The 57,671-nt window shown below is 38.1% G+C and carries 55 protein-coding genes (1 of these 55 running past the window's edge); 28 read left to right on the top strand and 27 right to left on the bottom strand.

Going from position 1 to position 57,671, the window contains the following annotated elements:
• The 4 genes from BMX11_RS24395 to BMX11_RS18195 all read left to right on the top strand — a co-directional run.
• Positions 1 to 320, top strand: a 320-nt coding sequence (locus tag BMX11_RS24395) for a transposase (RefSeq protein WP_175474612.1), incomplete at its 5' end; no start/stop codon positions are given.
• A gap of 190 nt (positions 321 to 510) precedes the next feature.
• Entirely contained in the window at positions 511 to 1,065 is a 555-nt protein-coding gene (locus BMX11_RS18185) for a hypothetical protein (protein ID WP_090886895.1), read from the top strand.
• A gap of 110 nt (positions 1,066 to 1,175) precedes the next feature.
• Positions 1,176 to 1,970, top strand: a complete 795-nt coding sequence (locus BMX11_RS18190) for an SDR family oxidoreductase (RefSeq protein ID WP_090886897.1) — start codon at positions 1,176 to 1,178, stop codon at positions 1,968 to 1,970.
• A gap of 17 nt (positions 1,971 to 1,987) precedes the next feature.
• Entirely contained in the window at positions 1,988 to 2,902 is a 915-nt protein-coding gene (locus BMX11_RS18195; RefSeq protein WP_090886899.1) for a helix-turn-helix domain-containing protein, read from the top strand.
• Positions 2,903 to 3,039: 137 nt separating this feature from the next.
• Here the strand turns inward: BMX11_RS18195 and BMX11_RS18200 are convergent, their stop codons facing one another.
• The 8 genes from BMX11_RS18200 to BMX11_RS18230 all read right to left on the bottom strand — a co-directional run bounded on the left by BMX11_RS18200 (position 3,040) and on the right by BMX11_RS18230 (position 7,799).
• Positions 3,040 to 3,447 carry a cupin domain-containing protein gene (locus tag BMX11_RS18200; RefSeq protein WP_090886901.1) on the bottom strand — a complete coding sequence of 136 codons (408 nt, stop codon included), beginning with the start codon at positions 3,445 to 3,447 and terminating at the stop codon, positions 3,040 to 3,042.
• A gap of 28 nt (positions 3,448 to 3,475) precedes the next feature.
• Positions 3,476 to 3,907: an organic hydroperoxide resistance protein gene (locus BMX11_RS18205; protein WP_090886903.1), complete on the bottom strand. Its 432-nt coding sequence runs from the start codon at positions 3,905 to 3,907 to the stop codon at positions 3,476 to 3,478.
• 431 nt (positions 3,908 to 4,338) lie between these two features.
• Complete coding sequence (locus BMX11_RS24695) at positions 4,339 to 4,503, bottom strand: hypothetical protein (protein WP_245738707.1); 165 nt, start codon at positions 4,501 to 4,503, stop codon at positions 4,339 to 4,341.
• Positions 4,504 to 4,586: 83 nt separating this feature from the next.
• Positions 4,587 to 5,426 (bottom strand): NAD(P)H-dependent flavin oxidoreductase, encoded by an 840-nt coding sequence (locus BMX11_RS18210; protein ID WP_245738708.1) that lies wholly within the window; start codon positions 5,424 to 5,426, stop codon positions 4,587 to 4,589.
• 120 nt (positions 5,427 to 5,546) lie between these two features.
• Positions 5,547 to 6,281, bottom strand: a complete 735-nt coding sequence (locus BMX11_RS18215; protein WP_090886905.1) for an SDR family NAD(P)-dependent oxidoreductase — start codon at positions 6,279 to 6,281, stop codon at positions 5,547 to 5,549.
• A 66-nt stretch (positions 6,282 to 6,347) separates the two neighbouring features.
• On the bottom strand, positions 6,348 to 6,566 hold the full coding sequence (locus BMX11_RS18220) for a tautomerase family protein (protein WP_090886907.1): 219 nt from the start codon (positions 6,564 to 6,566) through the stop codon (positions 6,348 to 6,350).
• A gap of 30 nt (positions 6,567 to 6,596) precedes the next feature.
• Positions 6,597 to 7,115 carry a YceI family protein gene (locus BMX11_RS18225; RefSeq protein WP_090886909.1) on the bottom strand — a complete coding sequence of 173 codons (519 nt, stop codon included), beginning with the start codon at positions 7,113 to 7,115 and terminating at the stop codon, positions 6,597 to 6,599.
• Positions 7,116 to 7,226: 111 nt separating this feature from the next.
• Positions 7,227 to 7,799 (bottom strand): Crp/Fnr family transcriptional regulator, encoded by a 573-nt coding sequence (locus BMX11_RS18230; RefSeq protein WP_090886911.1) that lies wholly within the window; start codon positions 7,797 to 7,799, stop codon positions 7,227 to 7,229.
• Between the two features lie 268 nt (positions 7,800 to 8,067).
• Between BMX11_RS18230 and BMX11_RS18235 the strand changes: the two genes are divergently transcribed.
• Complete coding sequence (locus BMX11_RS18235) at positions 8,068 to 8,886, top strand: polysaccharide lyase family protein (protein WP_090886913.1); 819 nt, start codon at positions 8,068 to 8,070, stop codon at positions 8,884 to 8,886.
• A 72-nt stretch (positions 8,887 to 8,958) separates the two neighbouring features.
• Here BMX11_RS18235 and BMX11_RS18240 read toward each other — a convergent pair whose 3' ends face one another.
• On the bottom strand, positions 8,959 to 10,695 hold the full coding sequence (locus tag BMX11_RS18240) for a phospho-sugar mutase (protein WP_090886915.1): 1,737 nt from the start codon (positions 10,693 to 10,695) through the stop codon (positions 8,959 to 8,961).
• A gap of 184 nt (positions 10,696 to 10,879) precedes the next feature.
• Between BMX11_RS18240 and BMX11_RS18245 the strand changes: the two genes are divergently transcribed.
• Together BMX11_RS18245 and lysA are read left to right on the top strand one after the other, a co-directional pair.
• Positions 10,880 to 12,193: an aspartate kinase gene (locus BMX11_RS18245; RefSeq protein WP_090886917.1), complete on the top strand. Its 1,314-nt coding sequence runs from the start codon at positions 10,880 to 10,882 to the stop codon at positions 12,191 to 12,193.
• A gap of 318 nt (positions 12,194 to 12,511) precedes the next feature.
• Positions 12,512 to 13,666 carry a diaminopimelate decarboxylase gene (gene lysA, locus BMX11_RS18250; RefSeq protein ID WP_090886920.1) on the top strand — a complete coding sequence of 385 codons (1,155 nt, stop codon included), beginning with the start codon at positions 12,512 to 12,514 and terminating at the stop codon, positions 13,664 to 13,666.
• 83 nt (positions 13,667 to 13,749) lie between these two features.
• On the opposite strand, the gene BMX11_RS18255 is transcribed toward lysA, so the two are convergent.
• The 5 genes from BMX11_RS18255 to BMX11_RS18275 all read right to left on the bottom strand — a co-directional run bounded on the left by BMX11_RS18255 (position 13,750) and on the right by BMX11_RS18275 (position 16,932).
• Positions 13,750 to 13,962 carry a hypothetical protein gene (locus tag BMX11_RS18255; RefSeq protein ID WP_090886922.1) on the bottom strand — a complete coding sequence of 71 codons (213 nt, stop codon included), beginning with the start codon at positions 13,960 to 13,962 and terminating at the stop codon, positions 13,750 to 13,752.
• 42 nt (positions 13,963 to 14,004) lie between these two features.
• Positions 14,005 to 14,811 carry a hypothetical protein gene (locus tag BMX11_RS18260; protein WP_139180223.1) on the bottom strand — a complete coding sequence of 269 codons (807 nt, stop codon included), beginning with the start codon at positions 14,809 to 14,811 and terminating at the stop codon, positions 14,005 to 14,007.
• Positions 14,812 to 14,919: 108 nt separating this feature from the next.
• Positions 14,920 to 15,300, bottom strand: coding sequence for an SRPBCC domain-containing protein (locus BMX11_RS18265; protein WP_090886926.1), 381 nt, complete (start codon positions 15,298 to 15,300; stop codon positions 14,920 to 14,922).
• Positions 15,301 to 15,376: 76 nt separating this feature from the next.
• Positions 15,377 to 15,616, bottom strand: coding sequence for a GxxExxY protein (locus BMX11_RS18270; RefSeq protein WP_262502425.1), 240 nt, complete (start codon positions 15,614 to 15,616; stop codon positions 15,377 to 15,379).
• Between the two features lie 125 nt (positions 15,617 to 15,741).
• Positions 15,742 to 16,932 carry an acyl-CoA dehydrogenase family protein gene (locus BMX11_RS18275; RefSeq protein ID WP_090886928.1) on the bottom strand — a complete coding sequence of 397 codons (1,191 nt, stop codon included), beginning with the start codon at positions 16,930 to 16,932 and terminating at the stop codon, positions 15,742 to 15,744.
• Between the two features lie 110 nt (positions 16,933 to 17,042).
• On the opposite strand from BMX11_RS18275, the gene folB reads away from it, so the two are divergent.
• Complete coding sequence (gene folB, locus BMX11_RS18280; RefSeq protein WP_090886931.1) at positions 17,043 to 17,411, top strand: dihydroneopterin aldolase; 369 nt, start codon at positions 17,043 to 17,045, stop codon at positions 17,409 to 17,411.
• A 3-nt stretch (positions 17,412 to 17,414) separates the two neighbouring features.
• Complete coding sequence (locus BMX11_RS18285) at positions 17,415 to 18,818, top strand: FAD-binding oxidoreductase (protein ID WP_090886934.1); 1,404 nt, start codon at positions 17,415 to 17,417, stop codon at positions 18,816 to 18,818.
• Positions 18,819 to 18,899: 81 nt separating this feature from the next.
• Here BMX11_RS18285 and BMX11_RS18290 read toward each other — a convergent pair whose 3' ends face one another.
• Complete coding sequence (locus BMX11_RS18290) at positions 18,900 to 19,388, bottom strand: acyl-CoA thioesterase (RefSeq protein WP_090886937.1); 489 nt, start codon at positions 19,386 to 19,388, stop codon at positions 18,900 to 18,902.
• A gap of 78 nt (positions 19,389 to 19,466) precedes the next feature.
• Here BMX11_RS18290 and BMX11_RS18295 point away from each other — a divergent pair, with 78 nt between their 5' ends.
• Entirely contained in the window at positions 19,467 to 19,898 is a 432-nt protein-coding gene (locus tag BMX11_RS18295) for an Hsp20/alpha crystallin family protein (RefSeq protein ID WP_090886940.1), read from the top strand.
• A 679-nt stretch (positions 19,899 to 20,577) separates the two neighbouring features.
• On the top strand, positions 20,578 to 21,894 hold the full coding sequence (locus BMX11_RS18300) for a nicotinamide mononucleotide adenylyltransferase (protein ID WP_090886943.1): 1,317 nt from the start codon (positions 20,578 to 20,580) through the stop codon (positions 21,892 to 21,894).
• Between the two features lie 87 nt (positions 21,895 to 21,981).
• Here the strand turns inward: BMX11_RS18300 and BMX11_RS18305 are convergent, their stop codons facing one another.
• On the bottom strand, positions 21,982 to 23,007 hold the full coding sequence (locus BMX11_RS18305; protein WP_090886946.1) for a S66 peptidase family protein: 1,026 nt from the start codon (positions 23,005 to 23,007) through the stop codon (positions 21,982 to 21,984).
• 767 nt (positions 23,008 to 23,774) lie between these two features.
• Between BMX11_RS18305 and BMX11_RS18310 the strand changes: the two genes are divergently transcribed.
• Positions 23,775 to 25,076 carry a DEAD/DEAH box helicase gene (locus tag BMX11_RS18310; RefSeq protein ID WP_090886949.1) on the top strand — a complete coding sequence of 434 codons (1,302 nt, stop codon included), beginning with the start codon at positions 23,775 to 23,777 and terminating at the stop codon, positions 25,074 to 25,076.
• Positions 25,077 to 25,257: 181 nt separating this feature from the next.
• On the opposite strand, the gene BMX11_RS18315 is transcribed toward BMX11_RS18310, so the two are convergent.
• Entirely contained in the window at positions 25,258 to 25,623 is a 366-nt protein-coding gene (locus BMX11_RS18315; RefSeq protein ID WP_139180224.1) for a helix-turn-helix domain-containing protein, read from the bottom strand.
• 57 nt (positions 25,624 to 25,680) lie between these two features.
• Positions 25,681 to 27,609, bottom strand: a complete 1,929-nt coding sequence (locus tag BMX11_RS18320) for an LTA synthase family protein (protein ID WP_090886955.1) — start codon at positions 27,607 to 27,609, stop codon at positions 25,681 to 25,683.
• 457 nt (positions 27,610 to 28,066) lie between these two features.
• Between BMX11_RS18320 and BMX11_RS18325 the strand changes: the two genes are divergently transcribed.
• The 6 genes from BMX11_RS18325 (at position 28,067) to BMX11_RS18350 (ending at position 35,056) form a co-directional block, all read left to right on the top strand.
• A complete protein-coding gene (locus BMX11_RS18325; RefSeq protein ID WP_090886958.1) occupies positions 28,067 to 28,744 on the top strand; it encodes a response regulator transcription factor in 678 nt (225 codons plus the stop codon).
• Positions 28,741 to 30,003: a sensor histidine kinase gene (locus BMX11_RS18330; RefSeq protein ID WP_090886961.1), complete on the top strand. Its 1,263-nt coding sequence runs from the start codon at positions 28,741 to 28,743 to the stop codon at positions 30,001 to 30,003. The genes BMX11_RS18325 and BMX11_RS18330 overlap by 4 nt, the downstream gene beginning before the upstream one ends.
• 50 nt (positions 30,004 to 30,053) lie before the next feature.
• Positions 30,054 to 30,875, top strand: a complete 822-nt coding sequence (locus BMX11_RS18335) for a phosphatase PAP2 family protein (RefSeq protein ID WP_245738709.1) — start codon at positions 30,054 to 30,056, stop codon at positions 30,873 to 30,875.
• 391 nt (positions 30,876 to 31,266) lie between these two features.
• Positions 31,267 to 32,868 (top strand): sensor histidine kinase, encoded by a 1,602-nt coding sequence (locus BMX11_RS18340; RefSeq protein ID WP_090887016.1) that lies wholly within the window; start codon positions 31,267 to 31,269, stop codon positions 32,866 to 32,868.
• A 4-nt stretch (positions 32,869 to 32,872) separates the two neighbouring features.
• A complete protein-coding gene (locus BMX11_RS18345; protein WP_090886964.1) occupies positions 32,873 to 33,619 on the top strand; it encodes a LytR/AlgR family response regulator transcription factor in 747 nt (248 codons plus the stop codon).
• Positions 33,620 to 33,703: 84 nt separating this feature from the next.
• Positions 33,704 to 35,056: a PhoH family protein gene (locus BMX11_RS18350; RefSeq protein ID WP_090886966.1), complete on the top strand. Its 1,353-nt coding sequence runs from the start codon at positions 33,704 to 33,706 to the stop codon at positions 35,054 to 35,056.
• Here the strand turns inward: BMX11_RS18350 and BMX11_RS18355 are convergent.
• Positions 35,053 to 36,264 carry a TCR/Tet family MFS transporter gene (locus BMX11_RS18355; protein WP_090886969.1) on the bottom strand — a complete coding sequence of 404 codons (1,212 nt, stop codon included), beginning with the start codon at positions 36,262 to 36,264 and terminating at the stop codon, positions 35,053 to 35,055. The two genes, BMX11_RS18350 and BMX11_RS18355, sit on opposite strands and share 4 nt — an antisense overlap.
• Before the next feature lie 181 nt (positions 36,265 to 36,445).
• Here BMX11_RS18355 and gyrA point away from each other — a divergent pair, with 181 nt between their 5' ends.
• From gyrA to BMX11_RS18375, 4 genes are all read left to right on the top strand, one after another.
• Positions 36,446 to 39,022 (top strand): DNA gyrase subunit A, encoded by a 2,577-nt coding sequence (gene gyrA, locus BMX11_RS18360; protein ID WP_090886972.1) that lies wholly within the window; start codon positions 36,446 to 36,448, stop codon positions 39,020 to 39,022.
• 30 nt (positions 39,023 to 39,052) lie between these two features.
• On the top strand, positions 39,053 to 40,141 hold the full coding sequence (locus BMX11_RS18365; RefSeq protein ID WP_090886975.1) for a tetratricopeptide repeat protein: 1,089 nt from the start codon (positions 39,053 to 39,055) through the stop codon (positions 40,139 to 40,141).
• A 104-nt stretch (positions 40,142 to 40,245) separates the two neighbouring features.
• Positions 40,246 to 41,391 carry a tetratricopeptide repeat protein gene (locus BMX11_RS18370; RefSeq protein WP_090886978.1) on the top strand — a complete coding sequence of 382 codons (1,146 nt, stop codon included), beginning with the start codon at positions 40,246 to 40,248 and terminating at the stop codon, positions 41,389 to 41,391.
• A 121-nt stretch (positions 41,392 to 41,512) separates the two neighbouring features.
• Positions 41,513 to 42,199, top strand: coding sequence for a GNAT family N-acetyltransferase (locus BMX11_RS18375; RefSeq protein WP_090886981.1), 687 nt, complete (start codon positions 41,513 to 41,515; stop codon positions 42,197 to 42,199).
• 173 nt (positions 42,200 to 42,372) lie between these two features.
• Here BMX11_RS18375 and hemF read toward each other — a convergent pair whose 3' ends face one another.
• Both hemF and BMX11_RS18385 read right to left on the bottom strand, forming a co-directional pair.
• The gene (gene hemF / locus BMX11_RS18380; protein ID WP_394332680.1) at positions 42,373 to 43,287 is read right to left on the bottom strand and encodes an oxygen-dependent coproporphyrinogen oxidase; all 915 of its coding nucleotides are present in this window, start codon (positions 43,285 to 43,287) and stop codon (positions 42,373 to 42,375) included.
• 197 nt (positions 43,288 to 43,484) lie between these two features.
• Entirely contained in the window at positions 43,485 to 44,717 is a 1,233-nt protein-coding gene (locus BMX11_RS18385; protein ID WP_090886984.1) for an MFS transporter, read from the bottom strand.
• Between the two features lie 88 nt (positions 44,718 to 44,805).
• Between BMX11_RS18385 and BMX11_RS24400 the strand changes: the two genes are divergently transcribed.
• Complete coding sequence (locus BMX11_RS24400) at positions 44,806 to 45,114, top strand: hypothetical protein (RefSeq protein WP_175474613.1); 309 nt, start codon at positions 44,806 to 44,808, stop codon at positions 45,112 to 45,114.
• A 17-nt stretch (positions 45,115 to 45,131) separates the two neighbouring features.
• Here the strand turns inward: BMX11_RS24400 and BMX11_RS18395 are convergent, their stop codons facing one another.
• Positions 45,132 to 45,440, bottom strand: a complete 309-nt coding sequence (locus BMX11_RS18395) for a phosphoribosylpyrophosphate synthetase (RefSeq protein ID WP_090886987.1) — start codon at positions 45,438 to 45,440, stop codon at positions 45,132 to 45,134.
• 81 nt (positions 45,441 to 45,521) lie between these two features.
• Here BMX11_RS18395 and BMX11_RS18400 point away from each other — a divergent pair, with 81 nt between their 5' ends.
• From BMX11_RS18400 to BMX11_RS18410, 3 genes are all read left to right on the top strand, one after another.
• Positions 45,522 to 46,007, top strand: a complete 486-nt coding sequence (locus tag BMX11_RS18400; RefSeq protein ID WP_090886990.1) for a PaaI family thioesterase — start codon at positions 45,522 to 45,524, stop codon at positions 46,005 to 46,007.
• A gap of 9 nt (positions 46,008 to 46,016) precedes the next feature.
• Positions 46,017 to 46,652 (top strand): AlbA family DNA-binding domain-containing protein, encoded by a 636-nt coding sequence (locus BMX11_RS18405; protein ID WP_090886993.1) that lies wholly within the window; start codon positions 46,017 to 46,019, stop codon positions 46,650 to 46,652.
• An 83-nt stretch (positions 46,653 to 46,735) separates the two neighbouring features.
• The gene (locus tag BMX11_RS18410; protein ID WP_245738710.1) at positions 46,736 to 47,326 is read left to right on the top strand and encodes an MATE family efflux transporter; all 591 of its coding nucleotides are present in this window, start codon (positions 46,736 to 46,738) and stop codon (positions 47,324 to 47,326) included.
• A gap of 35 nt (positions 47,327 to 47,361) precedes the next feature.
• Here BMX11_RS18410 and BMX11_RS18415 read toward each other — a convergent pair whose 3' ends face one another.
• Positions 47,362 to 48,834: a glycoside hydrolase family 130 protein gene (locus BMX11_RS18415; RefSeq protein ID WP_090886996.1), complete on the bottom strand. Its 1,473-nt coding sequence runs from the start codon at positions 48,832 to 48,834 to the stop codon at positions 47,362 to 47,364.
• A gap of 153 nt (positions 48,835 to 48,987) precedes the next feature.
• Between BMX11_RS18415 and BMX11_RS18420 the strand changes: the two genes are divergently transcribed.
• Positions 48,988 to 50,112 (top strand): sensor histidine kinase, encoded by a 1,125-nt coding sequence (locus tag BMX11_RS18420; RefSeq protein WP_090886999.1) that lies wholly within the window; start codon positions 48,988 to 48,990, stop codon positions 50,110 to 50,112.
• Here BMX11_RS18420 and BMX11_RS18425 read toward each other — a convergent pair.
• Complete coding sequence (locus BMX11_RS18425) at positions 50,098 to 51,201, bottom strand: metallophosphoesterase (protein WP_090887002.1); 1,104 nt, start codon at positions 51,199 to 51,201, stop codon at positions 50,098 to 50,100. The two genes, BMX11_RS18420 and BMX11_RS18425, sit on opposite strands and share 15 nt — an antisense overlap.
• A gap of 101 nt (positions 51,202 to 51,302) precedes the next feature.
• Here BMX11_RS18425 and BMX11_RS18430 point away from each other — a divergent pair, with 101 nt between their 5' ends.
• Positions 51,303 to 52,505, top strand: a complete 1,203-nt coding sequence (locus BMX11_RS18430; protein ID WP_090887024.1) for a DUF763 domain-containing protein — start codon at positions 51,303 to 51,305, stop codon at positions 52,503 to 52,505.
• 136 nt (positions 52,506 to 52,641) lie between these two features.
• Here the strand turns inward: BMX11_RS18430 and BMX11_RS18435 are convergent, their stop codons facing one another.
• The 3 genes in view from BMX11_RS18435 to BMX11_RS18445 are tightly spaced (at most 56 nt apart) and all read right to left on the bottom strand, a layout consistent with a single transcriptional unit that may run on beyond the window.
• Complete coding sequence (locus tag BMX11_RS18435) at positions 52,642 to 53,724, bottom strand: Gfo/Idh/MocA family protein (protein ID WP_090887004.1); 1,083 nt, start codon at positions 53,722 to 53,724, stop codon at positions 52,642 to 52,644.
• Positions 53,725 to 53,730: 6 nt separating this feature from the next.
• Complete coding sequence (locus tag BMX11_RS18440; protein ID WP_090887007.1) at positions 53,731 to 55,188, bottom strand: Gfo/Idh/MocA family protein; 1,458 nt, start codon at positions 55,186 to 55,188, stop codon at positions 53,731 to 53,733.
• A 56-nt stretch (positions 55,189 to 55,244) separates the two neighbouring features.
• Positions 55,245 to 57,671: the 3' portion of a DUF1080 domain-containing protein gene (locus BMX11_RS18445; RefSeq protein WP_245738711.1), read on the bottom strand. The gene runs 990 nt beyond the window's last position; only the last 2,427 of its 3,417 coding nucleotides appear in the window; its start codon lies off the right edge, out of view; its stop codon occupies positions 55,245 to 55,247.

The following is a 57,671-nucleotide window of genomic DNA, read 5'->3' on the forward strand; positions in this document are numbered from 1 at the left end:
ACTTAAGTGCAATAGATATTACCCTGTTATACAAAAGCAGATGGGATATTGAAGTCTTTTTCAAATTCCTCAAACAGGAATTAAATTTCAGCCATCTAATAAACAGAAGTGAAAATGGCATCATGGTAGTACTTTACACTACCATGATTGCCGCAACACTCCTATTAACCTATAAAGAAATTAATGGGCTGAAAGGATATAAAATAATGAAACAACACTTCTTGAATGAGCTGGAAAAATTATTGATGAAAGATATTGTGGCCTTATGTGGTGGTGATCCTAATAAAGTAGATTTATTACTTAAAATTCCCCCAAAGTGATCTTCCGAACACTTATGGTCAAACCACAAGCAAGGGTAAATTCCGTTCGGCATGTTTAAGCTATTATTTATGGTACATCTGGTTATTCTATTTAATTAAAGTTAATGAAACTTAGTGGTTAACAATATGATTTAAGGGCTTATTTATTAATTTACTTATTTTAGACCACCTAAAAAACAGAAATACAACAATGCAAAGAATCAATTTTCAGCCATGCGATTTAAGAATCCTGAACAAAGTGAAGATAATCGCAGTGGCAGCTTTAATATTAATAGCGGGCTGCAATGCAGACAGTAACAAAGCTACAGTGATTCAAAAAGTTGATTCAGTGGCGCTAAAGATCGATTCCAACCCTCCACCTGAAGTTCAGCAAACAGACACTCCCAAGAAAATCCTGCCATCTCCTCCAGCAATTAATGAGGAAGCGATACAAAAGGCTGTTATTTCTAAAACAGATAGTAGTTTCCAGGTATATAATAACATTCGTGCCGACTATCGAATTATAGGATATCAATCGCCTGATACCAATTCGCGAAAAATGGTCCTTTTCTCTGTTTTTACCTCAGATGTACAGGATAATCCCAGTGATTGCCCATACGGTTCCTATTATGGATCGCCCAACAGGGAAGAGTTAGCAATTAAATACATAGGTGATCAGGGAGCTTTTGTTAAGGCCTCGATCAATAAGGAAAGCGGCAAAAGCACTATCATTTATTTCCTGAGAAAATGGGTGGAGTTTGAGTAAATCGTAAAGACGATGAGCCAACCCGTCATTTTGGCTACAACAATCTGCAATATGGCAACGTAGCAGTTTCCAAATCACCTCAACTTTGTGTTGTACAAAAGAAGAACAACATGAAAACAATTTTTATTACAGGAGCTTCAACTGGATTAGGTAAAGCTACCGCCAAATTATTTCAACAAAACGGATGGAAAGTAATTGCTACCATGCGTCAACCTGAGCAGGCTACTGAATTGGCTGACCTGGAAAATATAACTGTATTGCCATTAGACGTTACCAACCTGGAACAAATTAACCATACCGTTCAACTCGCCATTCAACTGGGGGTAGACGTTGTATTTAACAATGCAGGTTACGGTTTAGTGGGCGCCATGGAGGCCATTAGCGACGAGCAATTGCAGAAACAGATCAACACCAATTTACTGGGGGTACTAAGAGTAAGTCAGGCATTCATTCCTTATTTCAGAAAAAGAAACAGTGGCATGTTCATTACCACCACTTCAATGGGAGGGTTGTTCACTCTTCCTTTGGGATCGGTTTATCACGCTACAAAATTTGCGTTAGAAGGTTGGAGTGAAAGCCTTTCTTATGAAATGGCCTTATTTAATGTAAGCGTAAAAACAGTTGCGCCAGGTGGAATTGCTACCGATTTCGCCGGCCGTTCAATCGATAAACCTTCACATCCAGTATATGATGAGGTAGATCGCAAACTTTGGGCATTATTTGATTTTGATAGTTTTTCCACCGCAGAGCAAATCGCTAGCGTGGTTTATGAGGCGGCAACAGATGGAAAGAATCAGGTGCGCTATGTAGCTGGAAATGATGCTAATACGCTTTATGCGAGATATCGTGAAATTGGTAATGAGGAATTTAGAAAAGAGATTTCCAAAACCATTTTAGGTATTTAATTCTGTAAATTAGCGCTATGAAAAAGGCTCCTGTTGCTCCATATAAAATAGATTCAATTAGTGGCTTGCATCGCCTCCTGGAGCTGTCAAGTCCCTCACATCCATTAATTAGCCTTATTGACAATACAAAAATCGCAGTGGAGATGGGACAACTTCCAGAAACATTTCTTTTGAGCTTTTATAAAATATCTTACAAAAAACTGCTCAAAGGAAGGATGGGTTACGGACAGGGGTATTATGATTATGATGAAGGTGGACTGGTATTTACCGCACCTCATCAAATTATTTCTATAGCGGCTGATGCCGAATTTTATGGTGTAACCTTGCTTATTCATCCCGATTTTATCCGAAATTACAGCTTGGCAACAAGTATTAAAAATTATGGCTTCTTCAATTACGAAGCGAATGAGGCGTTACATCTATCAGAAAAAGAACGCAGCACCATTCAGGAAGTGCTGGGCCATATCAGCAGGGAACTTCAAAATCCGATAGATGATTTTAGCCAGGATGTACTGATTTCGTATCTGGAAGTGCTGCTCAATTACAGCAATCGTTTTTATAAAAGACAATTTATAACCAGGAAAGCCGTCAATCACGACTTGCTTGCTAAAATGGAACATCTTTTAAACGAATATTTCGAGCCGGAGAATGCGCTGAATAAAGGTTTACCAACCGTTGAGTTTTTAGCGGAAAAACTAAATCTTTCTCCACGCTATTTAAGCGACATGCTTCGTTCACTTACCGGGCAAAACGCCCAACAGCACATACACGAAAAATTGATTGAACGCGCAAAGGAGAGGCTCTCTACCACAAGATTGACGGTGAGTGAAATCGCCTATGAACTGGGATTTGAACATCCTCAATCTTTTAGTAAGTTGTTTAAAATCAAAACTAAACAATCTCCTGTCGACTTCAGACAGTCTTTTAATTAAAAGCAGGAAGATCAGTAAAAGAAAAAGGTTTATCGCCCTGTGTATATGGGCTAATAAACCTTTTGTTTTGATCAATTCGGATGCGTCTTTATGATTTAAATCATTGCTTTAGAAATATCTGTAAGCATTTCACATTCTTATTTTACCAGCGTGAGAATAGGCTTGCCCTTCTCCACAATATAGGTCGCCAATTCTACAGCCTTATTATTTCCTACATTTTTAGCAGAATGGGCTTTTCCTGCAGGAATAAATAGTACCTCCCCGGCTTTCAGGATCACCGGTTTCTGTCCCTCTACTTCGTACTGTAACGTACCCGCCAGTACGTAGATAACTTCTTCACCCGGATGGTTATGTTTACCAAAAGCACTACCTTTTTCAAAACTGATGGTAGCTTGCACCGCTTCATGACCAGGAACACTAATATCATGTCGTTGAAGATCTGTCCGTTTTACACCGGTCTGTGCAAAGGCACTATCTGGAGTCAAGAACAAGCTAACTCCTGTTATGGTGATTGCTGCAATTAGCAGTTTTTTTATATTTTTCATCTTGTTTATAGTTATATAAAATTTGCCATTAAAGGATAATGGTTTCTACATTGATATTGCCTTTAGTAGCTTTTGAATATGGACAAGTGGTGTGGGCAATTTCTGCAATCTGTTTAGCTGTTTCCTTGTCAATTCCTGGCAAACTAATGCTTAATCGAGCTTGTAATGAATATTGACCGTCAAGAAGACATAAATCAATTTCCGCATTTACACTTGCGTCAACGGGTAATTTTAATTTTAGTCCGGCGGCAGCAAATCCCATTGCACCGATAAAGCAAGCAGACCATCCTGCGGCGAATAATTGTTCAGGATTTGTGCCAGGACCGTTTGCGCCCGGAGAGGTTAATTTGATGTCTAACCGTCCATCAGTACTTTTTGAAGTGCCCTCACGACCACCTGTAGTTACTGTTTTTCCAGTGTATAATACTTTTGCTGTTTGAGAATTGTTTGTAGTTTCCATTGTTTTGATTTTATGTTTATTGTTCTTATTTCTAGATCAAAATTACCTTCAATAAGCTTTCAAAACCATTGGAAATTGGCCGAACTGGACAATGTGGCTGGGGAAGTAGACAATTGAGCCCATGGTCCGTGACCCACGGACCAGCATAAAGGTTAGTAACCCACGGACCAGCTAAAAGGTTAGTGACCCACGGACCAATACAAGGTCTTAGCAAGGCGCTGGCAATGCTGTTAACTTAAGCTAAATGCTGTGTGAGCTTCCAATATGAAATCGGCCCAAGTACTTGAAGGCCTTCTTAATAAGTCGAAAACTAAAATAGATTACCCTTCGACAACTTGTCCCGATTTTACATCGGGAGGCAAGGATGACAATCCATTTTAGTTTTCTCCATAAGTTAATAGCATTGGAGACGCTAATACCAGATTGAGGCGCTACACATTCCTCAACATTTCAAAATGTGCATTCGTGTCAGTAATCAACGCCTTCATCAGCGTTGCGGCTTTTTTGTGTTTAAGGATAGGGGCGATTTGTCCACCCCAGAATAAAATCATATCCCATTTTTCCTGTTCAATTGCAGCCAGCCTTAAATTCGACATAAAATGAGATTGCAAGGGGAATGGCAAAAAGTCCCGGTCATCTCTCAGCAGATCTTGCGCCACTCGACTGGTAATTCCCCTTCCTAATCTCCCTGTAAATGCTCGAGATAGAGTGGTATATTTTGAAGCGTCTGAAAAAACATTTCTTTATGTATTTTAGTCGCATTCGATTCATCAGTAGCGAGAAAAGCTGTTCCCAGCTGTACGGCATCAGCCCCTAGAGTCAATGCAGCAGCTACACCTCTTCCGTTAGCAATTCCACCGGCTGCAATAACAGGGGTTTTTACCTTTTCTTTAATCAATTGAAGCAGAACAAAAGTTCCAGTAGTGGAAGCTTCAGCACTGGTTAAGAAGGAGGGGCGATGGCCACCAGCCTCAAAGCCAGAAGCTATTATCAAATCAACACCGACTGATTCCAGTACTAAAGCCTCATCTAATGTGGTAGCAGCACCAATGGTTTTAATGCCCAATCGACGACACTGCTCTAATATATCGTCAGATGGTGCACCAAACATAAAACTAAATACGGGTGGTTTGCGGTCAAGTATAACTTCTACCTGATTTTCAAACCTCGTTTGAAAAGGAGCAGGCTTTGCTGGTAGCGTTATTCCCAACTCATCAAAATAAGGCTTGAATAAATCTTGAGCTTTCTTAAATTGTTCATCGGAAACAGTACCATTAATGGCATCAGTATCTGAAACCCAAAGATTAATATTGTATGGCTTATCCGTAGCAGCTCTGATTTGTTTATCTACTTCCACAATTTCCTGCGGACTTAAAGTATAAGCCCCATAACCACCTAAGCCACCTGCATTTGAAACCGTTGCAACCAGGTCAACAGAAGATAAGTTTCCGCCAAACGGCCCTTGTAGAATCGGATAATCAATATCCAATAATTCTGATGCTTTAGTTTGATACCACATCTTGATACACTTAAATTATTTCTATAGGTCATCATTTAACTCATGATGAACCGATAATTACTTATTTTATGGAAAGATAAGAATTCATTGCGATGAAGATCATACCTTCTACTGCGATAATTAATTCAAATGGTGACCAGCATCCATACCGCCATCCACATTGATAATAGCACCACTGATAAAATTGCTTTTAGCTACAGTGTAGGCCATCTCCGCTACATCTTCCACTTCCCCTACGCGATTTAACAAGTGGATTCCAGCACTCTGATCTGCTTCTTCACCATGCATAGGTGTGCGGATTACCCCAGGAGCAATGGTATTTACCCGGATGTTATCTTTACCAAACTCAGCTGCTAATTGCAAAGTAAGGGCGTGTATTGCACCCTTAGAAGAAATAGGAGCAGTTGAAGGAGCGCCACCCAGTGCATGATAAACCAAAGGCGTTCCGATATTGATTACTACACCACCTTTTTGTTTTAGCATTTGCGGCAAAATAGCTTGCGTAGTGAAATAAGTTCCTTTCAAATTGGTATTTAAAAAACGATCTAAATAAGCTTCGTCTACTTCCAAAAATGGCTTGGTTTCATAAATACCTGCATTATTGATGAGCACATCTACAGCACCAAATCTATCTAAAGCAGTTTTTAATAAAGCTTCGCCAGTACTTTTAGCTTGCACGTTACCTGCTACCATCGCTAAATTTTCTCCCGCACCAAGTTCCTGATATACTTCTTCCAGTTTACTGGCAGTTGAAGAATTAATAATTACGTTATCTCCGTGATTTAAAAAATGACGGGCTATTCCTTTACCAATACCTGATGAGGCACCGGTTACTATTATGGTTTGTGTTTTCATGTTGTTTTCTGTTTATAAAACCACCACATGCTATTTGTATGTTTTTGAGCAAATGGTGGATCTAGATTATTTTTTATCTGCTGTAATTCCCTTTGCTCTTAGTTCGGATACTTGTTCTCCGGCAAAACCCCAGTCATCAAGATCATATTCTTTAATCAGCACATGTGTTAGCTGAGGGTTTTTATTCAATACATCAGAAATTAAATCTGTTACCCCCTTAATAAGGGCTTGTTTTTGCTCTTTAGTAACGCCTTCACGGGTTACTTCAATTTTTACTACTGGCATAACTATAATTTTTTAAGCTAATGCATGTGTTTAAGCAGCTTTAGCAGTAATACTTACATTTAACTCAAACTCATTGTAAATTAAGGTGTCACCCAAATTCTGAAAGAAGTTTCCGGAGCGGAATTTCATACCATATTTAGTACGGTCTACCACCAATTTGCCGGAAGCAGTTAAGGTATCGCCCGAAACGTTAACATTAACGTCGAAGCTGATAGGATGGGATATACCTTTGATGGTTAAGTTAGCCTCAATATGATCTCCATTAACAGCGATAATCGAAAGATTGGCTTCCTGGTAGTCTTGAGTAGAGAAGAAGTCATCTGAAACGAGGTGACCTAAGAATTGTGCATTGGTATCAGGATCTGTGATATCTAATATTTTAATTGAAGTGGTATCTACAATAATCTCACCATCAGTTACCTGGCCATTAGTTAATGTTACTTCACCGCCTTTGATGCCGATAGTGCCATTATGTGCTCCAGTTACTTTTTTTCCGATCCAGTCAATATGACTTTGCGTATTGACAATCTCAAATTTTTGATTTTCCATTTTGATTTGTGTTTTAATTACACCTCAAAAGTCGGCAGGAAAAGCGGGTTGATCGCGTGACCTACATCACATTCAAAAAATCGGCTATCATTAAGTGATCTACATCACCAATCAGGTATGGTAAAGTCGGCTAAGTGTTTCGCGGGAAACACCTAAATAAGCCGCAATGAGGTTTTTAGGCACAATATTATAAAGCTCTGGATACAATGTCAATAATTCTTCGTAACGGAACTTCACATTATTATTCATGAAGGAGAGGAGCCTCTTTTGCGCAGCAACATAACCTTTATTGGTTCTCCAACGGAAGAAATATTCAACAGCATGAATCTCCTTGCACAATTTCTCTCTATCAGCATTGCTGATACAAAGTATTTCTGAATCGGTAATACAATCTAATGTAGTAGTAGCTTTGGTACGATTGTACAAGGCATTAAAATCAGAAGCCCACCAGGTAGGCATCGCAAACTGAAGTATAAACATCTTAAGTTCGTCATTGATATAAAAGGATTTTAAGCAACCGGAAATGACAAAATATTCGCAATCCACCATGCTGCCTTCAGAAATGATTACCTGACCTTTCTTGAAAGTTTGAATTTTAAAATGCGAATAAATATATTCAAACTGTTCGTCAGTGAGCTCAACAATTTTGGCGATATAGGCTTTTAAAGTTTCCTTTGCTTTCATGCAGACAATTATATCATATAAAATTAGTATTTAAATCAGGAAAATATTGCGCCAGGATAAAAATGTATTGGCACTGACTAAATAAACCCGCATCAAAACAGATATTTCAATACTTTTATTCAATTCCTTGTTCATCGGCTTTTCATTTCTTCCCCCTTACAAATTTTGGTGTACAGCTATGATTTACACCCTATAATCTTGGGAATATTACCCTATAGAAAAACGCTATGCGATTAATTTTGAGCTAATAACCAACCAATTATCAATTATGAAAGTATTAGTAACAAAAACTTTGATCATCTGTATATCAGGCATTGCAAGCTTATTGGGCATTAGCTGTATAGCTGGTGAAGATCGGGTAGATTTAAAATCAAATGGGAAGCCTCAGCCTCAATTTCGAAACCTATTGTGGGATGGGGCAGCATCTAAAGGAACAGATGCATTTAAGCAGGTACAGTTTCAAGACAATGGTGGAAAGTATAATTCTACTAATGGTTCGTTTATAAAGGCCGTTGACGATGCCACGGAAGGAACGGTATGGCAATTCCATAAGAATGCGCTCGATAAAAGATGCGAAGCCTTAGGAGCTAAGGGAATTACCCCAGCATTGGGACAGACCTATTTTATAGGGTTTCGCTTTAAACTCCCAGAAACTCCAAAATCGGGACAGCCCGGAGGCTCTTTTACGCTAATGCAGTGGAAGACTTCCGGTACACCTAACACACAGAACTATCCCTTTTTATTGGTATACAATAGTGGAAGAATTAAATTAGAATTTTATCCCGACTTAACCTCACCAAATATTTTATTGTTCGCAGAAAAGGTAAGTCCGAATCAATGGTACAGTATTGTAATTAAAGTTACAGCAGGAAATACAACAAACACAGGAAATATGCAGGTTTGGTGGGGAGATGATGCCAGTCCAGAAACTTTACAAACTGGGGGTGATAATTACGCCGGAAAAACATTTGACGGAACTTCTATTGATCCCAAATGGGGTTATTATCGCGATTCTGGGAAAGATGGAGATGTTTTCATTTCCAGATTAAAGATTGGTAATACCTGGAATGATGTTAAACCTTATTAAGGTACGGAAAGAGAATACAAAAAAAGCACAGTTGATGATTCAACTGTGCTTTTTCCACTCTTAAATTAAAGCTTAAGCCTGTAAATCAGTCATTACTGTCTTTATTTTATCGGCCAATTGCTCATTCACGGTTGCAAAGTCTTTACGATCTGCCAGTGGAGCATTTACACTGCAATAAAATTTAATTTTAGGCTCTGTACCACTCGGACGGGCAGAAACAATACTTCCATCTTCGGTGATAAACTGTAAAACATCCGATTTAGGATAATCTAATTTCGAAACTTTTCCAGTAGCCAGATCAGTCTCCTGACCTAACTCATAATCTTTAAGCACAGAAACTTTAGAACCACCTAAGCTGGCAGGAGGGTTATTTCTAAACTTTTCCATCATGGCTTTAATCTCTTCAGCTCCTGCCTTACCTTTTTTGGTTAATGAAACTAAATCTTCTTTGTACAAGCCATACTCCACATACATATCCAATAGCGCATTGTACAAGCTGTTGCCCTTATCTTTATAGTATGCTGTCATTTCAGCAATAAAAGCCGCCGAAACAACGGCATCCTTATCGCGAACTAAATCCCCAATCAGGTATCCATAGCTTTCTTCGCCGCCACCAATAAAGTATTTCTTACCTTCTAATTCTGTCATTAACTGCCCGATGTACTTAAATCCGGTTAGGGTATTGTAGTAAGTAACATCTTTCTTTTTGGCAATTTCTTCAATTAAATTAGAGGTTACAATAGTTTTTACAATAAACTGATTTCCATCTAGTTTACCCTTTTCCTGCCAGGCACTTAACAAATAGTTGATGAGTAAACAACCTGTTTGGTTACCATTTAAAAGTACCCATTCATCGTTATTGTCTTTTACCGCAATCCCCACACGGTCGGCATCCGGGTCCGTAGCCAAAACTAAATCAGCATCAATTTCCTTTGCTTTATTCATCGCCAGGGTTAATGCTTCTTTCTCTTCCGGATTTGGATAAACAACTGTTGGGAAATTTCCATCAGGCTTACTTTGTTCTTCTACTAAAGTAACATTGGTAAAACCAAACTGAGCCAAAGCTTTAGGCACTAAAGTAATCCCTGTACCGTGAATAGGAGAAAAAACAATCTTTAAATCATGCTGGCGCTTAATCGCATCCGGAGAGATAGAAAGTGCAGTAATGCCATCTAAATAAAGTTGATCTACTTCTTCACCAATCAATTCAATGTTAGCGTCTACACGGTCAAACTTAACCTCATCTATGCTTTTAATCTTATTTACTTCATCAATTACCAATTTATCATCTGGCGAAGTAAACTGCCCACCATCTGCACCATAAGCCTTATATCCATTATATTCTTTAGGATTATGTGAGGCGGTTAGCATTACACCACTTTTACAACCGAAATGACGTACGGCAAATGAAAGTTCAGGAGTAGGTCTTAAAGCTGAAAAGAAGTAAACATGAATACCATTTGCAGAAAAAACATCGGCAGTAATTTTGGCAAAATAATCCGAATTGTTTCGGCTATCATGCGCTATGACTACCTTAATTTTTTCGTTTGGATATTTATTGTTCAGGTAATTGGCCAAACCCTGTGTAGCCGTGCCAATGGTATATTTGTTTATACGGTTTGAGCCAGCGCCCATAATACCACGTAAACCGCCGGTACCAAACTCTAAACTTTTATAAAACGAGTCTGTAAGTTCTGTTGTTGCCTCTTTATCTACAAGCGCCTGTATTTCGGCCTTGGTATTTTCATCATAATTTCCGCTTAGCCATTGGTTAATTGTGGCTTGTGTAGATTCATCAATTCCTTGCATTGAGCTATATTTTAAATTTAATATCTGGTGTTGAACAATTTTTTTTGGAAGATGTTTGGCTAGAATTTTTAATTTTATAACCAATCCAAATTTTATTTTGTTGAGGGTGTTGCTTTTAAGTTGCTTTTGCTTAATTTCACGCCCCGATACAATTATAAAGAAAATTACATATTCCAGTACAAAAATGAAAATATTAAAATTTGGGGGTACCTCTGTAGGTAGTCCCGAACGCATGACCAAGTTGTTGGATATTATAAATCCAAATGAAGAGCAGATTGTAGTTTTATCAGCAGTGTCTGGTACAACCAATAGTTTAGTAGAAATTGCAAACAACTTTTTGGCTGGAGATAAGAAGAAGGGAAGCGAGTGCGTCGAAAATCTGTATCAAAAATATAAAGCTTTTGTTATTGAGTTATTGCCTGAGGCAGAATTCCAGGAGCAGGGAAATGAAGTGATCGATTATCACTTTAAGTTCCTCGCAGGATTTGCAAACGATATTTTCACACCAATAGAGGAGAAGATCGTTTTAGCACAAGGCGAATTGCTATCTACAACTTTATACCACATTTATCTAAAATCTATCAATGTACCTTCGGTATTATTGCCTGCTTTAGATTTCATGAAAACGGATGAAGATAACGAGCCAGATGTTCCTTTTACCACGAAACACTTAACCCCGCTGTTAGAGCAACATAAGGACAATAAATTATTTATCACGCAAGGTTATATCTGTCGCAATAGCTTCGGCGAAGTAGATAACCTTCGTCGTGGTGGAAGTGATTATACCGCATCTTTATTGGGAGCTGCTATTTTAGCTGAAGAAGTTCAGATCTGGACAGATATTGATGGTATGCACAATAACGATCCCAGAATTGTTAAGGGCACAAAACCTATTGCACAATTATCATTTGATGAAGCTGCAGAGTTGGCTTATTTCGGTGCTAAAATCTTGCATCCTCAATCTGTATTTCCTGCGCAGAAATATAAAATTCCTGTTCGTTTGTTAAATACCATGGAGCCAAGTGCTGCAGGAACTTTAATTACTTACGACAGTGAAAAAGGGAAAATTAAATCCATTGCAGCAAAGGATGGCATTACGGCAATAAGAATTCAATCGAGCCGAATGTTATTGGCATATGGCTTTTTAAGAAGGGTTTTTGAAGTTTTTGAACGCTATAAAACGCCTATCGACATGATTACTACTTCTGAAGTAGCCGTATCGCTAACCATTGATGATACCTCACACTTAGCAGAAATAAAAACAGAACTGGAAACTTTTGGTTCGGTGGTAATCGACGAAAATCATACTATTGTTTGTGTTGTAGGTGATTTCGGAGCTGATAAGCATGGTTTTGCCAGTCGCGTTTTCGAATCCTTAAAGCACATTCCAATCCGAATGATTTCTTATGGTGGAAGCAATTACAATGTTTCCTTATTAATTCAGGGAGAGTACAAAACGGAAGCCTTAAGAAGCCTACACAGCAGATTATTTGAATAATAGCCAGTAAGTAATTAAAATAACAATAAAGCCGATAAGCAGATGCACACGCAGAAAGTTTATCGGCAACATTCCGTTTTTATGTTTTCTATAAGAGTTATAAAGCCCTAATGAAATGATAAAAAGGACAAATAGGGCAGCAGCTATAACCATTTTTTCAGCGATAGGAAAAAGATAAAAATTAAGAGTAGTACAATAGAAAACCGGATTTTGCCATTGTATTGTTTTTGCGTTATCCTTCCGTGCTTTAAATCGAGATAGTTGCCTATATAAATTAGCCCAAAGAATAAAATTAAAATTATAATAAGGAATCTGAACATGTTCGCCGATAAAGATATATCAAAGTTTAACAATATTGAAACGCCTTTTTACTATTACGACACAGATTTGCTTCAAAAAACATTGAGTAACTGTGCTGAAGCCGCTGCGAATTACCAATTTCATATCCACTATGCATTAAAGGCAAACTTTAATACTGTACTCCTAAATCAGATCAAAGCGGTTGGGTTTGGTGCTGACTGCGTAAGTGCTGGTGAAGTAAGAAGAGCAGTTGAAGTGGGATTTGATCACCAAAAAATTGTTTTTGCAGGGGTTGGTAAATCCGACAAAGAAATTAATGAGGCATTAGATTTGGATATTTTCTGCTTTAATGTAGAATCTATCCAGGAATTGGAAGTTTTAAACGAACTGGCGGCTAAAAAAGGCAAAACAGCACAGGTAGCCATTCGTATTAACCCTAACGTTGATGCACATACGCACCATAACATTACCACAGGCTTAGACGAAAACAAGTTTGGCATTAACTCATGGGATTTACCTGCATGTGCCGATACTTTGAAAGCCTCTGCGAATCTAAAATTCATTGGTATCCACTTTCACATTGGTTCTCAAATTACCAATTTAGACGTGTACAAAAATCTTTGTGTAAGGGTAAACGAATTTGCCACATGGTTTGAGGATAAAGGATTTACGCTTAAAGTTTTAAATGTTGGAGGTGGTTTAGGTATTGATTATTATAATCCTGACCATCAAATTCCTGATTTCGCTGCCTATTTCAAAATCTTTAATGATTTTTTAACCGTTAAACCAGGACAAGAAGTTCACTTTGAATTGGGTAGAGCTTTAGTTGGCCAATCTGCCGCTTTAATTACAAGAGTGCTCTATATCAAAAATGGTAAGAAGAAAAATTTCGTTGTATTAGATGCAGGTATGACTGAGTTGATGCGTCCGGCTTTATACCAGGCTTACCATAAAATAGAGAACCTAACTCGTGGAGCAGGAACTGCAGTTAAATACGATATTGTGGGGCCTATATGCGAAAGCACAGATTGTTTTGGCAAAGAAGTAGAACAACCTGAATCATTTAGAGGCGATGTTTTTGCTATCCGCAGTGCAGGCGCTTACGGAGAAGTGATGGCTTCAAAATATAACTTAAGAGATGCAATAAGATCTGTTTATAGCTCAGAAATATAGGATCGAATTCAATTTTACCAACAAGGTACTAAGACATGAAAAGATTATTTTTGATGTTTTGGTGCCTTTGTGGTTAATATACACTACTTCTTTTTTGAAGCCACAAGAACTACAATTCCAGCGAGGAGAATAACCCCACCTGCATAGGGCGGCCAATTTACCGATTTTTCTTTATCAGCTGAGATCTGTATTGGGCCAGCATCAACAACCTTTTCTCTTTTGGTGTAAGAAAATCCAGTCCAAACCAGCATGGCGATGCCAACTACGATTAATACTAGTCCTATTGTTCTGTTCATAATAGATTTTTCCTATCAGAACAACCAATTTTCCTAATGGTTTTAATTAAATGAATAACCCAAACTTATTTTTTGAGAAAAGTTTGATGTGGTACCTGTCTCTAAACCCAACGATATCCTCCTGATCAGTAAGTGATAGTTGAATATCCAGCCCACTGTATTAGCACCATCTTTGTTGCTTATCGATGATCCAAATCTAAAGCTGTTACTCAAACTGGGGCTTCCACCAATAAATAGCTTAAACGCATGCTTAATGTCGTGATTTCGGCGCGCACGCCATATAATTTCCGTAGATAAACCTGTTGTCCAGATAAAACTTCGGTCAGTTACAGCAACATAGGTTGGTATTTTTCCATTGAAAGTATTCCGCCTAAAATCGGTGTAAGGTCCATTTTCAAAACTAAAAGAATTTTGAAAGCTCAGATAGCGAAAGTCTGTATTACCATTTTCTGATGTATTATGTAAGCCTATAGAAAATTGCAACCCAGCACCTGCGTAGTTTTTCTTAAAATTATTGAGATATTGCTCACGATCTTCAGCAGTTTGTAGATCAGTACCACCTTCAGCCTTTCCTGCATAGCCAAACAAACCATACCCGATGTTGAAGTTTTTAAATGTGTGTGCAGCGGATAAATTGAGCATTCCCATTTCAAAAGCAATGCCTGGAGAACTTCCACCAGCAAAACTCCCGGTTATGCTCGTCAATGTATGAATACTATCGGCTACCATTGGCTTGGGCATATAGCCTATATTACTACCGGGAACGGCAGTGGTTAAAAAAGTACTGCAAGAACTTAGAACAGCTATCATGCAAATGCACAATACCTGTAGAAGCGTTATTTTTTTCATAATCTAGATTGGAGCGGTTGAGCGTTTATGGAGATGGGTGGGTTTTGTATCCCGCAGATTTAAAAGTTTTTCTGCGTAAATCAATAAAATCTGCGGGAAAACCTTTAGTTATTCATCAAAGAAATCAACCAGGCCACCTAAAAAATACTCTTCAATGCCTTCGGTAAAATCTTCATAATCTTCATCAGGAATATTGGTCTGTTTAAACTCCAGCGAAGTTCCCTTTCTATCTTCATGTAATTTAATGGTCACGATAGAAGGTTCGTTTTCTTCACCGAAGTACCACTGTTGCACGATCTTCTTTCCATATTCAAACTCCAGGTTCTTTCCGGTAATGTCACCATCCCAAAAGGAGAATTCAGTTTCCGGAGTTTCCTCAAACTCAACCTCTGCACCAGTCCACAGCTTGATACTGGTTTCTTTGGTTAATGCTAAATAAACTTCTTCAGGAGTAGCGGGGATGTAGGTGTATTTTTTAAAGTCTTTCATAATTTTCGCTTCGCGAACAGGATTATTGGATTACCAGGATTTTTGAAGATCAAGGCACTAATTTAACTTCATTATGTTAACAGAAAGTTAAGTTATGGCTTGTTAAGCCTGTTCTGTATTTATTTACTGTAGGGTTGTATATCTTTTTAAATTGTAAGCTTGTTGCGCCAAAATTAATTAATAATCCGATATCAAAATCAAAGGCAACAACAAAATTTTTTGCCTGAGCTAAAGGTGCATTTTCAAGATTAAAGCAAGCTTTAAGTTCAACAACAAGAATAACCTCTATCACAAAGTCGGCTCTGCGTTTTCCCAACCATTATTCCATCATAAAATATCTCTTGTTCAACTTCCCGTTTAAACTTGATGTTTGCCTATTCAATTCTATTGCTAAACAACGCTGATAAATCACCTCTGCAAGCCATTCCCTTAATCCTTAAATTATTTAAAAGCATTCAACCCGGTAACATCCATACCCGTAATTAACAAATGAATATCGTGCGTTCCTTCATAGGTAACTACCGATTCGAGGTTCATCATATGGCGCATAATGGAATACTCACCTGTAATTCCCATTCCTCCAAGCATTTGACGGGCATTCCTGGCAATATCCAGCGCAATTTCTACACTATTTCTTTTAGCCATAGAAATTTGCTCTGCAGAAGCTCTACCTTCACTTTTGAGTACCCCCAATCGCCAAACCAGTAGCTGCGCTTTCGTAATTTCGGTAACCATTTCGGCTAATTTCTTTTGTTGCAACTGAAAACCACCAATGGGTTTACCAAACTGAATGCGTTCTTTCGAGTAACGAAGTGCCGTATCATAGCAATCCATGGCAGCGCCTAATGCGCCCCAGGCTATTCCATAACGCGCTTGATTTAAACAGCCCAACGGACCTTTCAATCCGCTGATTTCAGGAAAAATATTTTCCTTAGGAATTTCAACATGATCAAATACCAGTTCGCCTGTTGCTGAAGCACGTAAACTCCATTTATTGTGGGTTTCAGGAGTAGAAAATCCTTTCATTCCTCTTTCCACCACCATTCCCCTGATTTTACCGGATTCATCTTTGGCCCATACCACCGCAATATCTGCAAATGGTGCGTTGCTGATCCACATTTTAGCACCATTCAATATATAATGGCTTCCGGCATCCTTAATATTGCTTACCATTCCTCCGGGATTAGAGCCGTGGTCGGGTTCTGTTAAACCGAAACAACCCATCCATTCGCCACTAGCCAGCTTCGGTAAATACTTTTTACGTTGTTCTTCAGTACCATAAGCATAGATAGGATACATTACTAACGATCCTTGTACAGAAGCTGTAGAGCGAATTCCTGAATCCCCGCGTTCAATTTCCTGCATCAAAATGCCATAAGCAGTGTAATCTAAGCCTGCGCCACCATATTCAACGGGGATTGTCGGGCCAAAAGCGCCGATCTCAGCCAAACCTTTGATCAGGTGTTTAGGAAACTCAGCTTTTTGAGCATAATCTTCAATTATAGGGGTAACTTCCTTTTTAACCCAATCTCTGGCAGTTGCCCTGATCAATTTATGTTCATCAGTTAACAACTCATCTAACAGGTAATAATCTGGTGCTTCGTAAAGATCTTTTTTTGCTGATTTGCTCATGGACTTAAAAAATTTGGTTAAGAAATGGCTTCCAATTCAAAGGTAACAATTTACCACAAGGGGCATGATATTCGGTAAGAAAAATTAATTTTGTACCATATCAATCACAAATGAGCCATTTCAAACAAACTGTAGCATTAAAAGAAGTAAAATGCTTCGCATTGCACGGTTATTACCCTGAAGAGCAACTTATAGGGAACCACTTTGTAATAGATTTAGAGACTGAGTTTACAGCCCTTGGCTTTGACGATGAGCTTAGTCAGACGGTTAATTATGAAGACCTGAATACGATAATCCTGGAAGAGATGAAGAACACACAAAAACTATTGGAAACGGTTCTAAAAAATATTATTTCTAAAGTTATTGAGCGTTATCCATTTGTAGAAAACATAAAGATCGGAATGAAGAAACTGAATCCACCTATGTTGGGGCAAATCAGCCATTCATTTGTTCAATTATATTATACATCAGCCAAATAAACCATGAATTTTACCAAAATAACGCCTGATATTTTACAGGAAATAAAAGATATACTGGGCGAAAGCAAAGTTTTCACCGATGCGGAGAGCTTGACGAACTACAGTCACGACGAAACGGAGGACTTACGTTTCCAGCCAGAAGTGGTGGTAAAACCTACAACAGCAGAAGAGATTTCAGCATTGCTTAAAATTTGTAATCAATATCATATCCCCGTAACACCAAGGGGCGGAGGTACTGGTTTAAGTGGTGCTGCCTTGCCTATTTATGGTGGTATTTCTTTATCCATGGAGAAATTTAAGTCTATTATTGATATTGATACCGAAAATCTCCAGGCTACCGTTGAACCAGGTGTAATTACCGAAGAGTTTATCAATGCGGTTGCAGAGAAAGGCTTGTTATATCCCGTTGATCCTAGCAGTAAGGGTTCTTGTTTCATAGGTGGAAACGTGGCTCATGGCTCTGGTGGCCCCAGAGTTGTAAAATACAATACAATAAGAGAATATATTTTAAATCTGGAAGTTGTGTTGCCTAATGGCGATATCATCTGGACAGGTGCCAATACCTTAAAGTATGCTTCAGGATATAACTTAACCCAGTTGATGATCGGATCGGAGGGTACTTTGGCCGTAGTCACTAAAATAGTAACCAAGCTTTTGCCAAAACCAGCGCAATCGGTTTTAATGATGGGTTCTTTTAGCTCTAATGAAGAAGCCTGTGCGGCTGTTTCCGCAATTTTTAGGGCAGGGGTTACGCCATCAGCCTTAGAGTTTATGGAGCGAAAGGGAGTGGAGTGGGTGATCAAATTTGATGACATTAAATTTGATTTAAAAGATGATGTAAAGGCGTTATTAATGATCGAATTTGATGGTGATGACCTCGACGATATTTTCAAAAACTGCGAAAAAACAAACCTGGTGTTGGAAGAGTATAACTGCACAGAGGTTTTATTTGCCGATACAGCACAACAGAAAGAAGAACTTTGGCGTATGCGCAGAACCATGGCCGAATCGGTAAAATCTAATTCTGTATATAAGGAGGAAGATACAGTTGTTCCTAGAGCGGCATTACCTCAACTGGTAGCCGGAATTAAAGCTGCCGGTGAGAAATATGGCTTTGAAAGTGTTTGTTATGGTCATGCTGGAGATGGCAATCTGCATGTAAATATTATTAAGGCGGGAATGAGCGATGAGGATTGGAAAACAAAACTTAAATTGGGGATTGCAGAAATATTTGAATTGACCACTGCTTTAGGGGGCACCTTATCGGGCGAACATGGGATAGGATTGGTTCAAAAAGAATTTATGCCAATCAAGTATTCTGAAATTCATTTAAATCTTATGAGAGGTATAAAACAGGTATTCGACCCTAATGGGATTCTAAATCCCGGAAAGATTATGCCAGATTAAATTCGGCAATATATTATTTAACACAAAGACGTTCCTGGTTCATTTCAAGAACCTCTTTGTGCTTTTACACCTAATAATTAACTAAGCATCTAACTGCTCAAAATTGATCATTTTCTGCTTTTCAGCAGTAGGAATGCTTGTGGGCTTACCCGTTGCGTAATCTATTGCGATGCACACCGTTTTCCCTTTGCTACATATAAATTCTTCAGCTCCCTTAACTTTCACAATCTGGTATTCTAAATCAAAACTGGTATTCCCAATCCTTGAGGTTTTAACATGTATGGCAATCTGATCATTCGGAACAATGGGGCTGATATAGTCTAATTCTGCATGAGCAATCACAATACCTGTCTTTTTCCAGTCCCAATTCACAATCTCCTTCCAGTAATTTGTTCTTGCAATTTCCAGATAAGTAAAGTAAACAGAGTTGTTTACATGTCCCATCATATCGAAATCTACAAATCGGAGCGGAACATTCGTTTTGTAGTTGAAATGGTCAGAAAGACTTCTTACTTCTGTCAATTTGTCTTTTAACTTCGAATCTTTTTGCCAAAATGTCTTGAAATTCATGTTTTTTAGGTTTGGTATATAAGTTGAATAAGTTGAAGTATCAAATTAAAAATTAAAAAAAAATAAAGAATTAGCGATATGACACTTGTAAATTTCAACAACAGAACACGTAACACAGCGCCTTATTTTAACAATGTTTTTGACTCATTGTTTAGCGATGCAATAACAAAAAACAAATTGATTGACAAATCACCAAATGTTAACATTAGTGAATCTGAAAGTGCTTATGTGATTGAGTTGGCTGCGCCAGGTTTAAAGAAAGAAGATTTTCAGATTAACCTTAAAAAAGATACGCTTTCTGTTTGGGCAGAAGTAAAAACTCAGGAAACAGAAACAGCGAAAGATTTCACTCGTAAAGAGTTTGATTACAGCTCTTTTGCCAGATCATTTAATTTACCTGATAGTGCAGATGGAGAGAAAATTACCGCAGAATATAAAGACGGAATTTTAAATATCACCATCAGTAAAAAAGATGAAGCTAAATTGCAAAAAGAGATTGTAGTTTCATAATCAAAGAGATTGAACGTTTTTTCATAATAGTTTAAGTTTAGGTTTATAAGGGTAACGTCGGATTGTGTTACCCTTATTTTTTTGGAGTTATCCTATCTAAAAATCCAACAATAAAACCTAATCAAAAAACCTGTTATAAACTCCCATCAAAAACCGTCCTGCTGAATTTATTTCAGCATCTTTAACGTAAGGCCCCTAAGATAAATTCAGGGTGACGACCGTACTAAAGACCCCTCAAAAAACCTGTTCCAAAGTCCTATCATAAATCCCGTCCTGCTGAACTTGTTTCAGCATCTTTAACGTAAGGCTCTGAAATGAATTCAGGGTGACGACCGCATTAAAGCTCCCTTAAAGAAACCTGCTCAAACCCTTATCCAAATCCCGTCCTGCTGAATTTATTTCAGCATCTTTAACATAAGCCCCCTAAAATAAATTCAGGGTGGCGACCGCACTAGAGATCCGTTAAGAAACCCTGCTCAAACCCTTATCCAAAATCCCGTCCTGCTGAATTTATTTCAGCATCTTTAATGAAAACCCCCAAAAACAAACTTTAACGCATAAGAATTTCAAAGTACGCACAACCAGACACCCTTATTTTATTTTGCTAAATACGTATTTAGATTGATTTTAATTTGGCATCAGGATTTACCCACAACGCATTTTTTTGTACTTTTGCGCCATGGAAAGAGAAATTCTGGATACTAAACGTAAAGCCTTAAAAATAAATCTAGACCCAAGAATATATGGCACCTTTGCCGAAATTGGTGCTGGACAAGAAGTTTCGAGAAACTTTTTTAATGCTGGCGCAGCATCCGGAACAGTAGCTAAAACCATGTCGGCCTACGATATGACTTTCAGCGATGCTATTTATGGCGCAGAAACGAACGGCAGATACGTAAGTCAGAACAGACTTTTGCAAATGCTCGATCATGAATTTGGTCTTTTAAATGAGCGTTTATCTGGAGAAAAGTATGAAAGCCGCACCTTTTTCGCTTTTGCTGATACCGTTACTACGCTTAACTACAAACGTACCAATGAACCTCATGGTTGGGTGGGTATTCGATTCCAAAGCGAAGCGGGAGGATTACCTAACGAAATATTTTTCCACGTTCGCCTGCTCGACACTGATGTGAATATGCAACAACGGGTGTTGGGTATTATTGGTGTTAACCTTGTTTATGCTGCATTTTACCATTATCAAGACCCAAAATTGATGGTAGAGTCTTTAGCTGATAACTTAACAATCGGCTCTGTAGAAATTGACTTAATCTCTGTTAAGGGCCCTGCTTTCGAGGGAGTTAATAACATCCTACTCAATTTATACATGATTATGAAGGATTTTTCTGCGGCAGCTATTTTCGATGCCGATGCACATCCTCGCCAGGCTAAAGACTTGTTGTACAAGAAGGATATCATGATCCTGCGCACCAAATACGGACAGAAATCTAATCCGAACTTTAGCCTTTTTAACAAAGCAACGGAACAATTTAAACGCACCAATCATGTAGAAGACAGTAATTTAGCTGTAATGATTGAGGTACTTTTAACCAATGTTTTAACAGATGCACAAGAAACTCCTGACGACATTGACTTAGAGACTGTTGCCAGAAGAACCCAGGATATGTGCGATACTGGAAACATTGTAATTGTATCTAATTTCACCCGCCATAACCGTTTAGCCAAGTATCTAGCCAGATGCAAGCCTAAAAGCGTGGGTTTGGCAACCAACATTAACAACTTAAAATTTGTATTCAACTCTACGAATTTTACTGGTGAAAATTACTCAGGACAATTGCTGAGCTACGTAAATGACATGTTTAGCACCAATGTAAGGCTTTTTGCTTATCCATTCCTGGATAAAAAAACCAATCAGGTAATTACAACAGCAAACATGCCGGTTACACCAGATGCGAAACCATTATTCGACTTCCTTTTAGTTAACGATTACATCACCGACATCAAAGATTACGAAGATGACGAAGTTAAAACCGTTTAATTGCAGAGTTTCTCATTGACATGCTTGTAGCTTTCACTAATCAGAAATTTATTCTCGACTCCAAATACGAGTTATCGGCCTAATCAATCACTCAATAGTTCTTAGTGTAGTACCAGCTTCAGTCACCATTAAAGTGTGTTTTACGCCACATTTTAGGGCAAAGTTATTTCGTTGATGTCCAACAGGAAAATCAAAAGCAATAGGGTAGTGGTAATCCTTTACTTTTTCCAGTACAATATCATAGATCGTTTTTCCGAATTCTTCCCCGGCATCTTCTGGTTTAATCTTAAATCCGCCAACTATTATCCCTTTGAGATGTTCCAGTTTACCAGTCCTTTTTAAGTTCCAAAGCATCCTGTCTATACTATAAAGATACTCACCTGTATCTTCTATAAATAAGATTTTATCTCGGGTATCTAAATCCGAATGGCTTCCTGCAAGCGTTTCTATAATACTTAAATTACCACCTATCAGGATAGCATCTGTTTTTCCCAAACGGTTGTTGGGGTGTGCAGGAGCAACATATCCCATTTGCTCACCCATCAGTGCATGCTTTATCGATAATATGGTTTCAATCTGAATAGGCTCTGCCTTGATCCAATCGTCAGGAAAACTATTGCACATTTTAGAATGAATAGATGCTATCCGGTAATTTCTGGCCAAATGACAATGAATTACCGTAATGTCACTAAAGCCAATAATCCACTTTGGATTCTTTTTAAAAGATGAAAAATCCAGCTCATCAATGATTCTTACAAAACCATATCCGCCTCTGGCACACATAATAGCCTTAACATCCGGATCATCCAGCATTTGTTGAAAATCAGCTAAACGCTCTTCATCACTACCGCCATAGGTAAAATCTCTTTTACCAATCGTTTGTCCTACTTTAATGTTAAAGCCCCAGCTTCTTATTAAAGCTACCGAAGGTTCAATTTGCGCCAAAGTGATATAACCTGCCGGACTTGTAATACCAATGGTATCGCCTTCTTTTAGATGTGCAGGTATAATAAAAGATGATTTGTCGTTTTCAAGGGAGCCTGCGAGGCTTTTAAGTGTAGGAAAAAGTGCAGGAACTGCAATAAATGAAGAAAGGAAAAGTTTTCTGTTCATCTAAATCAAAAATGAAGGGTGGTTTAGCGAATATAGTATTTATAATCCCGTGTTAAATGCAAAAAGGGATTTATATCCATAAATCCCTTTTCTAAACCAAACAAATTAATCTGTAAAAGATTAGTATAATGTGAATTATATAGATAACCGCTAATGATTTAAAAAGTTTTGAGATTTTCAAAAAAAAATAATTCCATATAAAAAAAGCAAGACTACCCATCGCGGATAGTCTTGCTAACAACAAAACAAATATAAGATAACCAAATCTTACCTGATCTGAGCGTGATCAGGATTAAAGTGTAATGAGTAACACTTGCGGCCTAGTAGTGGATTCGAACCACTGTATAGAGGTTAATAATACCTTTACCTTCCCATCAGTCAACTGGCCTTCTTATTAAACTTGTTTTAACGTGAGATAATTTTGCAGCTCTATGGCCTGCTCATCTTTTATATCAGACGATAAGTTAAAGTCACTCCATACTTGTTCAGTAGTATTAACTGGCAATGTTAGATTAGGATAATCATCTATTGCTGGATATTGAAAATAAATAGACATATCTTAGTGCTTTAATGTTCAAACTGTATCAGTACGTATTAACAGGAGCAAATATATAAACTATTCTATAATATCTATAGATTTAGTAGAATTTATTTTAAAATAATTTATTTTGCTTTACAAGGGCCTAAACATTAAAGTAATCTTCGTTCAATTCAAAAAAGCTAATTATTTTAAGGATATTTGCAAATCTTAACAAATCATAGGAATTGTGTCTTTAGAAAAATTAAAACTTAGCAAGCAACTTGTTGCATCAATGACGGATGCCGGATTTCTAACCCCAAAGGAAATTCAAGCGAAAACAATGTCGAGGATTTTAGGTGGGCAAGATGTTATCGCAGTAGGGCCTGAAGGATCTGGTAAAACGACGACCTACGTTTTAGCCACACTAATGAAACTAAAATATGCATTTGAGGAAGCACCAAGAGCGTTAATTCTTGTTCCCGATGCAGAACATGTTGCACATGTTTTAGAACAATTTAAGCTCCTGAATCGCAACAGTACTTTTAGAATATTGGGCATTGATAGTACAGGGAGTATTGAAAATCAAATGAATGAGGTAACCGATGGTGTGGATATTATTGTAGCCGTACCTGATCGCGCCAGAGCATTATATTTAAAACTGGCATTGAACACCAATAAGATTCAATTGTTTATTGTAGACAATGCCGAGCTGATTGTTAAGAAAGGCTTGCAACTGCCTGTAGTAGAATTGGCTAATAGTGCTTATAAATCTCAGCACGTTGTATTTACCGAGGTGCTTCATGACAAACTCAATCACATGATTTCTCCTTTTATGAAGGATTCCTCTGTGACCATAGAAGTAGATGAACTTGGAGCAGGTGATGCAGAGGTATATCCGCAAATGCTATACAATGTACCTAATTTTAGAACTAAGCTAAATTTGTTAACGGTTCTATTAAATGATACAGAAACCTTTGATAAGGTTATCATTTTTGTGAATACACGCTTAACTGCCCAAACAGTTTATAAAAACTTCAATCACATTAACGCGCAGGAGATTGGTATTTATAAACCATTGTTTTTTGATGACGCTGGCTTCGATAGTTTAGATGAGTTTATGGAGAACCCTGATTCCCGTATACTTATTGCTGCAAACGAAAATTTTACTGAAGCTGACCTGAAAGGAATTCCATTTATTTTTCATTTTGAGTTACCTGAGCAAAAGGAAACTTTAATTCAGCGCATTATCAAGCGTGATGAAACAGAAGATGCCATTGCTATTAATTTCTCTACAGATATTGAACTGGCTGAAGTAAAGAAAATTGAACAGGCAATAGGGCAGAAGATGCAGGTAATGGATTTGCCAGAGGATTTAAAGATAGTGGATGCGGCAGCAAAACCTAAAAAGAAAAAAGGAGAGGAAGATGAAGAGCAGAGCGATAGAGGGGCAGCTTTTCATGAGAAAAAAGCAAGCAACACTAAAAATTATAATTATAGCGCCGGAACTAAAGCTAAAATGACCTATAAGAAGAAAAAGGGACTGAGTTAGAAATTGATATCAACACAATCATTATGCATCAAGCATATGAAAAATCCTCAGCTAATTCTGGGGATTTTTCGTTTTCAAATTGGAAAATGAACCTTGTAGCTAGCGAAGTTTTCTTATCTCCTTAAATTCGATTGTTTTTCGTCAGGACACATCACTGTTGGCACGCTTGAAGGTTTTTACATTAGCGTTTCTGCAAATTCTCATAAGAAATAATCATTTTTGCCTGGCTTTTAATCATTTCATCCTTTAAATCTAACAAACGGTTTTTCTCCTCTAAAATGGTTTTTAGGAGCGCAACTTCATCTTCGATTGATTCTCTTGCATCAGTCCGTAGTTTTTTAAGCTCGATATCGTGATAGTAATATTCGAATAGATTTGTTCCTAATGCAAGCGAGATTTGCATCAACAGATTGGTCTCGATCGTATTTAATTTCAAAATCTGATCGAGTGTAAAGCGCGAAATATTTAGTCTGCTGCTAAGCTCACCTTTGGTTATTTCCTTAGACTTCATCTCTTTCCAAATCATTAGCCCAATGTTTATTGCCATAGTTTGTGTTTTATATTCTTTTCGTATTGGTCTTATTGTTCTCCATAAGATAGGCTGTTATTTTGAAAATCCATAAAGTCCTTTCTGATATAGATAAGCTGCCATCTGATAATTGGCTATCGTTTCATCTATAAGTGCTGCATCTGCCGGTATACTTACTGCACTGCCAGTGTTAAAATCAGGCTTAAGGGTGGCGGCTTTTTTATTCGGATCAAGGATAATCAGTTTGCCTCCCTTGATGTAGCCTAAACTCTGATAGGTACTGATAAATGCCCGTTCATTCCCCTTTTTAAGATGAAATACATCCTGACCAAAAAACTTACTGGTATAATCAAAACCCAGATATCCGAGTATGGTGGGGCCGATATCGATCTGAGCCGTTAATTTCTCGAATTTTCCGGGATTTATGTGTCCAGGACTATAAATAATCATTGGGATATGGTATTTATCAACTGGAAGCTCCACTTTTCCAGCACTCGATGCACAGTGATCTGCCACAATAATGAAAAGCGTATTAGAAAACCAGGGTTTAAGTCTGGCTTCACGAATAAATTTTCCGATCGCGTAATCTGTATATTTTACGGCACCTTCTCTACTGGTGTGGGATGGAATATCAATTCGTCCCTCAGGATAGGTGTACGGACGGTGGTTAGACACAGTCATGATCTGTGCGAAGAAAGGCTTTTTATTTTTGTAGTCCTCATCCAGTTTTCTTAAAGATAGCGTAAACAAATCCTCATCAGCAACGCCCCAGATGTTAGAATAATGAATATCAGTATTTTGAAGGGCGGTCCGATCTGTTACCTGATAGCCGTTGTTGGAAAAAAATTCGTTCATATTATCAAAATAGCCATACCCGCCATATATAAACCGACTGCTATATCCTTTAGAGCGAAATACACTACCTAAGGTAAACAAGTTCTTATTGTCAGGCCGTTTCACAATGGATTGTCCAGGTGTAGGGGGAAGGCATAGCGAAAGTGCCTCTAAACCCCGAACAGTTCTTGTTCCTGAAGCGTAAAGATTTTTGAAAAGCAATCCATGGTTAGCCAAGGAATCGAGTTGAGGAGTAAGGTGCTGGGTATTGCCAAAGGCACCAAGAAATTCTGCACTAAGACTTTCAACACTAATCAATACAACATTCATCTTATTTTCCGGCAGGCCGTTATTGATTTTTCTTGTGGTATAATCTCCAAACTTTTGCGTATCTGTTGTGTCGGACAGTAAGGACTGCATAATTTGCGAATCTTTTTTTACTGAAAGTGTTCGATAAAAAGTATCATAATCTAACTGATTGTGCCAGAAAGCAAAGCCGAAATCGTACATGCCGTTTCCTGCAAGTTCATTATCGTACTGATTGGTACTGTGATTTTTCCATTTATGGCTAACACCAAAATATACCATCACCGGAATGCATAAGATGAGTAAGGCATACTTACTGCGTTTCTTCCATTTCATTTCTCTTTCGGTAGAAATTAAAATAACTTTTCTTAAAAGATAAACGAATGCACCAGTACACAATAACAATATCACCATTATGGTATTTATAGGATAAGACTGACGGATGTTGCCAATAACCTCGGTGGTATATACCAGATAATCTACCGCAATAAAATTATACCTTACTGAAAACTCTTCCCAAAAAAACCACTCGGATACCGCATTGAAAATCAGTGAAAAGATCACAATGAAAAAATAGCTTACGAGTAAGGTTTTGCTAATCTGCCCCTTATACCATTTAGATGGAAATAGCCAGAGATATATCACGATCGGTATAACGGCAAATGAGGCTGCTGCAAGATCATATAGGAATCCGATAAGAAATATTTTGATCAGGTTAAATATGGACCAGTCTACCTGACCAGCACTGGAAAGCATAAGTGTTATCCTGCTGAGCAAGGAGATCGTACACAACAGCATCACGGCAAGTGCAACAGGTCCAAATCTGTTTTCAAATATCTTAATCGTCTTTTCTTTTATAGTCATAAATGATACTTTCACTATAGAAAATGAAGTCTTTCCGTTGTGACCTGCAAATGTAGATTCCAATTCTGTAGAAATTCTGAAGATAATACAACAGGGATTGAAGCACCCCAAATGGCTTTAAAACTTATAACTGTATCCCAACCGAAAAACCTGGGTTTCATAATAATCAGTGCTGTTTAATATAAAGCCATTTCCAGTGATCTGTTTACTGATCTTCAATGATTTCAGGATGTCATTACCTTTCATCTGAATCTGGTTTTTCGAAATGGAGCACCATCAACTGGCAGTAAGAGCTCAAAATCTTCAATTGTCGCTTGCAATCTAGAAAGCAAATCTGGAGAGATTCTGAAGTAAGAATCAAGACTTCAGCTTTGCTTCAGAATTAACGGCTATTCTTGTATGAAAGATGCAAAATACAATGACTTTTGCGTTTCATTTTATTTCAATAATTTACATCATGAAAATTTTAATCATCGAAGATGAGCAAGGGTTGTTGGAAAGCATACTTGCCTACTTTACAGGTGAGGGCAATATTTGCGAGTATGCCACTGATTTTATACAGGCCTCAGAAAAGATTGCCTTGTATAATTACGACTGCATACTGCTTGATCTTGGCTTGCCTGGAGGGGAAGGATTAGTACTCCTGGATAAAATCAAAAAGATGAAAAAACGTGATGGAGTATTGATTATTTCTGCCAGGCACTCTCTTGACGACAGACTTGCCGGATTGGATCTTGGGGCAGATGATTATCTGGTGAAGCCGTTTCACCTTTCTGAGTTAAAGGCGCGGGTGAGCGCTATTGTCAGGCGTAAGAATTTCGAGGGAGATAATGTAATCGTATTTAATGAAATCAGGGTTGATGTATCTGCCATGAACGTTTATGTAAAAGAAAAACAGGTATTTTTAACTAAGAAAGAATTTGATTTATTGGTTTATTTTCTATCTAACAAGCATAAAGTAGTAACTAAAAATGCCATGGCCGAGCATCTTTGGGGAGATGAAATGGATTTGTCTGATGATTTTGATTTTATCTATACCCATGTCAAGAACCTGAAGAAAAAGCTTACAGAGGCAGGCGGACAGGACTATTTGAGATCGGTTTATGGTATAGGCTATAAATTTGGCGACCTATGAGGCTTTCAGATAAATACAATAGGGCAAACCTGTTTACCTCTCTGATTGTGTTGATTATTACGGGGATTGTTTACTATGTGGTTATCCATTTTATTCTCACAGAAAGACTGGATCGAGATCTTGCCGTTGAAGAGAACGAGATTCGTCAATATACCAATACCTATAAAAAACTTCCTCTTCCTGCCAGCTACATTGATCAGCAGATATCTTTTAAAGTATTTAATGGAGACACAACCAATATCAGGGAGTTCACCTACACCACTTACCTTAACCCAAAAGATAATGAGGTTGAGCCAGGCAGAATGCTGATCACTACAGTACAGCTTAATGGCAAGGTTTTTCTGGCTACCATTACAAAATCGAGGGTAGAATCTGAAGATCTGGTACGTATTATTTTGTTAATCACGCTTGGAGTAACCATGATATTGTTGATTGCACTCATATTTGTAAATAGATTTTTGCTCAACAGGCTATGGCAACCTTTCTTCACTATCCTCAACCGGATGAAGGGTTTTGAAGTAGCGAAAATGGAGAATATTCAGGAAGTACCCACCCCAATAGACGAATTTAACGAACTTAACAAGTCTGTAAATGAGATGGCTGCAAAAGTGAAGCAAGACTACAAAGAACTAAAAAGCTTTACTGATAACGCCTCTCATGAGATGATGACACCACTTGCGGTAATCAACTCCAAATTAGATTCCTTATTACAAACCGGATCTTTTTCACAACCTCAGGGAGCGCTGTTAGAAGATATTTACCATGCAACCGGCCGACTTTCCAGACTGCACCAATCACTGTTACTGCTCGCTAAAATCGAAAACCACCTGATAGCAGATGTTCAACACTTTGATTTAAAAGAGCTTATTGAAGCGAAAATCAGGCAATTTCAGGAGCTTTTCGAACGCATTGACCTTCATCTGGAATCGACATTAGAGAATTGTTCTGTGGAAATGAGTAGATATCTGGCTGATATCCTGTTGAATAATCTAATAGGTAATGCGATCAGACACAATCACCATAGCGGTCAAATCAAGATCAAGCTCAGCAAAGATCAACTGATCATCTCCAATACCGGAAAGAACAAACAGATACAGCAGAACCTTTTCGATCGTTTTTCGAAATCGGCAGAATCTGAGGGGATGGGACTGGGTTTGGCCATTTCTAAGCAGATCTGTCAGCTTTATGGCTTCGAGATCATTTACGAATATATTGGGGAAGAGCATTTTTTTACTGTTCAGTTTAATTCAAAGGATTAACTACAGAATTGCTACAAAATTGCCTTTTAGTTTTGATGAAAATGAAGACTATGAAAAGGACTTTTGGAACGCTATTATTGATGGTCAGCATGGTTGCAACATTGCCTGCACAAGAACTTTCTGCATTACCATCCATGGGTCAGAAAACAGATTCACTGATTAAATTACCCGGTGATTCAACTGGTCGTTGGTATGCCGGAAACGATATTCCCAAAAAAAAGTTCAATACTAAAGCCTTTATCATTCCCGCAATATTTATCGGCTATGGATTTGCCGCAGTGTATGATCATGGAGCACTTAAGCAACTGGATTTGAGCACTAAGGATGAACTTCAGGAAGATCATCCCAGGTTTGCTGCTCATGTAGATGATTATTTGCAACTTGCACCAGCAGCAGCGGTTTACGCGCTTAATCTATCTGGGGTAAAGGGCAAACACAATCTCTTCGATGCCTCTATGTTATACCTAACATCATCTGTTATTATGGGCGCTTCTACGCATTTTGTTAAGCAGGGTGTTGGAAGAATGAGACCAGACCTTTCGGGTATAAATTCCTTTCCTTCAGGCCATACCGCGTCTGCATTTATGGCAGCAGAATTTCTGCATCAAGAGTATAAAGATGCCAACCCCTGGATCAGCTATGCTGGCTATTTTGTAGCAACTGCGACAGGAACACTTAGAATGTACAATAACAAGCACTGGTTTAGTGACGTAGTAGCTGGCGCAGGCTTTGGTATTGCCTCTACCAAAATCGCCTACTTGATTTATCCTTACATGAAGGGAATATTTAATAAAAAGAACCCAGGCAGATTTAGCCTGATGCCATTCTACCAGTCAGGTACTATGGGAGTAATGTTATCGGGAAAATTGTAATGCTCCATAGGAGCAGAGTCATGCCATTAAATAAGGCAAGAAAATCATCATGAGGAGAATTTATTTCACATAAAACAATGTGATTGCTATTTGTTCAGTTCTCTACACACTCTGCAATCACAAAATTTTCATTTCTACATTTACTGTAGTCACTGAGTACTATCAGAAAGTTTATTTGAGGAATATACACTCTTTTGGCAAAACTCAAATTCTGCACAAAACAATTCCGCTACTATTTCAAACACGCCCTTTGCTGTTTTATGGTTTTAGTTTTGGTATTATTGCCACAAGTTTGATGAAATCATCGTGAGCATTAGCAATTATTATTGCTCATGATGGCTGAATTACCACAAAATGAAACTAAACGGTAATGAAAATTAAACTTAGAAGTATGAAAAAGATAATCTTAACATTACTCAGCTTTATTATTGCCCTACCTACAGTAAGTGCACAAAAGGGCATTGACTTTTCCCGGAGTTATCCCGCCGGAGGGAAATTGCTCATGTGTGTAGATAGTTCAGCAAAAAATATCTATTACAATAATATATTTCCTAATCAGCCGCATACTTTCTTTAATTATTTACCTGAAGTTAATCAGATAAGCATTCAGATTTATTTTAGACAAAATATCAATATAAAGCACTATCGGTACACCATCTTGGTGGATAACAAACCTGTAGCCATAAACAAATCTATTGATATGGCACAGCTTAAAGATGCCAATGCTGGCGATGAAGAAGTATTCCTTTCTACAACACTTGGGATTTTCCCTATAAAAGGCAAAATGATTACAACATTGGTTTACAGCATCGAAAAACCAATGGATATTGACAAATCTGTCTTTTATGGAAAGCCTATTCCCAGAGCCAAAATTAAAGGTTTATCAAAGCGTTTCGCCACTGACAAGGGGGTTGATTACAACTGGATTACTGACCCAAAGCCTTCAACGAAACTGATTTTAACAGCAAAAGATGACGAGTTAACCATTGTAAAAGACAAATCAGATATCGATTATCTCTATTACACCTCTATAAAGGACAACCAAACCGATAAAATCATCTTCGAATCTACTACCTGGCAATATGGCGGCTTAATTGAAGAGCATCAGTTTTTACCTTACCTAAAGATTGATAAGAACATTTTCAAAAAATCCGGAGATTATGAAATTATTATTCAGCCATCCTCATTTACCCGATATAAGATGTCGCCAAAAGAAATGGAAAAATATACCTCCAGGTATATGCTTTCCGTCACTTTAGATGAAGAAAACTATACCAAAAAAGAAGTTTTTACATTCGTATCTTTTGTAGCACTCTTAATTGGATTAGCCTTTCTTATTATCATTTATTTGATCAAAAAAAGAAACAAAAAAGATTTGGCAGAAAAAGAACAGCAAAAAAATACCGCAAGACTTCAGCTTAATGCTGTTCGTTCCCAATTAAATCCTCATTTTCTTTTCAATGCACTCGCCGGCATTCAAAATTTAATGAACAAAAATGAAATAGACAATGCCAATAAATACCTTTCCAAATTTGCACGGTTGACCCGCAATGTACTTGACGACAAAGAACTGATTAGTTTATCTCAGGAAAAAACTTTGCTAGACGATTATCTACAAATGGAGCAACTACGCTTTGGCTTTACTTACGACATTGGTTTCTCTCCAAACTTAGACTTGGATATTACAGAAATCCCCAGCATGTTGCTTCAACCATTTGTAGAGAACGCAGTGAAACATGGTATTTCCCGAAAATCGATCAATGGAAAAATTAATATCACTTTTAATAAGGAAGCAAATGATTTGGTATTAACCGTTAGCGATAACGGAAACGGATTTGACACTGAAAAAAAGAGCAGTGGTTTAGGACTTCTTTTAAGTCAAAATAGAATAGCACTTTTAAATAGCATTTATAAAGAAAATCGCTTTACTTTAGCTACAGAATCAACCAGTAACGGCACTAAAATAATCTTAACATTAACCAATTGGCTATAATAGAATGAGGGCAGTTTTAATAGATGACGAAATTTCTAATTTAGAAAACCTGAAAAATTTGCTAATGAAGCACTGTCCACAGGTAAGTATAATCGCAACAGCGCAGGACATAGGAGAGGGGGTTGATGTGGTGAAGAAATATTTGCCGGATTTAGTGTTTTTGGATATTCAAATGGGTGAACAAACAGGCTTTGATGTACTAAAATTACTTCCAACACGTAATTTCGAGGTGATATTTGTTACCGCCTATGATCATTATGGAATACAGGCTGTAAAATTTGCGGCATTAGATTATCTTTTAAAACCTGTAGATATTGAAGAATTGATAACTGCAGTGGATAAAGCCGAACATAAACTGGCCAAACAAAAGCAAACTTCGCAGCTCGACTTTTTACTTCAACAACTAAAAAAGCCAGAAACGAATGAAGCTAAAATTGCCCTGCAGATGCAAAGCGAAATAAGATACGTTGCTTTATCAGAAATTATACGCTGCGAAGCTGACAATACCTATACCCATTTCTTTCTTTCTGGCAATGAAAAAATACTGGTTTCTAAGTCACTTAAAGGATATGCAGATTTGCTGCGCCCCAATGGATTTTTAAGAACGCACCAAAGTCATTTAGTAAATCCTAAATACGTAAAAAGCTGGTTAAAGGAAGACGGTGGAATACTGCTCTTATTGTCTGGAGAAAAGATACCCATTTCTAAGCCCAACAAGGATGCTGTAAGACAGGCCTTGCAGCAGATATAAATAAACGGATTAGGTTTCATGCAAGCGTTTTTTCGATTTCACTTTGCCATTCTCCTTTTGGATAATAAATCTTAAATTTACTTTATGGCCAAAACAGGTAAATCAGTCTCCAGTCCTTCAAAAAAGATATTCGTTTTAGATACCTCTGTAATTTTATATGATCATGATGCGGTTAATAATTTCAAGGAGCATGATGTTGCCATTCCCATTCAGGTACTAGAAGAATTGGATAATTTTAAAAGCGGAAATGATACCCGTAATTTTGAAGCCAGGAGTTTTATCCGCTTAATAGACCAAACTTCAAACCAGAAATTAATTAGCGACTGGACAGCTTTAAATCGCAGTAATGCGGGCATGTTTAAAGTAGTTTTAAATGAAAAGCCAACTAAGGTAGATGCAGAAGAGGTTTACGGAAAAGGAAAAACCGACCATAAAATCTTAAATGCTGCATTGAGCTTAAAAGAGGAAAATACCGATAAAAAAGTCGTGCTGGTATCAAAAGACATCTGCTTGCGCCTTAAAGCAAAAGCCCTGGATCTTTATGCAGAAGATTACGAAACAGGCAAGATTAAGAATGTTGATGAGCTTTATGCCGGAAAGACAGAAATTGCTAATTTTCCTGAAGCGGTAATAGACCAGCTTAAGCACGAAAAAAAGCTAGATGCCAGCGAACTTGAGCTTCCACCTAAAAGTGGCAATCACTTTTATGTACTCAAAAATAAAAGGAAAACAGCCAATGCTTTCTTCAACTATAGCCATAAAACGCTTTCAACCGTTTCTACCGATGCTATTTTCAAGATCAAGCCCAAGAATATTGAACAGGCCTTTGCCATTCATGCCTTGCTTGATCCGCATATTAAGCTAGTAAGCATACAGGGAAATGCGGGTACGGGAAAAACACTGTTAGCTTTGGCTAGTGCCCTGGAGCAACGTAAAAATTTCAGGCAAATTTATGTTACCCGGCCAATTGTTTCATTGAGCAATAAGGATATTGGCTTTCTCCCTGGCGATGCAAAATCGAAGATAGACCCCTTTATGGCTCCAATTTGGGATAACCTGAGATTTATTAAAGAACAATTTAACGATGATGAAAAAATGCTGGCGAAAATTGATGAACTGATCAGTTCTGAAAAGATTGCCATTGCACCACTGGCATTTATCAGAGGAAGAACGTTAACCAAAATCTTCTTTATTATTGATGAAGCGCAAAACTTAACACCACATGAAGTAAAGACCATAATCTCCAGAGCTGGCGAACATACCAAAATTGTTTTTACCGGCGACATTTACCAAATTGACACGCCTTACCTCGATTCGGAAAGCAATGGTTTATCTTACCTCATAGAAAATGCTAAAAACCATCCGCTTTATGCGCACATTACCTTGCAAAAAGGAGAGCGTAGTGAATTGGCTAACTTAGCTAACGAGTTGCTTTAATGGTGCTTAATTAAGGCTCTAATGGTAATAAATAATCCGATAAGGGTTAAAACGGCACTAAAAATAAAGGGCGCGCCTGGGAAATAAAGTGGTGTTCCGCTTTGTATAAAATAAACAAAGATATGGCTGGCTACCCAAGGACCAATTATGGCTGCTAAACTTTGCAGACCGGTAATGATACCCTGAATTTCACCCTGTGCATTTTCTGGTACCTGATTCGAGATAATACTTTGCATGGCCGGGTTCCCGATTCCTGCTAAACAGTAGGGAATAATGAAAATCATCATCATTACGCCATTTGATGCAAAAGCAAAACAGGTAAAGCCAATAATATAAAGGCCTAAACCGAGATAAATTGCCTTCTTGTTTCCAATTTTCGGAACAATGACCCGGATTAGTCCACCCTGTACAATCGCCACCATTAAACCCACAATCCCTAAAGAATAACCAATCATGGTAGAGTCCCACTTAAACTTTTCGATTACATAATAAGACCAGTTAGATTGTACCGAGTGACTGGCAATGTACAGCAGGAGCAGGGTAAAGAGCAAACCAACAATTGCCGGATACTTGGAAGCATTTAAAAACGAACCAACCGGATTGGCCCTTTTCCAGGAGAAGTTTCTTCTTTTCTCTTTAGCCAGAGATTCGGGTAAAATAAAGTAGCCATAAAGCCAGTTCACTAAGGCTAGCCCGGCCGAAATCATAAAGGGAACCCTTAAGCCGAAGTTACTAAAAATACCGCCAATTACCGGTCCGAGGATAAAACCTACACCAAATGCAGCACCTACCAGACCAAAGTTCTGTGCTTTTTTCTCCGGTTCAGAAACATCAGCGATATAGGCCATGGCCGTACTAAAGCTTGCGCCGGTTATACCTGCTACAATACGCCCAATAAAGAGCCAGAAGATGGTTGGTGCAAAGGATAGAAAGATATAGTCGATCCCCAATCCGAACAGGGAAAAAAGTAAAATTGGCCTTCTGCCGTATTGGTCGCTTAAGCCTCCCATTATTGGAGAAAATATAAATTGAGCTAATGCAAAGGCCACCATTAAATATCCGCCGTAATCTGCCGCTACACTTACCGATCCACCGGTAAATTCTTGTATCAGCTTAGGAAGCACCGGTATAATGATTCCGAAACCGGTAAAATCGATCAGCATGGTAACCATAATAAAGCCCATTGCCGATTTGGAGTTTTTAGCCATTTCTTAAATATTGGAGGATGTAAAAATAATTATTTACAAGATAGTTTTAGCCCTTTTTTGTAAGTCTATTATTACCTTAAAACTTTTCCACAATGCCTTAATTCGGCATATTTTTGCTAAATTCGCAAGGTTATAACAATACCTATTTTTAAAATCGTTTTTGATAACGAGAACATAATTTATGGCAGAAGATTTAGAAAATCAACAAAACGACAAAATCATTCCTATTAACATTGAGGAGCAGATGAAATCGGCCTACATTGACTATTCAATGTCGGTAATCGTATCCAGAGCTTTGCCTGATGTACGTGATGGATTAAAACCGGTACACCGCCGTGTACTATATGGTATGCTTGATCTTGGTGTTACCAGCACTAAACCACATAAAAAATCAGCCCGTATTGTAGGGGAGGTTTTGGGTAAATATCACCCACACGGTGACTCATCAGTATATTTCACCATGGTTCGTATGGCTCAGGATTGGAGCTTACGTTATCCGATGGTAGATGGACAAGGAAACTTTGGCCACATTGATGGTGACTCTCCAGCTGCGATGCGTTATACGGAAGCACGTTTCTCTAAGATAGCAGAAGAAATGCTGGCCGATATCAATAAAGATACCGTTGATTTCCAGCTTAACTTTGATGATACGCTTCAGGAGCCGACTGTTTTACCATCAAAAATCCCTAATCTTTTGGTGAACGGATCATCTGGTATTGCGGTAGGTATGGCGACCAATATGGCACCACACAACTTAACCGAAGCCATTGATGCAACCATTAACTATATCGACAATAGAGATATCACTATTGAAGAATTAATGAAATTCATTAAAGCACCGGATTTTCCTACCGGTGGTATAATTTATGGTTATAATGGCGTAAAAGATGCTTTCGAAACTGGTCGCGGACGTATTATGATGCGTGCAAGAGCGGAGATTGAAACCATTAAAGACCGCGAAGTAATCATTGTATCAGAAATCCCTTACCAGGTAAATAAAGCCCAAATGATTGAGCGTACAGCTGAATTGGTGGGTGAGAAAAAGCTTGAGGGTATTTCTAACATCAAGGATGAATCGAATAAAGATGGTATCCGTATCGTTTATGAAATAAAACGTGATGCGAATGCGGCTGTAGTTTTAAATAACCTATACAAACATACCGCTTTACAAACTTCCTTTAGCGTAAACAATATTGCCTTAGTAAAGGGACGTCCGCAATTATTAAATCTTAAGGATTTGATTGTACACTTTGTGGATCACCGTCATGATGTAGTTATTCGCCGTACCCGCTTTGAATTAGCAGAAGCTGAAAAGAGAGCACACATTTTAGAGGGTTATTTAATTGCTTTAGATCACCTGGACGAGGTTATTAAATTAATCCGCGCTTCTGAAACTCCAGAAGAGGCACGCCTCGGCTTGATGGAGAAGTTCGGTTTGAGCGATCTTCAGGCACGTGCCATCCTGGATATGACGCTTCGTCGTTTAACAGGACTAGAGCGTGACAAGATTAAAGAAGAATATGCTGAATTGATGAAGACCATCGATTACTTAAGATCTGTATTGGCCGATGAAGGTTTGCGTATGCAAATCATCAAAGATGAATTGACAGAAACCCGTCAGAAATTTGGCGATGAGCGTAAAACAACCATTGTTCACTCTGCAGAAGATATGAGCATGGAAGATTTCATCGTTGATGAGGAAGTGGTGATCACCATCTCTCATGAAGGTTATGTAAAACGTACTCCGGCAACAGAATTTAAAGCACAGGGAAGAGGTGGAAAAGGCTCTAAAGGAAGTACATCAAGAAATGAAGACTTTATCGAGCATATGCTTGTGGCTTCAAATCACAACTACATGTTATTCTTTACCGAAGCAGGAAGATGTTTCTGGTTGAGGGTTTATGAAATACCAGAAGGCTCGAGAACAAGTAAGGGAAGAGCGATTCAAAATATCATCAATATTCCTAAAGAAGAGAAAATCAAGGCTTACATCAAGGTTAAGAACTTGAAAGACCAGGAATATCTGGAGAATAATTTCATCATCATGTGTACTAAAAAAGGTACTATTAAGAAAACTTCTCTTGAGGCTTATTCTCGTCCACGTGTAAACGGTATCAATGCCATTAACATTAATGATGGAGATCAGCTATTAGAAGCTTGCTTAACTACTGGTGAAAGCGAAATTGTAATGGCATTGCGTTCAGGTCGTGCCATCCGCTTTAACGAGAAAACAGTTAGGCCAATGGGAAGAACTGCCACAGGTGTTCGTGGTGTTACTTTGGCTCATGAGCAAGATGAAGTTATTGGTATGATTGCTATTAACAGTCCGGAATCTACAGTATTGGTTGTATCTGAAAAAGGATATGGCAAACGTACTGATATTGAGGATTATCGCGTAACCAACAGGGGCGGTAAAGGGGTTAAAACCATTAATGTAACCGACAAAACAGGACAATTAGTTTCTATTAAAGACGTTACCGATAATGAAGATTTAATGATCATCAATCGCTCTGGTATTGTAATTAGAATTGCAGTTGCAGACTTAAGAGTAATGGGACGTGCTACACAAGGTGTTCGTTTAATTACCTTCAAAGGCGATGATGAAATTGCATCAGTAACCAAAATTGATCACGAAGATGAGGAAGAAGAAGTAACAGATGGCGTGATTGTTGATGGGGAAGAAGCATCAGAAAATTCTGCACCTGCTGATTCAGAAGGGGAAGAACAGTCTGATAACAATTCAGAAGAGGATAATTAATAAAAATTAAGAACAACACAATAAATAATTATGAAAAGAGTATTTCTTTGTATATTCTTAGCAGGTGTAACCAGTTTTGCATTTGCTCAAAAAAGCGAAGTTGCTGAAGCAAAAAAAGCTTGGGGAGTTTTTCAATTTACTTCTCAGGGTGCTACAACTCCGTTAGCTAAAAAGCTCGAATCTTTAAAAACAGGTTTGGCCCACACAGATAAGGCTATTGCTGATGAAAAATCTAAAGTAATGCCTGAAGCATGGTCTTACAGAGCTTTAATGGCTTCAACCATTGCAGTTTTAGATACTGCCGATTTGGCTAACGCCGATGCAAACATTAAAATTGCAAGAGAAGCGGTTGTGGAAGCTAAAAAAGTAGACACTAAGAATGCAGAGAAAGAAAATATCGCCAGTGCAGAAGTGAACATCGCTAATGCAGTAAGAAATGGTGGCGTTATTGCTTACAACAAGAAAGACTACAAAACTGCATTCGCTAAATTTGTTCAGGCTACAGAAATTAATCCAGCAGATACTTCAATGTATTTAAATGCTGGTATTGCAGCCAGAAATATTGATGATTATGAGAATACAGCTAAAATGTTTAAAAAGGTAATTGACCTGAATTCTCCTCAATCTAAAGATTTATATTCTGAATTAATCGGTATTAAATTAAGCAAACAAAAAGATACTACTGCTGGCCTGGCTTTAATTAAAGAGGCTTTAGTTAAATTCCCAGACAATACAGACTGGATCAAAACTGAAACTCAAATTTATATCGACAGGGGAGATGCTGCTAAATCGGAGCAAATGCTTAATGCTTTAGCTGTAAAAGAGCCAAACAACGCAAGTTACCAGGTATTATTGGGAAATATTTATTTCTCTCAAGCTTTGAAACTTCAAAATGATCGCAATAAAATCGATTCAAAAAAAGTTAAAGAGTTTAATGAAGTAACTACCAAAATGAATGGTTTGTTAGATAAATCTCTTCCTTTCTATAAAAAGGCTTTAGATATTGATCCAAAAAATTCAGGTGCATTAGAAACATTGAAAACGATCTACGCATTTAGAAATGACACTAAAAACTACGACGAAATTAAAAAACGTTTAGACGCTTTGCCTAAACAATAAGATTTCAAGTTTTAAAAAAAGAGTCCCGAATTTATCGGGACTCTTTTTTTTTGTTTATTTTTACGGTATTGATAAATTTTATACATCAGATTCGATCTTATCCTATGCAGAATTGTTTCAAGTTTACATCCTTAGCCCTTATTTTCCTCTCGTTATCCGCTTCGGCCCAAAAAAGCCAAATTCTTATTGCCAGAAATGCAGTTGGGAAATTACAAGCTTCTATAGCAAATAAGGAAGATGATAAGAAGCAACTAGCCATTATTGCCGAAGGCTTGAAATCTACCGAATCTGCTGAAAAAGACAATAAAACTAAAAAATGGGCAGAAACCTGGTCAATAAAATCATATTTATCCTCTTATGCTTCAATTATTGAAACAGACAAAGCCAGCTCTGATAAATACTATGATATGGCTGTTGATGCTGTTAAACAGGCAAAAAGCCTTGATAAGTATGACGATAATGCCGGTTTAATTAAGGCCACTAACTACAATATTTTGCTTAAAAAGCAGGATAAAGGAAATGAAGCGTACTTTAATAACGATTTTAAAGATGCTTACACGAACCTGAAAGAGGTGAGTGATAATTTTCCAGCAGACACTGCATTAGCCTTAAATACAGCTATTTGCGCCTTAAATATTCAGTCTTACGACGAGTCATTAAACTATTTCAAAAGAGCTAAAGATAACGGAATCCGAAATGCATCCGTTTTTCAGAAAATGGCTCAAATGTATGCTGTTAAATCTGATTACGAAACGGCGATTAGAACTCTTGAGGATGGATTAGTTTTGAATCCGTTTAATCACTTTTTAACCAACGACTATATCAATCTTTTGCTGGATACAGAAAATTACGATAAAGCGCAGAGTTTATTAGAAGGAAATTTGAAGGTTGAGAAAGGAAATAAACTTTTATATTTTCTTTACGGCTATTTACAGCAGGCAAGAGGAAATAATTCTACGGCAATACTCGCTTACGATAAAGCTTTAGCTACGGATCAGAATTATTTCGATGCTTTATATCAACTGGGATTAGCTTACGTAAATACAGCCAACGAAACATTAAAGAAATCTGACGCAGATAAATTAGCCAAGTACAATTCTTTAATTAACCGTGCGCAATTCTCCTTACAGCGTGCGAATGAAATTAATCCGAACGATCGTAAAACCATTCAGTTGTTGGTAGATATTTATTCGAGAAAGAAAGCAACGGATAAGGTACAGGAGCTACAACGAAGAATTCAGGAGTTTTAATTTAGAATAGAAATGTAATGCATGGGATAGGTGTTAAAACAATCAACTTAACATAATATTAATTATAAGACAAATTTATTATGTTTGAATAATTCGTAATTTAGCAGTTTAACAACAACCAATGCAGCACATTCTAGATAATCCGATTTACAACTCCTTAGCAACAACACATCAACATTACGCTAAAGGAAATGACAAGGTAAAATTCTATATGGAAGATGTTACTGCATTTGCCGGGTTAAAAAAATACAACAAAGAAAATTTTGAAAACTTACACGAGATTTCTCCGGCAGATTCATTGTTTGTGATCTTTACCTTGGGTCAGGTTGAAATCCCTGCCAACTGGAAAATTACCATGACAATTGATATGTTTCAAATGGTTTATGAAGCTTCTGGAAATTCTGACCAGGGAAAATCCGACGAAGTATTAACTGACCTGCATGAATCGCATATCCCAGAGATGACTGATTTAGTTAACCTGACTAAGCCAGGGCCATTTTTAGCCAGAACTATTGAATTAGGTAATTATACAGGTATTTTTAAAGGTGATCAATTGGTTTCCATGGCCGGACACCGCATAAGTCCATATCCGTATATTGAAATCAGCGCAGTTTGTACGCATCCTGATCATCTTGGGAATGGATATTCCTACCAAATCCTGAGCAAACTGGTTAATGGTATTTTAGCGCAATCTCAAACGCCATTTTTACATGTTAGAAATGACAATATCGCTGCAATAAAATTGTATGAAAAACTCGGATTTCGTGTAAGAACCGACATGTTTGCTACCGTTTTTAAAAAGGCTTAAGACCATTTCCCCTCCTACCCGCTTTAATAAATCAAACTCTTGAAGTAATGAAAATGCATCGGAAATTACCGCATTCCTGAACCTACCCGTCTGGCTCATCAATTTGTAAATGAATTTAGAACAGGGAAGTTGCAGCCGGGTTTTCATCAGGCCATTCCACTCCTAACCTTATTTTAAACCCAGTTAATACCTTTTTTAAGGAACTGTAATGTTTTATGCTCGTCAGTCCCTTCTTCGGGATGAATGTTATACCCCCAATTTGCCTGTGGAGGCAAGCTCATGAGTATAGATTCGATTCTGCCATTTGTTTCGAGTCCAAACTTAGTTCCTGAATCGTAAACCAAATTAAATTCAACATAACGGCTTCGACGTTGGTATTGCCATTCTTTTTGAAGCGCTGAAAATTCTTTGTCTCGATTACGATCAATTAATTCCGTATAAATAGGTAAAAATGTTTCGCCTACATTGATAGAAAAGTCTAATATTTCTGTCCAGGATAAATTGGTATTTTCAGGCTTTAACCGGTCATAAAATATTCCGCCAATGCCACGCGTTTCTTCCCGGTGCTTGATGTAAAAGTAATCGTCGGCATGTGCTTTAAATTTCGTGTAAAATTCTGCACTGAAATCATCGCAGGCCTGTTTAAGTTTATGATGAAAAAATCTTGCGTCATTTTCAAATACATAATGAGGCGTTAAATCAATACCGCCACCAAACCATCGCGTATTTTCATTGAGCTCAAAATATCGGATATTCATGTGAATAATCGGCACCAAGGGATGATTTGGATGAATAACAATGGAAACACCTGTTGCAAAAAAATCATCTTCGGTTACGTTAAAGGCTTTTTTAACTGCTTCAGGCAGCTTTCCGTGTACCGCAGAAAAGTTAACGCCACCTTTTTCTATAATAGCACCGTTTTGCATGATGCGGGTACGTCCGCCACCACCACCTTCCCGATTCCAAATCTCTTCTTCAAACTTTCCTTTACCATCAGCAATTTCTAATCCACGGCAAATCTCGTCTTGTATTTGCTGATAACGTTGGGCAACCTCTTCTTTGAACATGATCTTCTCTTCTATTTCCATACAAATTTAAGGCTATTCAGTTAGTTGCGTTTAATTATGTTCATATAGTACATTTTTTTGACATTGGCGGCTTAACGTTTGGCTAACTTTCCATAAAATGGAACAATTTCAATATAGAAATCACATCTAAAAGTCCTTCTATTAACCTGAAATGAGAAAAAAGACTTTTAAATTACCAAATATTTCAATTTTAAGCTTTATTTTTCAAGATAATCCAGGTCTTTGTTAAAACTTTCTTTCAAAGAGAGAACCGAAATAATGGCAATAATGGTTACTATCGCCATTACGATAAAAGCTGCAGAAACGATATCGAACCGGTGTACAAAAAATTCGAAAACTACGGTTATTGGAATTAAAGCCCCACGTACAAAATTAGGTGCTGTTGTGGTCACTGTAGATCGGATATTGGTTCCGAACTGCTCTGCTGCAATAGTTACAAAGGTTGCCCAATAACCTACCGCAAAGCCCATAAATAAGCAAATCCAAATAAAGCGGCCTTCGGTTAAGCCTTGGCTAGTGAGATATACAATTACTGTGATAACCGAGAGGGATTGAAAAATAAGCACTGTTTTTCTGCGGGATCTGAGCACCTGAGCCAGAAAACCGCATACCACATCGCCAATGGCAATACCAAAATAAGTATACATAATACCGCTTCCGGCATTTAAAACATCTTTTGCGCCCAATGCCTTACCAATTTCCGGAGATTGGGTAACGAGGATACCTACAATAAACCATAATGGTAATCCAAGGCAAATACAAGCCAGATACTTTAAGAAGCGTTTACGATCTGAAAAAAGCATGAAGAAATTACCTTTGGAAACCTTTTCGGCATCTACCACGTTTTTAAACATGCCAGATTCAAAGGTTCCTACACGTAAGAGCAGTAGCAACAATCCCATACCTCCGCCTACAAAATAAGATGTTTGCCAGGTGTAATGTTTCCCAATGGTTGCTGCTGCAGCCGCGCCTAAAAGGCCAATTCCAGCCACTACCATGGTTCCATAACCTCTTTTTTCTTTATCCATGGTTTCTGTAACCAGCGTTATACCTGCGCCTAACTCTCCAGCAAGCCCGATACCGGCTATAAAGCGAATCAAGGCATAACTATGTACGTCTGTTACAAACCCATTGGCAATGTTGGCTAACGAATACATCAGAATGGATCCGAACAACACTTTAATCCGACCAAATTTGTCGCCAATAATCCCCCAGAGTACACCGCCCAGCAATAAGCCAAACATCTGCATATTAATCACATACTCACCGTCTGTACGCATCTTTTCTGGCGATATCCCTATATCCGTGAAACTCTTTAATCTCACTACAGAAAACAGAACAAGGTCATAAATATCAACGAAATAGCCTAAGGCTGCAACAATAACCAGGAAGATTACATTTCGTTTGTTGGATGGATTGTCCGCTTTCATTTGAATTATTTGGTTTAGCTGCTGAAATTACAAATTAGCCTAAACAAAAAAAATAAAATGAAATAAAAAAAGCCACCCTTGGTTAAGAGTGGCTTATGCTGCCTACATTGGAGGCATTTTTTTTGTAGTATCAGGTGGTAACTTGGTGGTGTCTGGCGGAGTTGTGGTTTTTGTCGTATCTAATGGCGCCGTAGTAGAATCCACCTTTGTACTGTCTGATGAACCAGCCATGTTTTTAGATGAATTGCATGCTGATGTGGCTATCATCAGAGAACCAGCAAAAGCAAGACTTAAGATTATTTTTTTCATAGTTTTTATTGTTATCTGTAATCTTAACAACCTTGTAATCATTTGGTTTTATTTTTTTATTGCAAACAGCTATAAGTTTGTGGTTTAAGGTGCTATAAACCAATGTTATTCGTGGTGTATTTTTAACTTGTCTAATAACTCCGGAGATACATTTTCTGCATAAACGCCATAACCATCAACCAATACACCCTTCATATTGCCCACGCTAGATGATATCGCATACACTACCGAGCTATCTGCCGGATCGGTCATGCCTTCAAATCTGTATACCTCATCTATTTCAAATTCTTCGGGCATCAACAACAGATCGATCTCCTTACACTCGAGCGCTTCGGGGGTTAAATTGAAATCTAAGTTGTACCCGCGACTGTCCAAATCAGCAAGAGCAACGGTTATGGTATCATAAATATGCATATTTTCTAATTTACTGAAAAATTACTAAAACATCATCTATAAAACTTTAAAAGATGGCAAATGTTTCTGATATTAGTAATTATGATCATTTCTCAAAACACCCTAAAATGGGTAATGCGCTTCTATCCCCCACTATTTTTTCAGCGCATTTGGGTGAAGAAATTCGATAATGATTTTAGAAGCTGTACCGTTAAGCTGAGTAAAAGTTTACTCAACAAAAATTACAATGGTTCTATTTTTGGAGGCACTATTTATGCCGCTACTGATCCATTTTATGCTTTGCTTTTCGATCAGTTGATGCAAAGAAGGGGCTTTAAGGTTAGGGTTTGGCTAAAAAGTGCTTCTATACAATATTTGAAGCCTGCGCGTAGCCATGTTTATTTTACCATTACCCTTACAGATGAGATGATCGCTGAAGCAGAAGAAGCCTTGAAGCAGGTGGGTAAATTTGTAAAAGCTTACCCTATGGAGATTAAAACCCAAAATGGAGAGCTTTGCGCTACTGTAATGAATGAAGTTTACATCAGGAACCTACATCAGGGTGAAACACCCCGTGTAGCCTACTAATCTAGTCATATGGCCAGTATCAAGAGTTTAATTTTACAGGGCGAGGGCGTAATGCTCGATTTTAAAAAAACCATTACCAATACAGAGAAAATCGCTAAAAGCCTGGTCGCCTTTGCTAATAACAAAGGCGGAAAATTATTAATTGGTGTAGCTGATGATGGTTCGATTAAGGGGGTAAAATCAGAAGAAGAGGAAAAATATATGATCCTTACAGCAGCACATCAATACTGTAAACCTGCCATTGAACCTTCTTTTGAAGAAATTTATGTTGATGACAGGTTGGTTTTGGTGGTAAACATCCCTGAAAGTGATACCAAGCCACATTATGCATTAGATGAGCATAAAAAATGGTGGGCCTACATTAGAATAGATGATAAAAGCGTTTTAGCCAGTAAAATCATTGTAGATGTTTTAAAACAAGACTACCTGGATAAGGGGGTATTGATATCCTATTCTGATAATGAAAAAAAACTTTTAGAATACCTGGAAACGAACGAAAGAATCACGCTGAAGGAATTTAGTAAGCTACTGAGGTGTTCTTACCGTAAAGCACAGAAAATATTGGTTAACCTCATTTTAACCAATGTGATAAAAATCCATACGACAGAAAAAGAAGAATACTTTACGGCGATAAGGCCACATTAATTTTAGTTTTATTACAAGCCGCAAACATTAACTTTTGGTTAATTCTCCTTTTTCAAGTATAAAAACTCGATCTTTGCAGGCTTATGTTATCTACCATTTATACCAAATATAAACCCTATTATAAAGAAAATCTTCACCTGGCCTTACCTATTGTAGGTTCTCAGTTAGGTCATACACTGGTACATATGGCCGACAGTGTAATTGTTGGACATTTTACCGATACCGTGCAACTGGCTGCTGTTTCACTCGTGAATAGTATTTTTATGCTCATCCTGGTAATTGGCTTGGGTATATCATACGGCTTAACTCCGCTTATTGCGCAGGAAAATGGTAGGCAAAATTATGATGAATGCGGCAAGTTACTTTCTAATAGCCTGATAATTAATATCCTTATAGGTGTTTTATTGTATATCGCTGTTCATTTTGGGGTGTTAACATTGATTGATCATCTGGACCAAACACCAGAGGTTGTACGCTATGCGAAGCCCTATCTTAATCTTTTATCTATTTCAATTATACCTTTATTGATATTTCAAGGTTATTTGCTTGGCTTTCATTTCGGACTGGGGGTAAATGGCATTTGGTACGGTTTAACTCTTGGCCTGTTAACTGCTTCTATCCTATTATTTTTCCGATTTCAGAATAAAACGAGAGCGTTAAATATAGGATTATAAGGTGTTATTTTAGAATATACAAAAGTGATATCTACTTAATCTTCATTGTTTTCCAGGAGTTTCTTTAACAAAAGGTCCAGGTTGACAGTTGCAAATGAAGAACTGTAATCTGAAAGACCATAAGGAATAATCAATTCTCCATTGCTGATGATTGAGCCACAAGAGTATACTACATTAGGTACATAGCCTTCCCGCTCATCGTTATTAGGGATAATTAATGGCTCCTTTAAATGACCTATTTCTTTACAAGGATCTTCCAGATCCAGCAAGACAACGCCTATGCAGTATCTCCTCATTGGACCTACGCCATGTGTGATCACCAGCCAGCCTTTTTCTGTTTCTATTGGTGATCCGCAATTACCGATTTGAACCAGTTCCCAATCATAACGTGGTTGCTTAAGTAGGATCGGATTTTCCCAAATATTAACCTTATCAGAAAACATCAGGTAGTTATTCCAGCCATCAATCCTACTCATCATGACATATTTTCCCTTTATCTTTCTTGGAAATAAGGCTAAGTTTTTATTTTGTGCTCCATCACCATACAGGGGAATAACTTTAAACTCGTAAAAATCTTCTGTTTGTACGAGTTTAGGAATAATTAACGAGCCATCAAATGCTGTATACGTTGCATAATAAACAGCTTTTCCATCTTCTCTGATAAATTTTACAAACCGGGCATCCTCAATCCCCTTGCGTTCAAATTCAGAAATTGGAAAAATAACCCGATCAGAAATATCTGTATCCTTTGAGAAACTGATAGTATGATAAGTATCTGATAACCATAATACTTTGTCGTACTCAATTAAACGTTCATGATTGTCTTTGTATAAGGTTTTCGAATCCTTTATAATGTTACTTAAGCTGGTGTATTCGAATCGTTCATCTAATTTGCTTTCAATTTCTTCGAGTACAGCCGGGTCTATTTGTGCATATGCTGCCTTTTTAAGGAATAACTTTTTAATGTAAATGGCATTCTTAACTACTTCTGCTTCATCTACATAATTTCCTACAGGCAATACCTGAATATTATTTTTTGCGTCTATTAATGCACGTCTGAAAACAATGGAAGAAATATGTCCCTCACCAACCGCACGAAAACTGATGATAACTCTTTTCTCGCCCTCCACTAAATCCGTTTGATCGGGATCATCAACAATACTGGGATTAAAGAAAGCAGCAGATTCTATAGAATATTCGTGTGTAAAATAAGCTCCGATCAGCAACCTCGTGTAAGGCTCAAGATCTTCATAATCGGTGCCTAATGTTAAAAACTGCTTTTTTAACTTTTTGCAATGCCTGTTGAGTATTTTAGTGATGTTGCGATGCCGTTTGGAGTACTCCTGCAGAATTGGAGAGATTAATGAAAATACCTTATCGTCTGAAAATTCAAGTACTTTCCTAATCACTTCTAAGGCTCTTGCTTCTCCATTGAAGAAAAAACGTGCGATAACCCTTTTGGTATCAGGATTTACTTTTACAGGTTTACGTTCTATGTATAGTCTCATTTTGTAAGGTGTTTTGTAGATGTATATATCTTTACGCGGCAACAATTTAGGATAGTAGTATTAACTAATTTACGATATATATTGTTTCTAATATTTACGTTTTAATCTTAATATTTAACTTTAACGCTAAATCTTCCAAGAAATATTTAAAATATGTCAAAAGCGGTTACCTCCGAAATCAATCACGCCACCTCCGAACAAGAACGCCTGGCTAAACTTAAATATTATGAGATTTTAGATACAGCTCCAGAAAATAGTTTTGAGCAGATTGCGCTATTGGCCCAACAAATTTTGGAAGCTGAATGTGCCTTTATTGCTTTTGTGGGTGAAAATGGAATCTTTTTTAAGTCTTGGCTGGGATCAGATGAACGGAAAGTAGCAGCAGAAACATTTCTTCAACGTTACATTTCCAGGGCAAGCCTGGACGATAATAATTTTCTTTTGGTACCAATCCAGTCTGCCGAGGGATACATTTTAGGATATATCGGTGCAGCTGAAGTGGATAGTCCTGATGTTGATAAAAAGCTAGAGATGATGAAATTGCTCTCGAATATCGTTATGGATAAGTTAGAAGAGCGGATTGGGCTAAGAAAGCTGCTCAGGATAAATGATGATAGACTTCATGTACTGATTCATGATTTAAAGAACCCTATGACTACAATCGGGCTACAGTCTGAATTATTGGGTAAACTCCCTGGTACAGACGATAAGGTGAAATTAATTGCGGGAAGAATTAATAATCAAAGCAGACAGATTGTGAGCGATCTCAATCACATTTTAAGTTCAGCCAAGAGAGAGAATTCTAATTTTAAACCTCAGAAAATTAAAATAGATGTAAGTGTTATATTAAGTAATGCTTTACATCGATTGAATTTAAAGGCTGCAGCTAAACAACAAGATTTAATTTTTAAATCTGAGGGGGCTACGGAGATTATTGGAGATCCTGATAAGCTCCTTGAAGTTTTCTTTCAACTTACAGATAATGCCATCAAGTTCTCTCCTGCCGGGTCAAAGATTGAATTATCTATTCAAACAGACGATCAACAGGTTACCGTTCAAATCAAAGATGAGGGAACAAGTTTAAGCGATGAGGGTTTAGAAAGGCTCTTTTTCAAATTTGCAGATGTTGGAAGTTATGCAACTGCTAATGAAAACACCTCAAAAATTGGTTTACAAACGGCTAAATTATTAGTGGATATGCATAAGGGAAAGATCTGGGCAGAACGAGTTGAAGGAAGCTCTGGTACTGTTTTCTATGTACAGCTACCCCTCAAATGAGTTGGTTTTGAGCAAGGTAGATAACGACATTTCTTCGAGAACAGTTCTCGTAGGGCTACCGGTCTTAACAAATGACCACTTTATGAGCCTGATTAAGCCCTGTTCTATTTCAATTCCGGTGATATCTCCATCATTGAAACAGCAACAACCTGTATTAAAGTATCCTGGTTGATACTTTCTGAAGCGCGGTGCCTTGTCCCCTTCTTTTATTCTTTTTTTAAGCTCATCATTTAAAAAATTAATCTGATCGTGATCATTTTCCTTTCGGGCCTTTCTCAATCTCAGATATATCCTTTCCAGGTGAGTTAAGGAGGCAAATACAGGCTGATGGGTATGGCCAGTAATCAAAGCTGTTTGTTTTTGGTTTGCCACCCAGCTGTACATCAGCACATTGTGTTTAGTTTTAAGCTGATTATCGTAAGCTGGGGTATTCGGATTAATTTGCAGGTAAGCTTGCAGTGGTGCCCATATTGTGCTTACAAACCATTTACTGAACCAGTTGCCATCACTTTGCATATCTCCCTGATGTCCATGGGTAAGGAAAATATCCAGTTCAGTGCCTTCTATCATCATTTTAAGAATAGCACCTTCGTAAATTGGTATTTTCTGTCCGTATATCCTATTCAGGTTAAATCCTGCCAGTGGATCATTGTCCCAATAAAGATCGTGGTTGCCAAAGATTTTGGTAAACGCATTCCGTTCGATAAACCGCCTTTCTGCATCAAAGGTAGACTTATTGTGGTTGATGATGCTTTCCATCAAATTTTCCCAAAGCTCTTCGCTATCTCCCAGGTTGATGTAGTGAAAACTAACTTCATCATAGTGTTGTAACGCCGCGAGATAGTTTTTTTCTGCTAATGAAAAGTCATCGGCCAAATCTCTTGCTCCTTTATGCTGATCGGATAAAATAATAAACTTACTGTTGTTTGTAATGTGAAGAACAGGTCCTCTCTTACCCTCAGCTTTATTTATGGTTTTATAAAGTTTAGTTAAGGCACCATGTATGCGTTTCCGGTTAGGCCTGGACCCATACTTATTGGACATTCGTATGATCCAGTTGCTCAATAATTTCTGTAAAAATTTTCGCATGCATAATTTCTCTAATAAACTTAACAAAAAATGGGCTTAATAGTTATTAAAAATCCCACGATAGGTTAAATACTTAATCTATTTTACTAAATTTGTTAGTATTGAAAAGATCAGGAAGTACAGATTTGCCCTTGCATTACGGTCAGGTTCCGCCCTGGCTTGCACAACGTATGGCTAAACTGGGCTTAGCCATTACCGAGGCCATTTTATTGGAATATGGACGTGCAGAATTGATCAGGCGTTTAAGTAGTCCATTTTGGTTTCAGAGTTTAGGTGCCGTAATGGGCATGGACTGGCACTCGTCAGGAATTACCACCTCCGTACTAGGTGCCTTGAAAAAGGCCATTAATCCTATTTCCAAAGAATTGGGGATTTATGTTTGCGGTGGAAAAGGAAAGTACAGCAGGGAAACTCCACAAGAGCTTTTGAGGATTGCCGATAACACTGGCTTAGATGGGCATGCGCTCGTTCGCTCGAGTAAATTAAGTGCCAAGGTTGATAATACAGCCATACAGGATGGTTTTCAGCTTTATCTGCATAGTTTTATCCTGAGTAGTGATGGGGATTGGTCTGTAGTGCAGCAAGGAATGAGCAATCATAGCGCTACCGCAAGGAGATATCACTGGCACTCAGCCACTATTAAATCTTTCGTAGAAGAACCTCATACTGGTATTTGTGGCGTTAATCAGGGACAAATACTTAATCTTACGGCTCATGATGCGCAGATTACCAGAAATAGTATTATGGATATCACAATGGAATCTCCCCTTAAAATGCTCCCCGAAATACAGAAGCTGGTGATGCCTGATCACCACGATGTTAGGGCCAAGGACGTAGATCTAAAGCGGTTGGGAAGTATTTTATGGTTGGCACAAGAAAAAAGACCAAGTGATTTTGAATCGCTCTTACTCTTAGAAGGTATGGGGCCACGCACACTACAATCTATGGCGCTGGTAAGTGAGGTAATTTACGGTACGCCATCTCGTTTTTCCGACCCGGCACGATTCTCATTCGCCAATGGAGGAAAGGACGGACATCCATTTCCGGTTCCCGTAAATGTTTATGATGAAACGATTTCAGTGCTTCAAAAGGCTGTAGAAAAGGCAAAAATAGGTTTTACAGAGAAACAAGAGGCCATTAAATCTTTGCATGCTATTGCTAAAAATGCGGAGCAGGATTTTACTCCTAACATGGATTTTGATAAAGTAATTGCCAAAGAAAGAGCAGATAGCTGGAAGTACGGTGGGAGAACTGTATATGGTAAAGAGAAACCACCAGGAGATCATCAGTTGAAGTTGTTTTAAATTATATTATTATATGGTCTGTGAGTCACAGACTATGAGATTAGAAAAAACAATATATGGTCTGTGGGTCACAGACCATGGATTATAAAAATAGTGTAAATACTATTATATGGTCTGTGGGGTCACAGACCATGGGTTACAATTGAATCATATTAGCTGTTTTCACCGATTCATCGCATGCGAAAGCAATTCGCAAGCTGTTTATTGCATCTTCGGTTGCATCGGTAAGATCTAAATCTTTCTGAATTGTTTTCAAAAAGAAACGCTGTTCCCGGTTGCAGAGCTCCTGATGGTCGGGTTCATCTTTAAGATCTAAAAATTCATCGGGCTTAACAAATTCATCTTGAGCATTGAGTTGAGCATAATGCACCTTTATTGATTCTGTTTTAGTATGTGCATCAATATCATCAGAATTACCTGCTTTTGAAGCTTCTTTTGTCACTATAGAAACAGCACCCCTTGGTCCAAAAACGTCTTTTATAAAAAAGGCATTATCACTTACCATAGGACCCCAGCCCGCTTCATACCAGCCTATGGAACCATCCTCAAATCTAATTTGAAGTTGCCCATAATTATAATTCCAATCAGGAATATCATTGGTTAGCCTCGCCCCAATGGCACTTACCTGTATGGGCCTAGAGCGGGTCATTTGGCACATTACGTCGATATAATGCACTGCACAATCTACTATGGGACTTAAGCTCTTCATGAGATTACGATGTACCGTCCATTTTGCGCCATGACTCTGTTGATTCAAATTCATACGCATTACCAATGGTTTCCCCATTTGCTGAGCAAGTTCTATAAACTTTTCCCAGGATGGATGGTAACGCAAAATGTAACCTACCACTAGTTTTTTGTTTGCTTTTTTTGCTGCTTCTGCCACACGAATAGCACTTTCTACGGTATCTGCCAAAGGTTTTTCAATAAATACATGACATCCATTTTCAAAGGCTTTAACTGCAAAGGCTTCATGTGTATCTGGATAGGTAGAGATACAGACTGCGTCAGGTTTGGTGGCCAGCATTGCTTCTTCAAAATCTGTAAATAGCGCATATGCGCCTCCTAATTTCTCATTTAACTTTTGCTTACTTTCACCTGTAGAAACGAGTCCGCAAATCTCAAAACCTGGCAGAGTGTGATAGGCAGTGGCATGTGAAGCGCCCATATTGCCACAACCCACAACTAAAACCCGTAAATTATTTTTTATATCTAACATATGTAATTATACTCCTAAACTCCAGCCACTGCGATATTCTCTCTTCACAAACTGGTTTACTTCATCAAAATTAGTCACTTTCAGGTTCTGTTTATCCCATAAAAGTTTAATGTCTCTACCCGGATAGGTAAAGCCCTTACCATTTGCTTTTGGTTTTTGGACATCAGTTCCGCGGATAGCCAGATTTGCAATCAGCAAGGTTTCGGTAACCGGGCCTGCAATCTCAAATGGCGAGCTCAATTCTACTTTTCCATATCCTGCAATAGCTGCTTCTGCCCATTGCCAATAGTGACCGTCCACCCCTCCTTTTACCCGCTCTATTTTAGGTTTTACATGCACTTCGTTGGTTCTTGATAATGGTAGTAATCGTGGATTTGCGCCATAAACATCACACATCATCTTTCCTCTTGTACCTTCGAACAACACACCATTTGGACCAAAAGATTCATTCGGTGCTAATTCTTCAGGGCGTGCAGGTTTAATTCCACCATCCATCCAATGGATTTGCAGATTGCCTTTCGTTTTTTTCGTTTTCTCGAAAGTTAAAATTACGTGACTTGATGGCGGGCAACTATCTGGAAAATAGCCTCTTTTGAATTCATCAACATAGATGCTACCCACACTGCACTGCACGTCAATTGGTGTATCTAAGCCTAAAACGCGAATTGGCGGTTCAATTAAATGGCAGCCCATATCTCCTATGGCCCCTGTTCCGTAATCCCACCAGCCTCTCCAGTTAAACGGAACCAATTTTTCTACATAAGGCTTAAAGGGTGCACTACCTAACCATAAATCCCAATCCAGTTCAGTAGGGATACTAGCACCACCGTTAGCAGGCCATAAGATTCCTTGTGGCCAGGAAGGCCGGTCAGTCCAGCAATAAACAGTATGAACCTTGCCGATTACGCCTGCGTTACACCAATCTTGCAGTTGCCTTACGCCATCACCAGATGCGCCTTGATTTCCCATCTGGGTAACTACCTGATAGCGTTTTGCAGCTTCCGTAAGCTTACGGGCTTCGTAAATATCGTGCGTTAGCGGCTTTTCGACGTAAACATGCTTACCTAACTGCATGGCAGCCATAGCAATCATTGCGTGGTTATGATCGGGAGTAGAAACGACTACCCCATCAATATTCTTCCCTTCTTTTTCTAGCATTACGCGATAATCCTTGTAATATTTAGCTTTAGGAAAGCTCTTTACGGAGTTGGCTGCTCTTCTATCATCCACATCGCATAAAAATGCGATCTCTGATTTTCCTCCTTTATAAATATTGGCCAGATTGCTCTGACCTTTACCGCCTACTCCAACACCGGCAACCATTAAACGATCGCTAGGAGCTAAAAAACCCTTTCCCAAAACGTGACGCGGCACAATCATAAACCCTGCCGCTGCAATGGCTGTTGTTTTAATAAAATTTCTTCTCGAATTCAAATTGATTGAATCTTCTTTGTCTTCCATCATATTTTAATGCGCTAACAATATAATTTGGTTAAATCTTTATCTTATTCTGATTGTTGTTACTTCTTTTTACTTAGATCTTTAATGCGAATATTTCTAAACTGTAGTTCAGATCCATGTCCCAAAAAGCCGATATGGCCACTATCACGCAATAAGCCAGGATGCTGCTTTCCGTCTGCCGTACCATTTTTGCGTGCTGCTGTGATATCACCATCCAATATTACTTCGCCGTTAAGAATTACCTTAATTTTAGGTCCATTTACCACTACCTCTTGATAATTCCATTCGCCCACAGGCTTAAGAAAACCTCTTTTCGCGGGTAAGGTACCATAAACAGAACCATGGTATTGATATACATGTAAATCTTTATAAATCGGAGCTTCGTTGTCTAAAATCTGCAATTCCATTCCGGTATAAGCAGCATCACCCTCTAATGGCGCTCGAATTCCCAAGCCATTGTTGGCTCCTGGAGTAAGTTGAAATTCGAATCGAAAAATAAAATCACTAAACTCCTCTTTTGTAAATAGGTTCCCACCAGAGCCCTTGCCCGGTTTAGGGCGTATGGCCAAGTTGCCATCTTCTATAGAATAATCAACTGTATTGCCTGTCCATTGGTGCATATTGGTTCCATCAAACAGCACTTTGTAGCCCTCTTTCCTTTCTTTCGTACTTAACTCAAAGGGTTTAACTCTTGGAATTTCTCGGATATACAAGTCACGGTAAACTACTGGTGAGCCGTGTGCTTGCAATTCAATTTGCTCTTCTGCAAAGATGGGTAAAGTTCTATCCCAGTAGTTTTCAAGGATGATGTTATCAGTTACCAGTTGTCCGTTAAGGTAAACGGTTACCCGGTCTCCTTTCATCAGAATCCTAAAAGTATTCCACTCATCAATCTTATTATCAGCTACTTTTAATGGTTTACTTTCGTTGGCCTGGTTGTTATATAATCCCCCTGAACCTACCTGTGCACCTACTTTTGTTCTGGCGTTATCCCAAATCTGCACTTGAGGAGTGCCGCGTAAATAGATTCCGGCATCTCCCTCTCCTTTTTTATCATCAACAATTTTCCAATCTACCAACATTTCGAAATCGCCGTACTTTTTGATGGTGGCTAAATTATTGCCTTTCCCCACAAACTGAAGCTCGCCATTTACAGGTTTCCAGTTGTTCTGAGCTTCAGCATCTGCTTTTTCCTGAGCCGTAGCCAGCATTTTTGAATCCATTTTAGCCCGTTTAATTGGATCTGCAACCAGGCCTTTCCATCCGGTTAAATTTTTTCCATTAAACATGGATACAAATCCTTCTCCGGCTTTCATTTCTGCGATATACTTGCGCATACCTTCTTTTTGGTAACCGCTATCTGGGCCTGTAATTACTGAAATCGTTTTATTTAAGAGCATTTTAACCAGATCACCATTGTATTCTCCTGCTAGCGTAATGTTCATTACTGCCTGGGCAGCAGCTTGCTGTAATTTATTGTCATCAAGGTACTTGCCGGCAAAAATAATGGCGTTCAGACATTTTGATTCCTGTAAATCTTTAAGGATCTGTTGCTTCTGTTCTACCGTTTGAGCTACTTCCATTGCATTTCTGAGTAGTAGAAGCTTCTGCTCGGGGGTGTCTTTACCATCTCTGATTAATTTAAGGTATCCTTTCAAAGAATTGTCCAGAAAAGAAGTGTTTTTAGTTTCTCTTGCTATACGGATGAGTTCAGCAGAAGCCGAAGCATCTTTCCAGGAGGCCAGAGCCTCTACGGCAGCTTTTTGTGTAATATCATTACCAGAGCGATATGCATGGATTACAGCGGCTAGTGCCTGGTCTCCACCCAAGCTTGCTAAAACTTTATAAAACAAGTATTTTTTAGCATCTGGTGCTGTATTTATTTGCTGGAGAACAGTTTGTACTGTTGCGGCATTATTTTGGTCACCGCCACTTACAGCTGAAATGATTGCTTTTTGAACTGCTTTTTCATTGTCACCAGTATTTTCGTTAAGCAAAGTAAATAACTGAGGTAAGTTATTGGCAACCACCACTGAACTTAATGCAGAAAAGGCAGCCTTATTTACTTCAGGATTTTTATTTTTCAACTGGTTATAAACGGCATCCACTTGTGTATTTGCAGCTCGGGAAGCTAAAAGATTAAGTAAGGCGATTTGTGAAGCCGGTTTTGCAGCAGGGATAGCTTTTGCAATTTGCTCGGTAATGCTGGTTCCTCTCATCCGTTTAATGGCATTGGAAACATCCTGAATAGTGGCGCTGTCTCCTTTGCTCATTAATTTCAGAAAATCTCCAAGCACTTTATCCTGTCCGATATTAACTGATGCATTTATGGCACTGCGTTTAACTTTTGGGTTTTTATTTTTATACTGTTTAACGATTGCATTTAAGGCATCCTCCGCAGGTACTTGTCCCAGCATATCAATAATATCGGCTTTGATCTCGTCATCGGCCTTATTCATTGTCGTAATCCATGCACCTGTATTATT

It is taken from the genome of Pedobacter rhizosphaerae, assembly GCF_900111155.1.
Lineage (GTDB): Bacteria > Bacteroidota > Bacteroidia > Sphingobacteriales > Sphingobacteriaceae > Pedobacter > Pedobacter rhizosphaerae.

What these genes read in the sequence shown, in the direction of transcription:
- BMX11_RS18185 (WP_090886895.1), top strand. Translation starts at nt 511, where the DNA reads ATGCAAAGAATCAATTTTCAGCCATGCGATTTAAGAATCCTGAACAAA.
- BMX11_RS18190 (WP_090886897.1), top strand. Translation starts at nt 1,176, where the DNA reads ATGAAAACAATTTTTATTACAGGAGCTTCAACTGGATTAGGTAAAGCT.
- BMX11_RS18195 (WP_090886899.1), top strand. Translation starts at nt 1,988, where the DNA reads ATGAAAAAGGCTCCTGTTGCTCCATATAAAATAGATTCAATTAGTGGC.
- BMX11_RS18200 (WP_090886901.1), bottom strand. Translation starts at nt 3,447, where the DNA reads ATGAAAAATATAAAAAAACTGCTAATTGCAGCAATCACCATAACAGGA.
- BMX11_RS18205 (WP_090886903.1), bottom strand. Translation starts at nt 3,907, where the DNA reads ATGGAAACTACAAACAATTCTCAAACAGCAAAAGTATTATACACTGGA.
- BMX11_RS24695 (WP_245738707.1), bottom strand. Translation starts at nt 4,503, where the DNA reads ATGTCGAATTTAAGGCTGGCTGCAATTGAACAGGAAAAATGGGATATG.
- BMX11_RS18210 (WP_245738708.1), bottom strand. Translation starts at nt 5,426, where the DNA reads ATGTGGTATCAAACTAAAGCATCAGAATTATTGGATATTGATTATCCG.
- BMX11_RS18215 (WP_090886905.1), bottom strand. Translation starts at nt 6,281, where the DNA reads ATGAAAACACAAACCATAATAGTAACCGGTGCCTCATCAGGTATTGGT.
- BMX11_RS18220 (WP_090886907.1), bottom strand. Translation starts at nt 6,566, where the DNA reads ATGCCAGTAGTAAAAATTGAAGTAACCCGTGAAGGCGTTACTAAAGAG.
- BMX11_RS18225 (WP_090886909.1), bottom strand. Translation starts at nt 7,115, where the DNA reads ATGGAAAATCAAAAATTTGAGATTGTCAATACGCAAAGTCATATTGAC.
- BMX11_RS18230 (WP_090886911.1), bottom strand. Translation starts at nt 7,799, where the DNA reads ATGAAAGCAAAGGAAACTTTAAAAGCCTATATCGCCAAAATTGTTGAG.
- BMX11_RS18235 (WP_090886913.1), top strand. Translation starts at nt 8,068, where the DNA reads ATGAAAGTATTAGTAACAAAAACTTTGATCATCTGTATATCAGGCATT.
- BMX11_RS18240 (WP_090886915.1), bottom strand. Translation starts at nt 10,695, where the DNA reads ATGCAAGGAATTGATGAATCTACACAAGCCACAATTAACCAATGGCTA.
- BMX11_RS18245 (WP_090886917.1), top strand. Translation starts at nt 10,880, where the DNA reads ATGAAAATATTAAAATTTGGGGGTACCTCTGTAGGTAGTCCCGAACGC.
- lysA (WP_090886920.1), top strand. Translation starts at nt 12,512, where the DNA reads ATGTTCGCCGATAAAGATATATCAAAGTTTAACAATATTGAAACGCCT.
- BMX11_RS18255 (WP_090886922.1), bottom strand. Translation starts at nt 13,962, where the DNA reads ATGAACAGAACAATAGGACTAGTATTAATCGTAGTTGGCATCGCCATG.
- BMX11_RS18260 (WP_139180223.1), bottom strand. Translation starts at nt 14,811, where the DNA reads ATGAAAAAAATAACGCTTCTACAGGTATTGTGCATTTGCATGATAGCT.
- BMX11_RS18265 (WP_090886926.1), bottom strand. Translation starts at nt 15,300, where the DNA reads ATGAAAGACTTTAAAAAATACACCTACATCCCCGCTACTCCTGAAGAA.
- BMX11_RS18275 (WP_090886928.1), bottom strand. Translation starts at nt 16,932, where the DNA reads ATGAGCAAATCAGCAAAAAAAGATCTTTACGAAGCACCAGATTATTAC.
- folB (WP_090886931.1), top strand. Translation starts at nt 17,043, where the DNA reads ATGAGCCATTTCAAACAAACTGTAGCATTAAAAGAAGTAAAATGCTTC.
- BMX11_RS18285 (WP_090886934.1), top strand. Translation starts at nt 17,415, where the DNA reads ATGAATTTTACCAAAATAACGCCTGATATTTTACAGGAAATAAAAGAT.
- BMX11_RS18290 (WP_090886937.1), bottom strand. Translation starts at nt 19,388, where the DNA reads ATGAATTTCAAGACATTTTGGCAAAAAGATTCGAAGTTAAAAGACAAA.
- BMX11_RS18295 (WP_090886940.1), top strand. Translation starts at nt 19,467, where the DNA reads ATGACACTTGTAAATTTCAACAACAGAACACGTAACACAGCGCCTTAT.
- BMX11_RS18300 (WP_090886943.1), top strand. Translation starts at nt 20,578, where the DNA reads ATGGAAAGAGAAATTCTGGATACTAAACGTAAAGCCTTAAAAATAAAT.
- BMX11_RS18305 (WP_090886946.1), bottom strand. Translation starts at nt 23,007, where the DNA reads ATGAACAGAAAACTTTTCCTTTCTTCATTTATTGCAGTTCCTGCACTT.
- BMX11_RS18315 (WP_139180224.1), bottom strand. Translation starts at nt 25,623, where the DNA reads ATGGCAATAAACATTGGGCTAATGATTTGGAAAGAGATGAAGTCTAAG.
- BMX11_RS18320 (WP_090886955.1), bottom strand. Translation starts at nt 27,609, where the DNA reads ATGACTATAAAAGAAAAGACGATTAAGATATTTGAAAACAGATTTGGA.
- BMX11_RS18325 (WP_090886958.1), top strand. Translation starts at nt 28,067, where the DNA reads ATGAAAATTTTAATCATCGAAGATGAGCAAGGGTTGTTGGAAAGCATA.
- BMX11_RS18330 (WP_090886961.1), top strand. Translation starts at nt 28,741, where the DNA reads ATGAGGCTTTCAGATAAATACAATAGGGCAAACCTGTTTACCTCTCTG.
- BMX11_RS18335 (WP_245738709.1), top strand. Translation starts at nt 30,054, where the DNA reads ATGAAAAGGACTTTTGGAACGCTATTATTGATGGTCAGCATGGTTGCA.
- BMX11_RS18340 (WP_090887016.1), top strand. Translation starts at nt 31,267, where the DNA reads ATGAAAAAGATAATCTTAACATTACTCAGCTTTATTATTGCCCTACCT.
- BMX11_RS18345 (WP_090886964.1), top strand. Translation starts at nt 32,873, where the DNA reads ATGAGGGCAGTTTTAATAGATGACGAAATTTCTAATTTAGAAAACCTG.
- BMX11_RS18350 (WP_090886966.1), top strand. Translation starts at nt 33,704, where the DNA reads ATGGCCAAAACAGGTAAATCAGTCTCCAGTCCTTCAAAAAAGATATTC.
- BMX11_RS18355 (WP_090886969.1), bottom strand. Translation starts at nt 36,264, where the DNA reads ATGGCTAAAAACTCCAAATCGGCAATGGGCTTTATTATGGTTACCATG.
- gyrA (WP_090886972.1), top strand. Translation starts at nt 36,446, where the DNA reads ATGGCAGAAGATTTAGAAAATCAACAAAACGACAAAATCATTCCTATT.
- BMX11_RS18365 (WP_090886975.1), top strand. Translation starts at nt 39,053, where the DNA reads ATGAAAAGAGTATTTCTTTGTATATTCTTAGCAGGTGTAACCAGTTTT.
- BMX11_RS18370 (WP_090886978.1), top strand. Translation starts at nt 40,246, where the DNA reads ATGCAGAATTGTTTCAAGTTTACATCCTTAGCCCTTATTTTCCTCTCG.
- BMX11_RS18375 (WP_090886981.1), top strand. Translation starts at nt 41,513, where the DNA reads ATGCAGCACATTCTAGATAATCCGATTTACAACTCCTTAGCAACAACA.
- hemF (WP_394332680.1), bottom strand. Translation starts at nt 43,287, where the DNA reads ATGGAAATAGAAGAGAAGATCATGTTCAAAGAAGAGGTTGCCCAACGT.
- BMX11_RS18385 (WP_090886984.1), bottom strand. Translation starts at nt 44,717, where the DNA reads ATGAAAGCGGACAATCCATCCAACAAACGAAATGTAATCTTCCTGGTT.
- BMX11_RS18395 (WP_090886987.1), bottom strand. Translation starts at nt 45,440, where the DNA reads ATGCATATTTATGATACCATAACCGTTGCTCTTGCTGATTTGGACAGT.
- BMX11_RS18400 (WP_090886990.1), top strand. Translation starts at nt 45,522, where the DNA reads ATGATCATTTCTCAAAACACCCTAAAATGGGTAATGCGCTTCTATCCC.
- BMX11_RS18405 (WP_090886993.1), top strand. Translation starts at nt 46,017, where the DNA reads ATGGCCAGTATCAAGAGTTTAATTTTACAGGGCGAGGGCGTAATGCTC.
- BMX11_RS18410 (WP_245738710.1), top strand. Translation starts at nt 46,736, where the DNA reads ATGTTATCTACCATTTATACCAAATATAAACCCTATTATAAAGAAAAT.
- BMX11_RS18415 (WP_090886996.1), bottom strand. Translation starts at nt 48,834, where the DNA reads ATGAGACTATACATAGAACGTAAACCTGTAAAAGTAAATCCTGATACC.
- BMX11_RS18420 (WP_090886999.1), top strand. Translation starts at nt 48,988, where the DNA reads ATGTCAAAAGCGGTTACCTCCGAAATCAATCACGCCACCTCCGAACAA.
- BMX11_RS18425 (WP_090887002.1), bottom strand. Translation starts at nt 51,201, where the DNA reads ATGCGAAAATTTTTACAGAAATTATTGAGCAACTGGATCATACGAATG.
- BMX11_RS18435 (WP_090887004.1), bottom strand. Translation starts at nt 53,724, where the DNA reads ATGTTAGATATAAAAAATAATTTACGGGTTTTAGTTGTGGGTTGTGGC.
- BMX11_RS18440 (WP_090887007.1), bottom strand. Translation starts at nt 55,188, where the DNA reads ATGATGGAAGACAAAGAAGATTCAATCAATTTGAATTCGAGAAGAAAT.